The 57671-nt window shown below is 44.0% G+C and carries 46 protein-coding genes (2 of these 46 running past the window's edge); 13 read left to right on the top strand and 33 right to left on the bottom strand.

Going from position 1 to position 57671, the window contains the following annotated elements:
- Together KAI37_RS03120 and KAI37_RS03115 are read left to right on the top strand one after the other, a co-directional pair.
- Positions 1–2690, top strand: the 3' portion of a protein-coding gene (locus tag KAI37_RS03120) for an immunoglobulin-like domain-containing protein (protein WP_220030698.1). The gene continues 1201 nt to the left of window position 1, outside the view; only the last 2690 of its 3891 coding nucleotides appear in the window; its start codon lies off the left edge, out of view; the stop codon is at positions 2688–2690.
- 235 nt (positions 2691–2925) lie between these two features.
- Entirely contained in the window at positions 2926–4734 is a 1809-nt protein-coding gene (locus KAI37_RS03115) for an exosporium glycoprotein BclB-related protein (RefSeq protein WP_220030697.1), read from the top strand.
- Between the two features lie 71 nt (positions 4735–4805).
- Here KAI37_RS03115 and nirD read toward each other — a convergent pair whose 3' ends face one another.
- The 8 genes from nirD to KAI37_RS03075 form a co-directional block, all read right to left on the bottom strand.
- Positions 4806–5135: a nitrite reductase small subunit NirD gene (gene nirD, locus KAI37_RS03110; protein ID WP_071639455.1), complete on the bottom strand. Its 330-nt coding sequence runs from the start codon at positions 5133–5135 to the stop codon at positions 4806–4808.
- Between the two features lie 38 nt (positions 5136–5173).
- Positions 5174–7603, bottom strand: coding sequence for a nitrite reductase large subunit NirB (gene nirB / locus KAI37_RS03105; RefSeq protein WP_220030696.1), 2430 nt, complete (start codon positions 7601–7603; stop codon positions 5174–5176).
- Between the two features lie 259 nt (positions 7604–7862).
- Positions 7863–8534: a DUF4867 family protein gene (locus tag KAI37_RS03100; RefSeq protein WP_071639453.1), complete on the bottom strand. Its 672-nt coding sequence runs from the start codon at positions 8532–8534 to the stop codon at positions 7863–7865.
- On the bottom strand, positions 8531–10390 hold the full coding sequence (locus KAI37_RS03095) for a beta-glucoside-specific PTS transporter subunit IIABC (protein ID WP_220030695.1): 1860 nt from the start codon (positions 10388–10390) through the stop codon (positions 8531–8533). The genes KAI37_RS03100 and KAI37_RS03095 overlap by 4 nt, the downstream gene beginning before the upstream one ends.
- A 141-nt stretch (positions 10391–10531) precedes the next feature.
- Positions 10532–11491, bottom strand: coding sequence for a DUF7916 family protein (locus KAI37_RS03090; protein WP_080682970.1), 960 nt, complete (start codon positions 11489–11491; stop codon positions 10532–10534).
- Between the two features lie 42 nt (positions 11492–11533).
- A complete protein-coding gene (gene rpiB / locus KAI37_RS03085) occupies positions 11534–11983 on the bottom strand; it encodes a ribose 5-phosphate isomerase B (protein WP_053324592.1) in 450 nt (149 codons plus the stop codon).
- A gap of 19 nt (positions 11984–12002) precedes the next feature.
- A complete protein-coding gene (gene rpe, locus KAI37_RS03080; RefSeq protein WP_025719989.1) occupies positions 12003–12659 on the bottom strand; it encodes a ribulose-phosphate 3-epimerase in 657 nt (218 codons plus the stop codon).
- A 411-nt stretch (positions 12660–13070) separates the two neighbouring features.
- Complete coding sequence (locus KAI37_RS03075; RefSeq protein WP_068941340.1) at positions 13071–14081, bottom strand: LacI family DNA-binding transcriptional regulator; 1011 nt, start codon at positions 14079–14081, stop codon at positions 13071–13073.
- Positions 14082–14313: 232 nt separating this feature from the next.
- Between KAI37_RS03075 and KAI37_RS03070 the strand changes: the two genes are divergently transcribed.
- The 3 genes from KAI37_RS03070 to KAI37_RS03060 are packed head-to-tail and all read left to right on the top strand — an operon-like array spanning position 14314 to position 18307.
- Positions 14314–15993 (top strand): spore germination protein, encoded by a 1680-nt coding sequence (locus KAI37_RS03070; RefSeq protein WP_220030694.1) that lies wholly within the window; start codon positions 14314–14316, stop codon positions 15991–15993.
- 24 nt (positions 15994–16017) lie between these two features.
- Positions 16018–17121 (top strand): GerAB/ArcD/ProY family transporter, encoded by a 1104-nt coding sequence (locus KAI37_RS03065; RefSeq protein ID WP_076293313.1) that lies wholly within the window; start codon positions 16018–16020, stop codon positions 17119–17121.
- A complete protein-coding gene (locus KAI37_RS03060; RefSeq protein WP_076293157.1) occupies positions 17114–18307 on the top strand; it encodes a Ger(x)C family spore germination protein in 1194 nt (397 codons plus the stop codon). Before KAI37_RS03065 ends, KAI37_RS03060 begins: the two co-directional genes overlap by 8 nt.
- A gap of 122 nt (positions 18308–18429) precedes the next feature.
- On the opposite strand, the gene treR is transcribed toward KAI37_RS03060, so the two are convergent.
- The 4 genes from treR to KAI37_RS03040 all read right to left on the bottom strand — a co-directional run bounded on the left by treR (position 18430) and on the right by KAI37_RS03040 (position 23898).
- The gene (treR, locus tag KAI37_RS03055; protein WP_076293158.1) at positions 18430–19179 is read right to left on the bottom strand and encodes a trehalose operon repressor; all 750 of its coding nucleotides are present in this window, start codon (positions 19177–19179) and stop codon (positions 18430–18432) included.
- A gap of 74 nt (positions 19180–19253) precedes the next feature.
- Positions 19254–21212: a PTS system trehalose-specific EIIBC component gene (gene treP, locus KAI37_RS03050; protein ID WP_071639447.1), complete on the bottom strand. Its 1959-nt coding sequence runs from the start codon at positions 21210–21212 to the stop codon at positions 19254–19256.
- A 91-nt stretch (positions 21213–21303) separates the two neighbouring features.
- On the bottom strand, positions 21304–23043 hold the full coding sequence (gene treC, locus KAI37_RS03045) for an alpha,alpha-phosphotrehalase (RefSeq protein WP_220030693.1): 1740 nt from the start codon (positions 23041–23043) through the stop codon (positions 21304–21306).
- A gap of 273 nt (positions 23044–23316) precedes the next feature.
- On the bottom strand, positions 23317–23898 hold the full coding sequence (locus KAI37_RS03040) for a LysE family transporter (RefSeq protein WP_023986882.1): 582 nt from the start codon (positions 23896–23898) through the stop codon (positions 23317–23319).
- 110 nt (positions 23899–24008) lie between these two features.
- Between KAI37_RS03040 and KAI37_RS03035 the strand changes: the two genes are divergently transcribed.
- Positions 24009–24563, top strand: a complete 555-nt coding sequence (locus KAI37_RS03035; protein WP_081396536.1) for a helix-turn-helix domain-containing protein — start codon at positions 24009–24011, stop codon at positions 24561–24563.
- A 111-nt stretch (positions 24564–24674) separates the two neighbouring features.
- On the opposite strand, the gene KAI37_RS03030 is transcribed toward KAI37_RS03035, so the two are convergent.
- The 5 genes from KAI37_RS03030 to KAI37_RS03010 all read right to left on the bottom strand — a co-directional run bounded on the left by KAI37_RS03030 (position 24675) and on the right by KAI37_RS03010 (position 30624).
- Positions 24675–25244, bottom strand: coding sequence for a sugar O-acetyltransferase (locus KAI37_RS03030; RefSeq protein WP_071639444.1), 570 nt, complete (start codon positions 25242–25244; stop codon positions 24675–24677).
- 20 nt (positions 25245–25264) lie between these two features.
- A complete protein-coding gene (locus tag KAI37_RS03025) occupies positions 25265–26473 on the bottom strand; it encodes an MFS transporter (RefSeq protein ID WP_481856581.1) in 1209 nt (402 codons plus the stop codon).
- A gap of 235 nt (positions 26474–26708) precedes the next feature.
- Entirely contained in the window at positions 26709–29063 is a 2355-nt protein-coding gene (locus tag KAI37_RS03020) for a glycoside hydrolase family 2 TIM barrel-domain containing protein (protein ID WP_220031427.1), read from the bottom strand.
- A 79-nt stretch (positions 29064–29142) separates the two neighbouring features.
- Positions 29143–29937: a Nif3-like dinuclear metal center hexameric protein gene (locus KAI37_RS03015; RefSeq protein WP_076293163.1), complete on the bottom strand. Its 795-nt coding sequence runs from the start codon at positions 29935–29937 to the stop codon at positions 29143–29145.
- 120 nt (positions 29938–30057) lie between these two features.
- Complete coding sequence (locus KAI37_RS03010) at positions 30058–30624, bottom strand: 5' nucleotidase, NT5C type (RefSeq protein ID WP_071639435.1); 567 nt, start codon at positions 30622–30624, stop codon at positions 30058–30060.
- A 473-nt stretch (positions 30625–31097) separates the two neighbouring features.
- Here KAI37_RS03010 and KAI37_RS03005 point away from each other — a divergent pair, with 473 nt between their 5' ends.
- Positions 31098–32081 carry a glycoside hydrolase family 5 protein gene (locus KAI37_RS03005; RefSeq protein ID WP_071639434.1) on the top strand — a complete coding sequence of 328 codons (984 nt, stop codon included), beginning with the start codon at positions 31098–31100 and terminating at the stop codon, positions 32079–32081.
- A 95-nt stretch (positions 32082–32176) separates the two neighbouring features.
- Here KAI37_RS03005 and KAI37_RS03000 read toward each other — a convergent pair whose 3' ends face one another.
- The 3 genes from KAI37_RS03000 to KAI37_RS02990 are packed head-to-tail and all read right to left on the bottom strand — an operon-like array spanning position 32177 to position 39191.
- Positions 32177–34534 (bottom strand): beta-galactosidase, encoded by a 2358-nt coding sequence (locus KAI37_RS03000; protein ID WP_220030692.1) that lies wholly within the window; start codon positions 34532–34534, stop codon positions 32177–32179.
- Between the two features lie 21 nt (positions 34535–34555).
- Positions 34556–35842, bottom strand: coding sequence for a cellulase-like family protein (locus tag KAI37_RS02995; RefSeq protein ID WP_104497254.1), 1287 nt, complete (start codon positions 35840–35842; stop codon positions 34556–34558).
- Complete coding sequence (locus tag KAI37_RS02990) at positions 35835–39191, bottom strand: tetratricopeptide repeat protein (protein WP_220030691.1); 3357 nt, start codon at positions 39189–39191, stop codon at positions 35835–35837. The genes KAI37_RS02995 and KAI37_RS02990 overlap by 8 nt, the downstream gene beginning before the upstream one ends.
- A gap of 136 nt (positions 39192–39327) precedes the next feature.
- On the opposite strand from KAI37_RS02990, the gene KAI37_RS02985 reads away from it, so the two are divergent.
- Both KAI37_RS02985 and KAI37_RS02980 read left to right on the top strand, forming a co-directional pair.
- Positions 39328–40209: an AraC family transcriptional regulator gene (locus KAI37_RS02985; protein ID WP_220030690.1), complete on the top strand. Its 882-nt coding sequence runs from the start codon at positions 39328–39330 to the stop codon at positions 40207–40209.
- A 114-nt stretch (positions 40210–40323) separates the two neighbouring features.
- Positions 40324–41298 carry a bile acid:sodium symporter family protein gene (locus KAI37_RS02980; RefSeq protein WP_220030689.1) on the top strand — a complete coding sequence of 325 codons (975 nt, stop codon included), beginning with the start codon at positions 40324–40326 and terminating at the stop codon, positions 41296–41298.
- A 267-nt stretch (positions 41299–41565) separates the two neighbouring features.
- Here KAI37_RS02980 and KAI37_RS02975 read toward each other — a convergent pair whose 3' ends face one another.
- The 8 genes from KAI37_RS02975 to KAI37_RS02940 form a co-directional block, all read right to left on the bottom strand.
- Positions 41566–41991 (bottom strand): MarR family winged helix-turn-helix transcriptional regulator, encoded by a 426-nt coding sequence (locus KAI37_RS02975; protein WP_071639428.1) that lies wholly within the window; start codon positions 41989–41991, stop codon positions 41566–41568.
- 487 nt (positions 41992–42478) lie between these two features.
- Complete coding sequence (locus tag KAI37_RS02970) at positions 42479–43000, bottom strand: hypothetical protein (protein WP_071639427.1); 522 nt, start codon at positions 42998–43000, stop codon at positions 42479–42481.
- Positions 43001–43149: 149 nt separating this feature from the next.
- Complete coding sequence (locus KAI37_RS02965; protein ID WP_220030688.1) at positions 43150–43665, bottom strand: VOC family protein; 516 nt, start codon at positions 43663–43665, stop codon at positions 43150–43152.
- Positions 43653–44240 (bottom strand): pyridoxine/pyridoxamine 5'-phosphate oxidase, encoded by a 588-nt coding sequence (locus KAI37_RS02960; RefSeq protein ID WP_220030687.1) that lies wholly within the window; start codon positions 44238–44240, stop codon positions 43653–43655. Before KAI37_RS02960 ends, KAI37_RS02965 begins: the two co-directional genes overlap by 13 nt.
- A 467-nt stretch (positions 44241–44707) precedes the next feature.
- A complete protein-coding gene (locus KAI37_RS02955) occupies positions 44708–45898 on the bottom strand; it encodes a multidrug effflux MFS transporter (protein ID WP_220030686.1) in 1191 nt (396 codons plus the stop codon).
- Between the two features lie 228 nt (positions 45899–46126).
- Positions 46127–46945: an alpha/beta fold hydrolase gene (locus tag KAI37_RS02950; protein ID WP_071639423.1), complete on the bottom strand. Its 819-nt coding sequence runs from the start codon at positions 46943–46945 to the stop codon at positions 46127–46129.
- Between the two features lie 699 nt (positions 46946–47644).
- Positions 47645–47815 (bottom strand): hypothetical protein, encoded by a 171-nt coding sequence (locus KAI37_RS26265; protein ID WP_233901808.1) that lies wholly within the window; start codon positions 47813–47815, stop codon positions 47645–47647.
- A 1219-nt stretch (positions 47816–49034) separates the two neighbouring features.
- A complete protein-coding gene (locus tag KAI37_RS02940) occupies positions 49035–50057 on the bottom strand; it encodes an MBL fold metallo-hydrolase (RefSeq protein WP_071639420.1) in 1023 nt (340 codons plus the stop codon).
- 165 nt (positions 50058–50222) lie between these two features.
- Between KAI37_RS02940 and KAI37_RS02935 the strand changes: the two genes are divergently transcribed.
- The gene (locus tag KAI37_RS02935; RefSeq protein ID WP_071639419.1) at positions 50223–51233 is read left to right on the top strand and encodes a fumarylacetoacetate hydrolase family protein; all 1011 of its coding nucleotides are present in this window, start codon (positions 50223–50225) and stop codon (positions 51231–51233) included.
- 93 nt (positions 51234–51326) lie between these two features.
- Positions 51327–51908 carry a TetR/AcrR family transcriptional regulator gene (locus tag KAI37_RS02930; RefSeq protein ID WP_071639418.1) on the top strand — a complete coding sequence of 194 codons (582 nt, stop codon included), beginning with the start codon at positions 51327–51329 and terminating at the stop codon, positions 51906–51908.
- Positions 51909–52259: 351 nt separating this feature from the next.
- Here KAI37_RS02930 and KAI37_RS02925 read toward each other — a convergent pair whose 3' ends face one another.
- Genes KAI37_RS02925 through KAI37_RS02905 form a run of 5 tightly spaced genes read right to left on the bottom strand, consistent with a single transcriptional unit; the run spans position 52260 to position 56606 of the window.
- Entirely contained in the window at positions 52260–53579 is a 1320-nt protein-coding gene (locus KAI37_RS02925) for an ABC transporter permease (RefSeq protein WP_071639417.1), read from the bottom strand.
- Positions 53572–54474, bottom strand: coding sequence for an ABC transporter ATP-binding protein (locus KAI37_RS02920; RefSeq protein WP_071639416.1), 903 nt, complete (start codon positions 54472–54474; stop codon positions 53572–53574). Before KAI37_RS02920 ends, KAI37_RS02925 begins: the two co-directional genes overlap by 8 nt.
- Positions 54471–55436: an ABC transporter ATP-binding protein gene (locus KAI37_RS02915; protein WP_076293175.1), complete on the bottom strand. Its 966-nt coding sequence runs from the start codon at positions 55434–55436 to the stop codon at positions 54471–54473. Before KAI37_RS02915 ends, KAI37_RS02920 begins: the two co-directional genes overlap by 4 nt.
- 5 nt (positions 55437–55441) lie before the next feature.
- The gene (locus KAI37_RS02910) at positions 55442–55843 is read right to left on the bottom strand and encodes a GntR family transcriptional regulator (protein ID WP_014279606.1); all 402 of its coding nucleotides are present in this window, start codon (positions 55841–55843) and stop codon (positions 55442–55444) included.
- A 43-nt stretch (positions 55844–55886) separates the two neighbouring features.
- Positions 55887–56606 carry a hypothetical protein gene (locus KAI37_RS02905; RefSeq protein WP_071639414.1) on the bottom strand — a complete coding sequence of 240 codons (720 nt, stop codon included), beginning with the start codon at positions 56604–56606 and terminating at the stop codon, positions 55887–55889.
- A 237-nt stretch (positions 56607–56843) separates the two neighbouring features.
- Between KAI37_RS02905 and KAI37_RS02900 the strand changes: the two genes are divergently transcribed.
- On the top strand, positions 56844–57071 hold the full coding sequence (locus KAI37_RS02900) for a DUF1858 domain-containing protein (protein ID WP_071639413.1): 228 nt from the start codon (positions 56844–56846) through the stop codon (positions 57069–57071).
- 14 nt (positions 57072–57085) lie between these two features.
- Positions 57086–57671, top strand: partial view of a DUF438 domain-containing protein gene (locus tag KAI37_RS02895; RefSeq protein ID WP_071639412.1) — the 5' portion only. 674 nt of this gene lie beyond the right edge of the window; the window shows 586 of its 1260 coding nt (coding positions 1–586); it begins with the start codon at positions 57086–57088; the stop codon falls past the right edge of the window.

Here is a 57671-nt window from a genome sequence, read left to right as displayed (position 1 = left end):
CCAAACCACTAATTATTGCAGCAGATGGAACACTCACCAGACCCTCTTATAATAGTGGAGATACAGATGTTACCCTAACGGCTACCCTGCAACTTGCAGGCTTAACGAAAACAAAGAATTTTACTGCGCATGTACTCAGTCTGCCCATGAGCGATACAGAAGCCGTTGACGCAGCATACAGGGCGCTTGAGTTGCCAATGACTACAGTAACCGGAGACGTATATTTGCCAAAAGACGCTCTGAACGGTGTTCAGGTATCATGGTCATCGAATCAGCCGCAGTTCATGGATCATACTGGGCATGTAACATTCCCAAGCTATGTGCAGGGCGATCAGACCATCACGCTGGAAGCCGTTGTGTCAAGAGGCGGGGTTGAGCTACGAAAAACATTTAGCCTGCTCGTGCCTGCACTGCCCGTAAGCGCTGATGAAGCCGTAAATTTGGCAGCCAATACACTGGATTTAGATTATCCACAAGGGATTAAGGATTCCATCGCTCTGCCTCGTACAGGAGCATTTGACACCCATATCGACTGGTCTTCGGATCAACCAGATATTCTCAGCAACAGCGGTCAGGTGAATCGGCCTAAATATACAGACGGTGATGTGAATGTACAATTAATTGCCATTATTTCTAAAGGTGCAGCTTCTGTACAAAGAACATTCACGATCACAGTGCTGAAGGCATTACCGAATACACCTTACGTACGATTGAACGGCAGTAATCCAATTGTTCTGGAAACCGGCGACAGCTTCACTGATCCAGGAGCCAGCGTACTGGACAGTGTATACGGCAATATCCTGCTCCCTGAGCTTACAGGTAGCGGGAATGTTGATACAAATGTACCTGGTGTATATGTATTGAACTATGCTTATAGCGACAACGGTGGTTGGACGGCAGAGCCAGCAGAACGCCATATAAACGTGCTGCCTCGTGCTGTTACAGCCGCAGCAGGCAATGAGGATATAGCCTCTGTGATCGTTACAGGCGCCTTACCGAACGCACGGCTTGAGCTGTACAATGCCCAGCAGGAGCTTATAGCGGAAGGAATTGCTTCGGGAGAGGGAAGATATACATTTACACCTGTTCCTGAAGGAGCCAGCTATTATGTGCTGCAGAACGTAAATGGTATGAAGAGCGCTCCGTCAGGGCTAGTGTATCCGCAAGGGTTAACCGCGCAGCGCGTTGCAGATTCAATCACAAGTATAACAGCTCCTACAACAACTGACACACTGCTCAGGTTGCCTGTTGTACCTGATGGTTTCCGTGTGACCATCAGCAGCAGTAGCCAGCCAGACATCGTGCGTACAGACGGAACTATTGTTCAAGCAGATACTCCTTCCATTGTAACTATCATGCTGGATGTTATAAGGGTAAGCGATGGTTCTCATGCTTTGACGCAAGCCATAGAAGTCACCGTCCCTGCCAAGGTAATTGCGAACACAGGCAAATCTAACAAAGATAAGAATGAGGATGTATCTGCTTTCGTACCACAGATCGGATCTTCCGAACAAGGGAAAGAGTTCTCCCTCTTTGTTCCTTCGCCGGCATTCCTAGATGAGCAGATACAGCAAGCACTCCGTGAAGGCAAGGCATACGCAGACATTCGTTTGGAGCAGGAGAAGCAACTGAGTCGTGTTATCCTTTCTCATACTTTACTGAATAAATGGGATAAGATTGGTGCATCGGTAATATCCCGATATGGAACACTGATGATATCCAGTGACACCTTAACCAGCATGGCCTCAAGCCAGCAGGACGTTACATTGTCATTCCAGCAGGTAGATGTACAACGCGCACAGCAAATCCGTGATTGGGCTGAGCAACAATCCAGCCTGACGCTGATGGGTCCGGTCACAGACATCAAAGCTAATGTGACAGGGACCTCGTCGATCATTCTACCACTGGATAACGAATCCTTAGGTGAGTTACACAATGCAGAGCCCCAGTTCTCCATTCTTGTTATTCATGAGAATGGCGAGCGTGAGATTCTAAAAGGGACTGCTGTAATGAATTCAAAAGGGATTTTGTCGGGTGTGAGTGTCAATACGACTGGGTTAGGTACCTTTGCCGTCGCCACAGACGCAAAGCCTCAAACCGATAATGCCAGTGTGCAAAATGACCAAATCAATTCGTCAGATTCGCAAAAGCTAGCTCAGGTATGGCCGGATGTACAAGGCCATTGGGCAGCGAAGTCCCTGCAATCTCTTGCAGACAAAGGCTGGATACAAGGCTATAAAGACGGCAACATACGCCCTGAGCGTGCTGTAAGCCGTGCAGAATTTGTAGCCATACTGACCAGAGCATTGGGAACTGCTGGAGATGAGAACCCTTCTACCTCATTTACAGATATGCAGGGACACTGGGCTGGATCAGCCGTGGATTCTGCTCACCGTCAGGGATGGATTCAGGGGCTAACCGCTCAAACTTTCGGACCTGATGAGAGTCTTACCCGTGAACAGGCGATGGTGATCCTGTCACACGCGATGCAGAATCAGACATCCATTTCCAGTACTACTGCACTGCAATCCTACAAGGATGAGCAGCAGATTGCAGCATGGGCCTCGGCAGCATTCCAAAATGCAGTATCCTCCGGTTGGATCAGCGGTTATCCAGATGGAACGCTCAAGCCAAAAGCGGCCATCAGCAGAGGTGAGATGGCTGAACTGCTGGTACGTATTCTTAAATAAGACTTTTCAAGCTTCATAGATCAGATGAGTATAAGCAAATACAACGCGGCCTCCAAGCTTTTTGGGGGCCGTATTATTTTATGTATATTTTATGTACAAGCCTTCAACAATCATTTTTGCTTGTTTATTCACCCTTTTCGCTTCAGTAAATATATTATGAATATCTGCGAAGCGGGGCGATGAACCACCTGTCACCTCTACAGTAGGGAGAATGATGAGGAGGAGATATTTGAGCATGAAACATAAAAAACCGTTCAGGTTCAGTGGTGCTTCAAAAAAAGACGAAGACTCTAAACCAACAAGAGTAAATAAAAGTATCGAAGCTCTTCTCAGACTGATTAATGAATTAACCGCGATCATCCCCGTCGTATTCGCAAACCCCTCTGCGGCTAATGTATCTTCCTTGCAACAGGTTTTAAGACGTTTGTTGTCTCTGGCGAAAAGCTTAAGACTTAGAGGCGGGGTTAAGGCAGACTTACTAGCAGCGCTGGAGCTTGCTATTGTTGCGTTAGAAGCTACAGCTTTCTCTCCGATCGGCGTAGGTACTGCACTGCAACAATTGCTGGATGCCCTATTGTCCATCGTTTTACAAGAATCCCTTGATCCTGCTCTTAAAGACAGCTTAATCAGCGCGATCAGAATCGCTGGAACGACGGTTAGCAACGTATTAGGTGAAACATACTTGTCAGGGGAGTCCGGCCCACAAGGACCTCCTGGACCTGTGGGACCCGGCGGTGCGCCTGGACCCGCAGGTGGACCAGGGCCACAAGGGCCTCCCGGACCTATCGGCGCCGCTGGACCTATCGGAGCGCCCGGACCTGTTGGCCCTGCCGGGCCTGTGGGGCCTGCGGGACCCATTGGAGCGGCTGGACCTGTTGGCGCTGCCGGGCCTATCGGGGCCGCTGGACCGGAAGGCCCTGCCGGACCTGTCGGCGCTACGGGTGCTGCGGGACCTGCCGGGGGTGTGACAGGCGCCACGGGCGCTACGGGCGCGGATGGATTGGTCGGGCCAGCCGGGGCCATAGGGCCTGCTGGAGCCATAGGGCCAACCGGGGCTGATGGTTTGCCAGGCGCAGTTGGCGCTATCGGACCTGCTGGGGTCACTGGGCCGACCGGAGCTGATGGACTGCCGGGTGCAGTTGGCGCTGTCGGACCTGCTGGAGCCACAGGGCCGACCGGGGCTGATGGACTGCCAGGCGCGGTCGGTGCCGTCGGACCTGCTGGGGTCACTGGGCCGACCGGGGTTGATGGGCTGCCGGGCGCGGTTGGTGCTATCGGACCTGCTGGGGTCACTGGGCCGACCGGGGTTGATGGGCTGCCGGGCGCGGTTGGTGCTATCGGACCTGCTGGGGCCACGGGGCCGACCGGGGCTGATGGACTGCCGGGTGCAGTTGGCGCTGTCGGACCTGCTGGAGCCACAGGGCCGACCGGGGCTGATGGACTGCCAGGCGCGGTCGGTGCTATCGGACCTGCTGGAGCCACGGGTGTTACGGGTGTTACAGGGATTACCGGAGCCACCGGTTCGGGAGCCATCATTCCGTTTGCTTCAGGTGGCCCTGCTATACTGACAACCGTTCTTGGTGGATTGGTAGGAACCACAAGTTTGATCGGCTTTGGGAGCTCAGCAACAGGTATTAGCCTCGTAGGCGATACCATTGACCTCACAGGTACACTTGTAGGACCTCTGATTAACTTTGCTTTTTCCGTACCACGGGATGGCGTAATTACATCTATTGCTGGTTACTTCAGTACAACAGCTGCATTAACTCTCGTGGCTTCAACTGCGACAATTACTGCCCAGCTGTTTAGTTCCCCAACACCTAATAACACTTTCACAGCAGTTCCAGGAGCTATCGTGACATTGGCCCCTCCACTGAATGGCATTGTTGCTTTGGGAACGACCTCTAGCGGCATTACTACTGGTTTGGCTATCCCCGTAACCGCACAGACTCGTCTGCTCCTTGTTTTCTCTGCAACAGCTACGGGACTTTCCCTCGTAAACACTATTGTAGGTTATGCAAGCGCAGGCGTTACCATTACCTGATCCAAGAAGAAAAAAGGGCCAAACAGGATTGTTCCTGTCGAGCCCTTTTTATTTGTATTCCAACAGACGAACTAAACCGTTTCGAACGATATTTTTACTTCTTCTCCCTCTTCACAAACGGCGAACGTTTTAATTTGTCCGTGATCAGGCTCTTGAACGATGCCCGTCTGCAGATCAATTTTCCAGTCATATAAAGGATCATAGATATAATGACCAGATACTATAGCCTCTGTAAGAGGACCTCCTTTGGGATGAGGACTGCTATTTTCAACGGCATAAAGCTCATTCTCCGAAGTGCGGAAAACAGCAATTTCAGCACCTTTGATATGGATGGTACGTCCTATTCTGATCGGAAAATCCTTACTATGACCGACAACAAGCCATTCGGCATTCTTGATCATTTGCTTGATCGCTCCCTTCCTAGGCGTTTTAGATACAATTACACAATAGACGGGGTGACAACCTCGAATAAATTTTTGAGTGAATCCTCATCATTGATGATCTTTTTCCAAGGGTCTTCGACCTGTTGTAATGCAAATTCGATGCGTTCTACTAAAGCTTGTCGATGATCTGTATCATGAACGACAGCCTTCTGAATCTCCTCCAGACCGATCCGTTCCACCCACTCCGAAGTACGTTCCAGGTATTGTCCTGTTTCCCGGTAGAGTTGCATTACGCTTCCTACAATATCAATCAACTCGGCGTCGGTTTTCACTTTACAGAGTGAATCAGCCAACCGCGCTTTAATACCGCCATTACCGCCGATAAAGATCTCCCAGCCCCCATCATTACCTACGATTCCGATATCTTTGGTACATGATTCCGCACAGTTGCGTGGACATCCATTAACCGCTAATTTGAATTTTGCCGGGAAATCCAGTCGTTCGAATTTCCGTTCCAACACTTCTCCCATTCCCATCGAGTCCTGTGTGCCAAACCGGCAAAATTGCGATCCAACACAGGTTTTAACCGTACGAAGTGACTTCGCGTAGGCATATCCCGACGGCATATCGAGTTCTTCCCATACTTTAGGCAGATCCTCTTTACGGACACCGATCAAATCAAGCCGTTGTCCTCCTGTTACTTTAACAACCTTAACGTTGTATTTAAGAGAAACATCAGCTATCTTCTTCAAATCTTCTGGGGTCGTTACACCACCATACATTCTAGGAACAACTGTAAACGTTCCATCCTTTTGAATGTTCGCGTGCAATCGCTCATTTACAAAACGGGAATCTCCCTCATTTTCATAGGTATCCGGGTTAATCATTCCCAGATAATAATTCAGCGCTGGCCGACATTTGGAGCATCCTTCATCATTATGCCAACCCAGTACATTCATAACTTCACGCGTTGTTGTCAGCCCTTTGGTTTTGATCGCTTCCACAATCTCGTCCCGACTCAATGTTGTGCAGCCACATATTCCTTGCTTGGCTGACGTCTTGAAGCTGTCTCCAAGAACATACTGTAGAATTTGCTCAACGACCGGCTTGCACCCTCCACAGGAACGCGTTGCTCCGGTACATGCCTTAATTTCATCGACTGTGGTTAGTCCATTATCATTAATTGCATCCACAATCGCCTTTTTAGTCACACCGTTACAGCCGCAGACAATTTCATCATCCGCCATCGTTTCAGCGGATAATGTTTTCGCCCCGTGATTGCTACATCCAGTACCCATGATCTGTCCATATATCTCATCTGTCATCAATGTTTGCTGACGCACATATTTTTGAAGGCTAGCAGATTCGCTCACATCACCAAACAGTACAGTTCCAACAATCTTATTTTCACGAAGCAGCACTTTTTTGTATGTGCGCTTCCACTCATCCTTTGCAACAATCACCGTATGTTCAGGCTGGGTTATGAATTCGCCAGCTGAGAAAACATCCACCCCTGAAATTTTGAGCTTGGTGGAAACCACCGATCCCATATAACCTTCAGTTTCCGCGCCTGCCAAATGCTTGGCAATGACACTTCCCTGCTCAAACAGCGGAGCTACCAGACCATAACAGATTCCGCGGTGTTCAACACATTCCCCTACAGCATATACATCCGGCACGGAGGTTCTCATCAAATCATCGACTACAATACCACGATTCGTTTCCATACCACTTTGCACAGCCACCTGAATATTAGGCTTGATCCCGACGGCCATAACGACCAAGTCCGCTTCCAGCTCGCTTCCGTCTGAAAACCTCAGTCCTTGTACCCGATCTTGACCGTACACCTCCGCAGTTTGCATTTGCATCGCAAACTTGATTCCCTGGCGTTCTAGTTCTGCTTTCAACATTGCAGAAGCTTCCCGGTCCAGCTGACGTTCCATCAAATCCTCCATTAAATGAACGACCGTAACATCCATCCCCAGGTTGACCAAGCCTTTAGCTGCTTCCAGCCCCAATAGGCCTCCACCAATGACAGCTGCCTTTTTAAAGGTCTTCGCTGCCTCAAGCATTGCCGAGCAATCGGCGATATCTCGGAAACCGATGACACCCGGTAATTCTTTGCCCGGAATAGGCAAAATAAATGATTGTGAGCCAGTAGCTACCAAAGCTACATCGTAATCAATTTCCAGTCCGTCTTCGGTGTGAATCTTCTTGTGCTCACCGTCAATGCTTTTCACCATTTTTCCTGTATATAAAGTAATCCCTTGATCCGCGTACCATTGCAAATCGTTCAGTATGATATCATCAATCGTTTTGCTACCTTCCAATACATAAGAGAGCATGATCCTGTTATAGTTCGGATGCGGCTCATTTCCCAGGACCGTAATTTCATACTTATCCGTTAATTTTAAAATTTGTTCGACCGTATTGATACCAGCCATCCCGTTCCCTATAACCACAAGTTTCTGTTTACTGTTTATCATATACCGGTTCCTCCATTCATTCGACAATGCTTCCTATCCGATGACATCTCCTACGTTCCTATGAATATTGCTTATGCTTCTATTCTAATGCAGCAGATAGAGCTATATGTGATTAGAATCACAATGTAGTTCAAATTAAGAATATTTAGGGATTTCCCTATTTCGTTTCAAGGGATAAAGGTAAGCAGCTGAAATTGGATTAAAAAAAAGGACCCGCTAGTTGGTCCCTTAGTTTAATTTATGAATGATGGACTTTGACTCAAATGGGTGAAATATTCAGCAACTTCCCGTGCAGCCCGGGATGGACGCCAGCCGCGATTTTTTCCATCTGTGTACTATGAACCATAAGAAATTTATTTTTCTTAGTCAGCAGTAGGTTCCCCCGGCTACCTTCTCCCGCTTCAAGTGGCATATTCGTTCCTGCCGGAAGGATCACAATCGTCAAATATCCTTCACTGTCAACTTTACAGGGAGCATAATGAAGTGTCGTTGAATATATCTCGACAACCGTGTTTTTAGGCTGAAAAAACACCTGAACATTTGCACTGTCATAGGAATTGTCCTCAATGTCCTGTACTCTGCCGACAAGATGAATACAGTCTGTAGCGGCAATCACCACCTCACTGCTCTGATGATATTCCAGCCCGGTCAAACCCGTATTCTGACCTGCGCAAAAACCAGCCTGAATTGGAAGTTGGCCGTACACCTCATCTTGAATCCGGTGAATTACACCGAAGTCTTCGAGTTCTGCGACCGAAGGTACATAATGGTTTCCCTGATCGGGTACGCTGGTCGTTTCTTTTGCATACTTGATGAGCTCTGTGGTATTAAAATGAGGCAGCAGCCTTCCATACGGGCGGAATGCTTCGCTCATTACCTCATAAATGACCAAAGGTGCATTGATTTGATTTAGTCTTTCCGTAGTCTTCATAGCTTGACCTCCAGCAATGAATCTCCTGTGTACACTCGGTTATTTCCCAGCACCTTAACGTCAGAGTATTCGGCTGTATTCGTCACAATAATCGGTGTAGTCATGTCATAGCCCAGAGCCTTAATTGCTCCAATATCAAACTCGACCAGCAGTTGACCTTTGGTAACCCGGTCACCTTCTGCGATATGCGTTTTAAAATGCTGTCCTTTCAATTTGACGGTGTCCATACCGATGTGAACCAAGATCTCCGTTCCTCCATCCGATACAATACCAATCGCATGACCTGTACGGAAGGCATTAGCTATAGTTCCGTTGAATGGGGAGAGCAGTTTGCCATCCTCAGGCACAATAGCAACGCCTTTACCCATGGCTCCAGTAGAGAACACTTCATCAGATATCTCGGATAACGGTTGGACAGCACCCGTCAGCGGGCTGGAAATATTCTCGTTCGTCAGCGCAGGAGCTGGGGTTTCAGCTTCTTTCTTCTCTTCATGGACTGCAATCATTTCTTTTTCCATGGAATCATTAAATCCAAAGAAATACGTGGTAATGGCTGTGAATATATAAGCTACGATAATGGCAATTACGAATCCTGCAAATCCTGTGCCGAAGAATATCGGCAGGGATGCCAAGCCCGGTATACCTGGAGCAATCGCCACGGAACCCGCCGCACCTGTGATTGCCCCGGCGATAGCGCCCCCGATAATAGCCCATACGAACGGTTTTTTGTAGCGGATACTAATCCCGTAGATGATCGGTTCCGTGATGCCAAACAAACCCGTTATCGCCGCAGGCCCTGCAATCGCTCTCACTTTTGGATTTCTGGTTTTAAGGACTACACCCAGTGCCGCACCTGCTTGTGCAAAGTTAGAAGGTGCCATTAATGGTTTCATGGTATCATAACCATATACCGCGATGTTATTGTACATAATAGGAATAAACGCCCAGTGCAGCCCCATAACTACCAGTAGCTGCCACCCAGCACCTAAAATGACTCCTGCTACAATCGGACTCAAATTGTATAAGAAGGTGTAGCCCTTAGCCATTCCCAAGCTGGCATATATTCCAATCGGTCCAACCGCGATCAGAGTCAAGGGAACAATGACCATCAAACAGATAAGTGGCGTTATAAAATTTTTCACGCTATCATGAATTACTCTATTCAGGAATTTCTCCAGAATCGATAGCAACCAAATCGCGATAATCACTGGAATAACCGAAGAAGTATAACTCATAAGAACAACTGGAATATTGAAGAACGTAATATCCACTTTATCGTTATACAAAGTAATAATATTCGGGTATACCAGAGCTCCCGCTACTGCAAGCGCTACAAACGTATTCGCTCCAAACTTTCTCGAAGAAGTGACTGCAATCGCTAGCGGCAGGAAATAAAAGATACTGTCTGCGGCAGCGAACCAGATCGAATAGACACCACCTGTTTTGGTGAGCCATCCTAACGAGACAAGCATTAATAAAAGCCCTTTCAAAATACCGGAAGCTGCCAGCGCCCCCAAAAATGGTGTGAAAATACCGGAAATAATGTCCACCGTTTTGTGGAACCAGTTGCCATCAGAAGCAGCGGATGCATTCGATTTGTCGTCATCTCCAAGGCTACTGATCTTTAAAATGTCTTTATATACGTCCCCTACCGTATTTCCAATGACCACTTGATATTGTCCACCGTTTTCAACAACTGTAATAACCCCGGGAATATTTTGTGTTTGGTTCTTGTCGGCCTGATCCCTGTTTTTTAATTTAAATCTTAACCGAGTGGCACAATGCACCAAGCTGGAGACATTTCCTTCTCCGCCAACAGACGCTAAAATGTCTTTTGCCAGTTTTTCATTGGACATACTGCTCTCTCCTTTAATCCTCATTTGGCATATTTCTATGAAAGTAAACGTTTACATGAATGGTGGTAATCCAAAGACTCTACGTGCACTCCAAGGAGTACAAAAAGAATATAGAGTCTTTGAATTACACGGGGGCAATCGTTACCGACTTCTTCCTACCATTCTCTTGATTGTATGTCTGCGTCCTTTAATGGACAGCGCAAGCTGGTATACGTTCTCAGGAAGAGGTGTTCCTGCATAACCACCATCTCCAATGGCATGAATATCCGCGCCCGTCTGTTTCATCATGAGTGCGATCCAGGCAATCGTTTGAACATCTGCCCCTTCAACTGAGCTGTTCAGGAAAGAAAGAGCAAGCGTTCCGGGTTTATATGAATGGACAAATTCTACACATTGTCTGACGTGCTCCACTGTAATACCATGTCTGGAGCCAGGCGCAGGCAACGTAATAACGTCAGCACCAGAATCGATCAAGTCCTTAATAATTTCATTGGAAGGTCTCTCGCTCAGTGGATCACCCAATACTTTCTCAATGGTTCCGTCTTCCCATTTTCCGGCGCAGATCAGGATTTTATCTCCCAGTGTTTCTTTTGCCAGTTTGGTTGCTGCAATGATCCGTTCAAAGGTTGTACCTGCGGAAGGATTTCCTCCAAGTACGATAAAATCAGCTCCAATCTCCAAGGCACGCAGAAAGTTCTCTCTGGAAGCAATTCTTCCTTCTTTGGCCTCCACATATTGTTCTCCCGCAACCTGAGCATCAGGGCTTGGACATTCAAAATAAATTCCAAGTGGAACTCCAGCCCATTCTTTGACTTGTTTCAGACTGTAAGGCTTATCAGCCAGCTTGCCATGCTTCATTTCACGCAATCCGATATTGGATTCTTCCTTGATCATATCAAAGCCATTCAGCATAACCATATCTGCACCGTAGGCAGCCTGGATTTCCGCATTGGTAACACCATCAACCAAACCAGTGTTTATCATTACCAGATGTTGTCCCATAATGACACGCCCTTCAGAAGCCAGAATGGATTCTTTTAGGTCTGCTGCGCTAAATTTCAAAATATCCGTTTTCGTGCTCGCGATTAACCTTTTTGCCAATGTAATCTCCTCCAAGTCATTTATGTTTTAAGTGGTCGTTTGTCAGCACAAATGTTGTTCCTCGATATCGGATATCATCTTGATGCGGTCGCCATGGCGTCCTCCTTCAAACTCAGCCTCCAGCCATGATTTCACTATCATTTTCGCCAATTCGCTTCCAACGACACGTGCACCGAATGCAAGAACATTTGTATTGTTGTGCTGCTTGGACAACTGTGCAGAATAAGGCTCGCTGCATACCACAGCCCGAATTCCCTTGACTTTGTTGGCCGAGATGGATATTCCCACGCCTGTGCCACAAATCAGAATACCTGCGTCAGCCTGCTTTCCGACCACAGCCTCTGCAACGAGCTTTCCATACTTCGGATAGTCAGTTCTTTCTGAAGTTTGCGGTCCATAGTCCATGACCTCATGACCTAGTTCATTAAGATAGGCTGAAATCATCGTCTTAAGCTCTACAGCCACATGGTCGCTACCGATGGCAATTTTCATGGCTTTATTCCTCCCCGAATTAGATATTTTTTAATCTGTTAATGATGGTTTTGTAAGATTCTTCTTTACCAAACAAAGTGGATGTCCCCAGAACGAATCCCTCAACCCCGTAGTGTGTCAATTCGTTGATCTTCTCTTCGGAGATAGCCCCATCAACCACGATTGTATAATTCAATCCCTTTTCGTGTTTAAAAGCTTGCAAAGCTTTAATCTTGTCGTTCACGAAGGGTAAATATTTTTGCCCTGCAAAACCCGGATTTACGGTCATGACCAGTACATAGTCAACCATGCCAAGTAAAGGTTCCACCGCAGCAATGGCTGTTCCCGGATTAAGAGCGATTCCCGCTTTTACCCCGCTTCCAACAATTCGATCAATGGTACGTGTCGGATGCATGTCGGCCTCCGGGTGAAAATAAATGATGTCTGCACCCTTATCAGCAAATAAATCAATGTAGGCGGAAGGATTGTCTATCATCAGATGTACATCCATTGTTTTTTGGGTTTGTTTACGGATAAACTCCAGATCCTGAAGCCCCATTCCGAAATTAGGGACAAATCTACCATCCATAATATCAATATGATAAATATCCACATTGGCTTCTTCTAGCGCGTTTACTTCATGTTCCAAGGAGCTGAAATTAGCGCACATCATGGAAGGACATAATAGCATACTCATTCATAATCACCCTTCTTCTAAAATAGAGTAAACGATTACTCAAACGGCATAATCAGTTTTACATTTTCCAAAAAGCAGCAGTTTATCTTTATGCCCTTTGGTATTGAATAAATCAGTAGAGAAAACGTTTACCCATTGAAAAAAATAACAACAGTTCCTGGCTCGAACTCCATCACTTGTTGGTTTCTCACACATCATATGGATTCTGAACTCTCTTGAGTAAACGATTACATTTAACATAATTAAAGTTATCATTTTCTGATATTGTTGTCAAACCATTTTTTATTGGATATTAAATAGGAAAGTATACAGCATGATAAGTACAGCTCGACCATCTTACTCTGGAGAGGTAAAACAGTACCTATGCTTACCTCTCCCTTGGCTAATGCAAGATGATATCTGACTACGAAACTAGGTGGTACTGCGTTGTATCAACCGTACTGGGATGGAATAATGCTGCTCTTGTTCCATTTTGTCTCCACTCAGCATACGAAGCAGCATACTGGAAGCTTTATCTGCAAGTGTTTCTTTATCCTGTTCAATTGTAGTCAATGGTGGATTACAGTATTGGGAAATTGTATCATTATCAAAACCCACTATCTTGACTTCACCAGGGACCTGTACTCCGAATTTCTGTAACGCCAGTAATCCGCCCAAAGCCAACCAGTCATTAGTTGCAAAAATACCGTCAAACCGCAGTCCTTTTTCCAAGACATGTTTAATAGCAGCCTGTGCGGTCTCCAGAGTAGGCCCATCATTGCGAACTGCGACCAAGCGGTCCTCGGATGGATGCAGTCCATGCTTTTGCAGAGCATCTTTATACCCGTACAGACGCTCATTAACAGAGGATAGATTGTTTTGCTTGGTCAACAGCAAAATTTCCTTGCAGCCTTTGTTAATCAGCTCCTCTGTCGCCAAAAATCCACCCTCATAATGATTGGACTCAATAAAAGCTACATTTGTATTAATCTTTGGACGACGGTCAATACATACAATCGGAATGGGACGTTTAAGCAATTCCGCAGAAAGCTCCTCCTGACCCGAAATGCAGATCAGACCATCTACCATTTTTCCATCCAAAGTTTTCAAATATTCTCGTTCCTTCTCCGCATCTTTAGCAGTATTACATATAATGGTAGAATATCCTTGTTTAAAAAAGAAGCTTTCCACTTTTTGTACAATGACTGAAAAAAATTCATTATTAATATCCGGCACCAAAACGCCAATCGTCTGTGATTTACTCATCCGCAGGCTTTTGGCGATGCTGTTAGTCTCATATTGGTACTTTTGGATTACTTCAACAACCTTCTGCCGTGTTTCCTCAGAGAAGCGACCATTCTCGTTAATCACACGGGAAACCGTAGCTACAGAAACTCCACTTAACCTGGCAATATCCTTTATGGACACTTGATTTTTTTTCATATTATTTCCCTCAAATTATCATATTGAGTAATCGTTTTCCTATTTGGAGACTAACATAATCCTAATATGGGTGTCAACTGACACACTAGCATAGAAAGAGTTTTCCGCCAAAATACAAAGAGACCACAAGTCAACATACCGTTTAATGAGTAAATACAACCTTTATAAGGAATACTTTAGGAACAACTTGTATCTTAAGGAAAAATGAATTAATCGTATGGAGGTGATCATCATGTGGTCTAAAATAATTTCTTATATTCCAAGCTGGAGTACACTCTTTCAAGCAGGCCTCGCGTTGATTATTCCTTTAGGAATGTTTTATATAAACACATCAATTTATTCGTTTGTCGGCAGTAAGGGAGCAAAATCCAAACATTCTTCTGATCGTCCGCTTTCCGACGAACATAACGAAGGCCACGCTGATCAACAGCATGAACCAAGCTCCAAAATTACAGGGAATTATGATTCCGACTTAAAGTCGATCCAAGAGGCTATAGGCGAAAATAGTGATGTGCATTTTCGTGAGTTTGTAGTAAAGAAATATCATGCACGGTCCGTGTTAGTCTTCATAGATGGTATGCAGGATGAAAAGCTAATGAGCAAGCAGGTATTGGAGGTCTTGATGTTTGACGGCCAGCAGGACCCACAGGAACAGCAGGAAAGTATAAGTAGCTCTTTTATAAAAGAAAGCTTGATGCCGCTAACGCAAATTAGTGAAGTTGCTGATATGGAGGACCTGCAGGAGTCTATACTTTTAGGTCATACTGCCTTATTAATTGAAGGAATGAAGGGAGCACTGCTGGTAGGCTCGCCTAATGGCGCCATTCGCTCGGTCAATGAACCAACCTCTGAAGCATTACTTCGGGGTCCCAGGATCGGTTTTACGGAGGTATTAAGTGAAAATACTTCGATGCTTCGACGCCAGGGCTTAAACAAAAGTTTGGAGATAAAGAAATTCCAAGTGGGAAGCCGAATCAAAAAAGATCTGGTTGTCGCGTATATCAAGGATATTGTGAATCCGGATCTCCTCGAAGAGGTAAATCGCAGAATTTCAAAAATAGACATGGACTTTTTAGCTGAATCCGGTTATGTGGAGCAACTTATTGAAGACAATTATTTAAGTCCGTTCCAGCAGGCCCACAACACTGAGCGCCCCGACCGTGTCATGAGTGCCTTGTTGGAAGGAAGAGTAGCGATTCTGCTGGATGGTACTCCCTTTGCACTTATTGTTCCGGTGACCTTCAGTATGCTACTCCAATCTCCCGAGGACTATTATGAGCGCTGGATTCCAGGGACACTTTTACGGGTGTTGCGATTTTTCGGAGCATTTATAGCGCTTATGGGTCCTGCTTTATATATCTCTTTTATATCGTTCCATCCCGGTTTGATTCCAACCAAGCTGATTATTAGCATCATCGAGACCCGTCAAGGCGTTCCTTTTCCATCTGTCATAGAAGTTATGATTCTGGAAATCTCTATCGAAATCCTGCGGGAAGCTGGCATACGATTGCCCAAGCCTATTGGTCCTGCCATGGGCATTGTGGGAGGCTTAGTCATCGGCGACGCTGCTGTCAATGCGGGCATTGTTAGTCCGTTCCTGGTGATTGTGGTTTCAGTTACTGCCATCTCTTCGTTTTCGATACCGACATATAGTGCGGGCATTACCTTGCGTCTTTTGCGTTTCGTCGGCATGCTATTTGCAGCAATCCTGGGCATGTTCGGAACCATATTGTTCTTTCTGTTAATTTGTATCCATCTGACCAAATTAAAAAGCTTTGGCGTACCGTATGTGACTCCCTTCTCCCCTATGCGCCCAAGCGACTGGAAGGATGTGTACATTCGAGCCCCTATATCTCTGATGAAACGAAGACCCGTTATGATGAAAACTCAACAAAGCAAGCGCAAATCATAGCACCCGGAGGAAGGAGGAATGATTGTGTTTAGACGTTCCGATGATAAAATTACATCCAAACAGGCGTCAGTATTCCTGACCAATACAGTATTAGGCGCAGGGATTTTGACACTGCCGAGAGGTGTAACTGAAACGGTAAAGACTCCTGATGCATGGCTTTCTGTCCTTCTCGGCGGATGTATTATCATATTCGTGATCCTGCTGATGGTAAAATTAAGCCAACAATTTCCTGGAAACACTGTGTATCAATACTCCAGGAGAATCGTCGGTATCATTCCAGGAGGATTTTTAAGTCTATTATTAATCATATACTTTATCATCATCGCTGGCTTTGAAATTCGTGTTTTAGCTGAAGTGACGATTTATTTTTTGCTTGAAGGGACACCCATATGGGCAATTGTGATTCCATTCATCTGGGTGGGAAGTTATCTGGTTTTTGGAGGTATTAATCCCATTGCGCGGTTATACCAGATTGTACTCCCGATCAGTCTCTTCTTTTTACTCCTCTGTTTTGTCCTTAGCCTAAGGATCTTTGAAATTGACCATCTTCGTCCTGTATTGAGTAACGGTATTCTTCCAGTAGTTAAGGGGCTAAAGTCGACTGTCCTTGTTTTCACTGGATGTGAAGTCGTCATGACACTGGTCGCTTTCTTGCAGTACCCTGAAAAAGCCGTAAAGGCCATGGTAGTGGGAATCAGCATCCCTTGGGTATTATACTTTTTGACCGTAGTTATGGTAGTTGGCGGGTTATCGGTGGACTCTACTATAACAAGTACCTGGCCCACCATTAATTTAATGCGCAGCTTTGAAATCTCCGGATTTCTTTTTGAACGTCTTGAGTTTCCGTTGCTGGTAATCTGGATGATGCAAATGTTTTGTAATTTCTGCAGTTTTTTCTTCAATGCATCCTTAGGTGTCTCACAGGTATTTGGCCTTAAATATCGTTATGCGATTTTTGGCTTAATCCCAATTATCTTTATCTCCACGATGACTCCTGTTCGTATGATGGAAGTGTTTAGCCTAGGCGATGCGATCGGATACATGGGAATCATTTTATTTTTTCTGGTCCCGGTACTTCTCTCCATCGTTTTCATGATCAGGAAGAAGGGAATGAAGCAAAATGTATAGGCAACAAATCCTATCTTTGCTGCTTGCCTTCATTCTCCTGGTAACTCAAGCCGGTTGCTGGAGCAGCAGAGAAATAGAAGAATTAAGCATGTATACAGGACTGGCTCTGGATAAGGGTGAGCCCAGCACAGTGGAAAAGGGCCTGGAGAAGGAAGGCAGCCGTTACTTCAAGAAAAATAAAATTACTGCCACTGTGCAAATCGTCCCCAAAAAGTCTTTTGGAAACGCGGCAAAACCAGGCGGTGGACAAGGGCCAAACTATATCAATATAGCTGCCACCGGGGATTCTTTACTTGAAATCTTCCGGCAATTATCCCTCCGTCTGGATCGCCCGATTATTGGTCACCATCTAAAGGTCCTGGTGGTTTCCACCAAATTGGCAGAACAACAGACGATGCAGCAATTGATGGATTTTGTGCTTCGTGATAATGATATTCGTCCGAGTTGTTTTGTTTTCTTAAGTAAGGAACGTGCAGCTGATACCTTAGTTACCAAATATAAGGATGAGGTCCCATCCATTCATATTCTGTATATGCTTCGTAATCATTTCAGAACCAGCAAGGTGATGAGGGGAGTCAATTTGTCTGAATTGGATGGGTTGATGCACTCCAAAAAAAGCTATATATTGCAAAACATTTCTGAATCCGATGGAGAATTAGAATTTTCGGGTGCTGGTGTTATTAAAGGAGACACCGGTCACTGGATCGGTAGTTTGGGACAACAAGATGTAGAGAGCATTGCATGGATTAAAGGTGATGTTGAGGGCGGAGCTGTCAAAACGTATGACAAGCGGAATGAAGCTATAACTTATGAGATCAAATCGGTAAAAAGCAAAATAACAGCTAAAGTGACCGAGGGCAACGATATCTCGTTTCACGTAAAAATTGAATCCAAAGGACGTTTAATCGAAAACTGGGATGAGAAAGTGAACCCGACTGAGACACGAAACATGAAAGAGGCTGAGAAAGAATTTGAAAAAGAAGTGACTAGAAGGATTAAGTCTCTTATGCACAAATTACAAACAGAATATAAAGTCGATGTCGCCAGTTTTGGCGAACGTTTAAATATTGAGAAACCGCAGGTGTGGAAAAAAGTAAAGGAGGATTGGGATTATAATTTCAGTAAAATACCTGTAACCTTCGATATTAAGTTATCTATTACGGATTTAGGCTCATCTGCTGAATGAGTATAATCTACTCCAGAGTTTCTCCTAAGGTAAAAAAGAAACCCTCTTCCTAAGAAGTAGGGTTTCTCCACAACTGTGGACTATTCCGACTGATTGCTCTTTCTTGTATCTACTCTAATAGGTTAGCTTAAAAAATCAGTTTTTTTCTCTTCACCGTGGGAACGTCTAGCAAAGTCGACAAATTGGAATTTGTCCAGCCGATGCCTTGACTCGGTATACTGGAACAAGGTGGTGTCCTCCAGATAAACATAGTTACGTACTACGACCACATGAGTGTAGTTCAGAAGGTCCATCAGCCTATGATCTTCTTCGTCTACAGTTTCTACGGAAACGACTTTTTTGGCATAACTGATTTGAAGATGGAGCTCTCCCTCCAAATATTCGTAGATGGACCCACGACTAATTTCCTCGGTAAGCACAGGTACAATGTCTGATCGAAAGTAATCTTTATCCAGTATGACGCATTCACCTTCAATCTCACGCGCACGAATAACTTTCCAGACCAAGTACTTGTCTTTGTCAATCTCAAGATGATTGGCTATGTCATCTGGAACTGGAATTAGCTTATTTTCATGTACAATTGTTCGTGATGTACGCCCAATCCGTTCAGACATTTCCTTGAAACTGACCAATCCCCCTATAGGGAAATCCATCCGTCCAATATCCAGAACAAAAGATCCTTTAGCTTTTATTTTATGGATATACCCATTTTGGGCAAGCAAGTGAAGTGCCTTACGCACGGTTTCGCGAGAAGTGTTATACTCTCGGGCCAGTTCATTTTCAGAAGGCATTTTCGTGCCTGGGGCCAATTCGCCTGTCTGGATTCGTCCCGAGTACTCCTGATAAATTTGCAAAAATATATTCTTTGTCAATTTTCATCACCACGTTCATTGTAGCATCCTTTCACTTCCTGTTCACTAAAATAGGCTGTGCGAATGAATCGGACTTAATTCGTATTGTCTGATGAAGAATTCAAATGAATTCTCATTAAGGTGTACTGCAAATCGTCTGCCTCACCTGGCAGTTCCTCAACTGATTCAATCATGCTCTGACCATCCGGGACAATGACTGGTGTAATAATGGGGTATCCCGATTTCTGAATCAGATCACGGTCAAATTCCATCAATAGTTGTCCTTGCTCCACGGTTTGATTGGTCTCCACATGCATGGTGAATCCCTCACCCTTCAGTGACACCGTATTGATTCCCACATGTACCAGAATCTGTACACCTGTCGAATGCTCCAAAATCAAGGCATGCTTGCTTTTCATCATGATATGAATAACTTTTCCGCTGAATGGGGCAAGAATCTTGCCGTCCTTCGGTTCCACTGCAATACCTTGCCCCATCTGCCGTTCGGCAAAAGCCGGGTCAGGAACTTGTTCTAACGGTACAACACGTCCTCGTACGGGAGTCCTCACTTCAAGCACATCTAGTGCGGTATTTTGCGGAAGCGAGTCTTTCCGTACGGAATCATTGGCTGGTGCAGCCTGACGGCGCTTATTTAGCAGTTTTCCATACATAAAGGTTAAAGCGAACGGCACAATTAACACGATCGCCATCCCGATGAAGAATACACCCCAGTTGTTTGGAAAAATAGACAAGAAGCCTGGAATCCCGCCCACACCAATGGAAGAAGCCATCACATGATTTACGGTGAGCAATATACCTGCAATACCGGAACCGATCATTGCGAATACAAACGGATATTTATAGCGGATATTCACTCCGAATATGGCAGGCTCGGTTACACCCAGAAATGCAGACACTGAAGAGGTAAGAGCCAATCCTTTTCCCTTTTGCTCCTTCAATACCAGCATCATGGCCAGTGCTCCGGCACCCTGAGCGATATTGGACAGCGCCAGCATCGGCCAGAGGAATGTTCCACCCTGCGTACCAATTAATTGCACGTCCACCGCTAGGAAAGTATGGTGCATTCCCGTAATCACGAGCAAGGAGTACAAGCCACCATAAATCAGACCTCCCAGCGCAGGAGCCAAATCGAAAACGTATACAAGACCAGACGTAATAGCATTACCAATCATAAAAGTAACCGGACCGATCACTGTAAAAGCCAGAAATCCCGTGATTAATAATGTAATCGGTGCTACAAGTAACAGTTTAAATGAATCCGCTATCTTCTTATTTAGGAATTTCTCCATTTGCGCGAGCACGTAAGCGGATACTAAAACGGGTAAAACCTGTCCTTGATAACCAATCTTGTTCACTTCCCACCCAAACAAATTCCAAACCGGAACAGTTCCTTTGGTAACGGCATCTGCATAACCGTATGCACTTAGCAGATCCGGATGAACCAGAATCAAGCCCAGTACGATCCCGAGTAAAGGACTGCCGCCAAATCGTACAACGGCCGACCATCCAATTAAGGCAGGTAGAAATGTAAATGCGGTGCTGGCAATGGTGTTAATGATAGCAGCAAAGTCGGTCCATTGAGGATAGACCTGAACCAGAGCCATTCCTTCGAAGAAGATTCCCTTGCCTGTCAAAATATTATTTATTCCAAGCAATAAGCCTGCAGTCACGATTGCGGGCAAGATAGGGATAAAAATATCTGCCAGCGTCTTGATGGCACGCTGAATTGGATTTTGTTTTTTGCTTGCTGCATTTTTGACATCGTCTTTAGAAGCCCGACTACCTCCTGTAATGGAGATCATTTCGTCATATACCTTATCCACCAGACCTGGGCCAATCACGACCTGATACTGTCCTTGTGAAGAAAATTGGCCTTTGACCAGATCATTTTGTTCAAGTGCATCTTTATCAACCAGCTTATCATCATAAAGGGCAAATCGCAGACGAGTTACGCAATGCGTAGAGGCCTCTATGTTGTCTTTACCACCAACGGCTTTTATAATGTCTTCTACCTGTGATCTTTCAATCGCCATTTAGCCCACTCCCTTAACGTTCGCTCATTTTAAAGTAGCAACCCCGGTTATCAAAGATAACGTGCCCGGGGTGCTACTAGATGTCTCCATACTATTCACTAAGGCTACGAACCATCCACATATATGAAGCATATGGGGTTAAAGAGATCACTTGTTTTAGCTCTGGGGCGTGCTGGGTATTACCAATTAAGAGCTCAGCCGCATCCAACGCTTGATTGTTTAATTGTGAATAAAATGAATCCGGTATACGGAATTGCGTATTCTGTCCGCTAAAATTAGAGATGACGATCAAAGTCTCCTCTTCATTGCTGCGTTGATAGGCGTAGACCTGAGGATGAGCTTCGTCCAAGCGTTGATAATTTCCATCGGTAATGACTTCCACCGTCTTACGCAGATGAATTAGCTTACGGTAATGGTGGTAGATAGAGTTCGGGTCCTCTAACTGAGTCTGAACATTAATCTGTGGATATCGTTCATCTACCTTAATCCAGGGAGTTCCTGTAGTGAAGCCCGCATTGCGAGTGCTATCCCACTGCATCGGTGTTCTCGAATTATCACGAGACCGCTCTCGAATAATATTCAATGCTTCTTCTGCACTTTTGCCTTGCTCCTGTAAGATACGATACATATTCAGAGATTCAACATCCCGAAACTCTTCAATGTCTGCCCACTGCGGATTGGCCATCCCAATCTCTTCACCTTGAAATATATAAGGCGTTCCTTGTAGACCATGTAGCGTGGTTGCCAGCAGCTTGGCGCTTTCTACATGGTATTCTCCATCATCCAAAAAGCGAGAGATCGCCCTTGGCTGATCATGATTATTAAAAAACAATGCACTCCAGCCGCCACCCTGTTGCATGCCCGTTTGCCAATCCGAGAATAGCTTTTTCAACATTTCAAAATCATATGGCATCAATTCCCACTTTTGTCCATTTGGATAATCCACCTTCAAATGATGAAAATTAAAGGTCATGGACAATTCTTTTCTCTCTGGATTGGAATAACGGATGCAGTGATCCAATGAGGTGGAGGACATCTCACCCACAGTGACGCTATTCTGTTTGGCAAATACTTTCTCATGTAATTCATGGATGTATTCATGCACATGTGGACCGTCCGTATAATACTTGCGTCCGTCGCCAGGAACTGTGCTTCTATCATCGTCCGAGAATTGCTGATCCTTGGAAATCAAATTAATGACGTCCAGTCGGAAACCACTGACTCCCTTCTCAGCCCAAAATTCCAGCAGATTGACAACTTCCTGACGGACTTTGGGGTTTTCCCAGTTTAGATCCGCCTGAGTCTTATCAAACAGTGTCAGGAAATATTGGCCTGTTGCCTCGTCATATTGCCAAGCTGGTCCACCAAATTTGGAAACCCAATTGTTTGGAGGTCCACCATCGGGTGCTGGATCACGCCAGATATAGTAGTCCCTATACTCACTATCCTTAGAAAGCCGTGCCTTCTGGAACCAGGCATGTTCTGTGGAAGAATGGTTAACCACGATGTCGATCATTAGGTACATCCCACGTGCCCGGATTCCCTCGCTTAATTCTTCAAAATCCTGCATTGTTCCATAATCGGGATTAATCTGGCAATAATCGGCTACATCATACCCGTTATCACGTTGTGGTGAGACATATACAGGCTGCAACCAGACAATATCCACACCCAGTTTTTTTAAATAATCCAGCTTTTGCGTCAGTCCTCTTATATCGCCGGTTCCTTTGCCCGTCGTATCGTTAAAACTTTTGGGATAAACCTGATAGACCACTGATTTGCGCCACCAGTCCTTATCTTGAGGAATTAAAGTCTTGTTCATTGCTTCCATTCATGCTCATTCCTTTCTTGCGAAATGAAGTAGCGTAAAAAATAGTATAACGCTTTCAACATCTTGTATATACAAGATTAAGTCATGTATATACAAGATGTCAACAGCTTTATATATTAAGGTAATACCCGTTTTGCAGCTAAATGATCAGGAGACTCATCCATTCTGTCCGATTGTATGTTATGACTCGTAGAATAAGCTCAATTCACACGAAAAAAAGGCTCCTGCCTATAGTCAGGAACCTTTCTTTTCTATGATGAATAAGGTACTCATTTACATCCATATCGATAGTGCACTATAAAGGAGCAATAAGGACATTATGATATTGAAGGAACGCTCATGCTTATTCAAGAAACGTTGAAACACAGCGCCAAAAATCGCCCAGCTCACTACAGCTACAAAACCAATACAGGTCAGGAGTAATGAAATCGTAATAAGCTCTATATACGATACATCATAAGGCATTACAAACGTTGAAATGACCGTAATACCATACAAAATGATTTTTAAATTGATAAATTGCAGCAACAGTCCTGATTTGAAGGAATATCCCTCATTGTGATCATTATCCTCCGTAGAGGATTTGCTCTTTGCAATTTTCACCGCCAGATAAAGCATATACAGACTGCCGAGAACATTCATCCAGATCTTAACCCGTGGCAAAAAATGATACAAAGCAAGATTAAAATAGCAAGCTAACAGCATAATGGCGAAACAGCCTGCTGTTACTCCCAGCAAGAATGGGAATGCTTTTTTCAAACCTAACCGCCTGGCACTGTCTAAAGACATAATATTGTTGGGACCTGGCGTAAAGCTGCTAACAAGTGCATAAGAAAGGAACGGAATAAACGGCATGCAACAATCAACTCCCGTATGTTATAATTGAATGAAATGTACGTTCAAACGTACATTTGTACTTTATGATTGTACAATATGTTCTTTATAAAGCACAATAGGAGCGAAGAATTATGGAGAATATTAATCTGATTTTAAGTAAAAATTTGAAATATCTAAGAAATGAAAGAAAATTAAGTTTAGATAAATTAGCTGATCTGACGGGGATCAGTAAAACGATGCTCGGTCAGATTGAGCGGGGAGAATCTAATCCCTCGATTACAACTGTATGGAAAATTGCGAACGGCTTGAAAATCTCTTTCACTGCTCTGATTAATGAACCACCTTCAGATGCGGTAGTCGTTCCTAAAAGCAAAGTACAAGTGCTTGAAGAAAATAATCACTATCGTTTGTATCCGTTTTTCCCCTATGAAGGCAGTAGAAATTTTGAGGTTTACACCGTAGAGATTGAAGCAGGCGGAGAACTAAGTTCAGCGCCGCACCGTGAAGGTACTGAAGAATTTATTACCGTATTTGAGGGTGAGATGGTGGTAAAAGTCAGTGAGGAAATATACACGGTTAAAGCTGGAGATTCAATCCGGTTTAAAGCAGACCGCCCACACATTTACTATAATCCAGGAGAAGCACTAGTCCGGATGAATATGATTATTTATTACTCTATATAGTCCACCAAGAGATCCTAAGTGTTCAAGTCTTCAAATTAAATGATCCTATTAAAATAAGGAGCTCTTTTTAATAGGATCATTGGTACATTAAACGATTTGCGTGTATGCTGTTTAGGAGATTTCAATTTGCTTAATTATTCGTGCTGGATTTCCAGCTACAACTACGTTATCTGGAACATCCTTGGTTACTACTGCTCCTGATGCCACTACGACATTATTACCTATCGTAACACCGGGATTAATAACTGCTCTACCGCCGATCCATACATTGTTGCCAATTGTTACAGGTTTTCCATACTCTGGGCCAGCGATTCGTTCAAACGGATCTATGGGATGAGTTGCTGTGTAAATATGGACTCCTGGAGCCATGAAACAATTGTCTCCAATGCGCACTTCGCAAACATCCAAAATGGTACAGTCAAAGTTAGCGTAGAAATTTTCCCCAACATGGATGTTGTACCCATAGTCACAACGTATGTTGGGTTCCATGCCTATATTTTCACCAGTTGATCCGAAAAGCTCCTTTAGTAACTTTTCACGGTACTCACGATCCGTCTCTGCCGTCTGATTAAAGAGACGTACACATCTTCTCGCATACTCTCTTTCATTCGTTAATTGAGGATCAGCAGCTACATAAAGTTCCCCATCCATCATCTTTTGTTTTTCCGTTTTCATAGTCATGAAACAATCCCCTTTATATTTTAACCTGATTTCTTTTCTTTCATCCCAATAGGTTGGGCTGCACCCGATATCAAACCAGCAACAATAACGCCAACAAGAACTACAATCAAGGCATGCAGAAGGCCAACATGTTCACCTAAAAACCCTAAGCCTGGGGGACCTACTAAAAAGGCAATGTAACCGATCGTGGCTACGGCTCCAACCCGGATAGCTGCACCACGAGGGTCATCTCCGGCAGCAGATAAACCCACAGGAAAACCAAGTGAGGCTCCAAGCCCCCATAATACGACGCCCAGTCCAGCTATGAGGTAATGCTGTCCCCAGATCACTAGAATGATACCGATAGCGGCCAGGATAGCACTCCCTTTCAACACAGGGACACGGCCGTATTTATCCAGTATGAATCCGCCAGTAAAACGTCCAATGGTCATCGCTGCCACAAATAGTCCATACATATAGGAACCTGTTAAAGAATCCACGCCATAACCATCTACCATCGTTAGCGGCAGCCAGTCATTCGCAGACCCTTCTGCAAATGCCATACCTAACACGATGATACCGATCAATAAAATCCGTCTTTCTTTCCATACAGCAAGCTGCGCCTTGAGATTAGATCCAGCCTTTTGAGTAGGGGCTTCTTTCTCTATACCTGTATCGCGGGGCAGAAAACGATAAAAATAGAAGGTTACTGCTGCAATCATGACAGCCATTGCTCCAAAATGGACCACAACAGGTATATGTAGTGCCGCTGCTCCAGAACCGATGGCAGCGCCTACAAGTGTCCCCATACTAAATGAACCGTGAAAAGCGGGCAAAAGCGTTTTTTGTAATTGATTTTCCACCGCAGAGCCTTCGACATTAAGAGCTACTTCTGCTGTCCCATAGCCACCTCCAAAGATGACCAAACCAGCAAACACGATGCTCGTGAGCGAAAATGCAGTTCCCAACCCTACAATGACAAAACCGATCACAATCAAAATCGCACTTCCCAGAATGACCGCCCGTCCACCTACACGAGAAATCATATTGCCTGCACTGAGTAGTCCCACTAAAGAACCTGCAGCTAATCCAAAAATAATGATTCCCATTTCGGCAGTCGAGACATGTAAAATATCCCGTATAATAGGCGTTCGAGACACCCAGGAAGCAAAAGCTACACCCGGTAAAGCGAATAACAAAAATAAAATGTTACGAATTACCCTGGGATTCATGGATGATTCTACTGGCATTCACTTATCTCCTTATCACCACTTTTTATTAATCTTTTAATAAGATATATTATAATTAGTCATTCTATTCGTATCCAAACTATTTGTCAAAAAGAGAATTATAGTCATAGATCGCTATTGACCGTCTGCTGCAAACATAAAAAAAGGTCTGAACAGGTAGAGCATAAGCACTCATCACCTATTCAGACCTTTTAATTAAACTATACAAGCTCTATACTGAATCAACCTTGATTTATCATTTGGGTTCTTCTTCTGTTTTCAGTCTGGTTTCTCCCTGCAACTCTCCCTCTGCTGATGCTTGAAGCAACAACTCACCAGCCACATAACCGGATTGTACAACAACGAGACACCTTCCTCTGTGTGTTCGTCTCTCATTCCCCTTGAAGGATTCATCGCTGGTAAGATCCCCATTGTCTATTCCAAGGATACGACCATCACCATGCAGTTTAAAGGTTAATTCAAAATCCTGGTTAGGTACAATGATCCCGTTTTGATCTATGACGGTTACTTCCACATGAGATATCTCATGCCCATCAGCAGGTAGAATTACCCGATCAGCCTCCAACTTTAGAGCATAAGGAAGCCCGGCAGTAGTCAATTCATGCTCACAAACCTTCTCGTTTCCATTACGACCCACAGCCCGGATTTTGCCCGGTGTATAGGGAAGCTCCCATAGGATTAAATGATTAGGGTAATCCACTAGCTTCCTCTCACCGTATGATTCATCATTCACGATCAATTCCACGCTCTCACAATTGGTGAAGGTAACCAACCGTATCAATTTTCCACCGTATTCAGGAAATGTCCAGTGACCTTCCATGGCCGGAGATTTCCAGTGCATCGTCCATGTCGGATTAAATTCCGATTTCATATGTTCGTTAAATACGGCTATGTGCACAACAGGCTGATCAGACCATAAACTTTGTTGGAGATAAGATACTGGTTTGCGGAATCCGCAAGTATCAATCAGACCCGAAGACCACCCTTTGGAGGGATAGCTCGTTTCTCCCAAATAGTCAATTCCACTCCAAACAAATTGACCGATCACATAATCATGATTAGTGACATCAAACCAGGGATTTAGGGGCAAATAACCTTTAACACGGTTATCCTTACCCCGATAGTACGGGAACGTCTCGGTTCCAAGGATAAGCGTATCCGGCATGGCCGCTCTATAGTGCTCATACCACTGCTCCTGATAGTTTAACCCCAGAACATCCACTCGTTGTGCCAGCTGTTTGGTATGCTCCACTTTGGCCTCAATTGAACCCTCACGCAAGCTGATCGGTGTATTATGCGGCTCAAGCGCACATGTAACCGGTCGGGTTGGGTCTTTTTCATGGCAGAAACCCACAAGTTGCTCCAACATTTTGAGCATGGATGGCTGACCTTGATTCTCCACTTCATTCCCAACGCTCCACATGAAAACACTGGGATGGTTCCTGTCCCTGAGCAACATTGCTTCCAGATCTTTTTCCCACCACTCATCATACAAATGCTCATAGAAAAGAGACTTCCATTTGTCAAAAGCTTCATCAACCACCAAGAACCCCATCTGATCACATAAATCTAATAATTCGGGCGCCATCGGGTTATGAGCAAAACGAATCGAGTTACAGCCCATTTCTTTCAGTTTCTGCAGCCTTCTCTTCATGGCTGTATCATGGTAAGCAGCCCCCAGGCAGCCTAAATCATGGTGAATGCACACTCCCTTTAGCTTTAAGTTGCTTCCGTTCAGCAATAAGCCTTTTTGTGTATCCAGCTTCACTTCTCTTATACCAAAAGGGGTGCAATAACGATCCACCTCTGTATTGTCGCAATAGATCGTCGTCTGGGCTTCGTAGAGCACTGGGTTGTCCGGTGACCATAGTTCTGGCTCTATAACTCGCGTTTTTTGCTCTATTTCCCTCGTTTCACAGCCCGAAAGAGTTACTCGGTTTTCCACTTTTCCTTTGATCTGTCCCTGTGGGTCCAGCATTTCAGTCATAATCGTACACTCTACGTCATGCGCGTGATGATTAGTGACCTGGATTCTGGCAGTCACCTTGGCTTCATCTGACGAAATTTCAGGTGTGGTAATGTAAGTCCCCCATTCGGTTATATGAATATAATCCGTACAAATCAGCCAAACATTACGATAAATACCGGCCCCCGAATACCATCTATCAGGTGAAAGAATCGTATTGTCCACTTTGACGGCAATCACATTCTCCTCATCCCACCGAATATATGGAGTCAAATCATATTGAAAGCTAACATATCCATAGGGTCGCTTGCCCACAAAATGCCCATTGATCCAAACCTCACTGTTACTGTGAATGCCATCAAATTGTATGTATACGCGCTGTTTTGGAGAGGAGAGCTTCACATTAAAATGCTTTCTGTACCATCCGACAGACCATCTCGGCAAATAAGCTTGATTGCCACCATACAGCATATGTGGATCAAAGGACTTTTCAATGCTCCAATCATGAGGGACTTGAAGGAGCCGCCAATGCTCATCGTTGTAGTCCATTTTCTCAGCACCTGCGTAATTACCTTCTATAAATCTCCAGTCTGTTTTGAACGGCATAATCACTCTGCTTCCCATCATCTTGCCTCCATTTCATAAAGTGGATGAACGGATATAACAACAGTGCGGGATGACCATCACAAAAGACGTGTTCTCATTACAATATTTGAAACACCGGGCGATCTTCTATAAAGTGTACGGGGAGCATTGGAAATTGGGCGGAAAGTACATCTGCGAGATACTTCATCCCAGGTGCTTCACTTTCAGCATGTCCCAGCATGATAAGTGCTTTACTTTGCCCTTGATAGACAGCATCTTTAACATATTCTGGTGTTTCCCATTCTGGGCCCTCACCGGCAATGACTAAATCCACATTTTCATTTAGAAATAATGGAATGGCTAGTTCACCACCTCCCCTGTATCCTACTGAGATTCCCACTCGTTCACATGGCATGGAAACCTCGCCAGCCACCCGTACATAACGAATACGTAGTTTGGCTTTGATATATTCAGCGATCTCCTTAACTTCCATAGCCGGAATAGTCAAAATGGCGGCCGTCGGCTGCTGTTTCACAATGTAGTTGTGCCAGCCAAGCGCCTGAAGAAGCCCAACCATCACTCCATCCGGTTGATAACGATGTATGGCGTCATGAAACCGATAAATGCCTATACCTGCATCGGCAATGAGGCGAGATTTTTGCAAAAAAATAGGATCATGTAGTAAACATTCATGCATTCTCTGATGACTATAAAAGATGCCTTCATGCGTAATGATAAAATTTGCACCTAGAGAAATAGCTTGTTCTATCACATACTGCGAAGCGGAGAAAGCGGTTACAATTCCTTGTACCTCAGTATCTATATATTTTGGGTCCAGCAGATCTACGGTGGTGTTGGGTATGCTTATCCCCTTGGTCAGATGATTCACAATCTGACCCATAGTCATGGTCATACACGTTCCCTCCTCATGGATAATGCATATCAATTGTACCATTTTATTTCAATCATAAGTGCTATTCTTTCTAGCAAAACAGCCAGTTCCAAAGGAGCCAGCTGTTTTACGATGGTTCTATTATTTATACAGAACTCCTAAAATGGAGTCGATTCGTTCTTTTGCTCCTTGCCAGGATGTCATGACGGGGAACTCATATTGCTCTCTTGCTCTCAGATTCCATGGATGAGGAATGCAAAGCACCTTTTTCCCCTCCTCTAGCGCAGGCACTAAATTATGAGGACCATCATCAATCAGGAGATCATAGTTAATCAGGTTCTTTCGTTTACATGGGAAAAAGTTCTCAATCGGAATGAATGGCATATGTCTTTGAAGCCAGTTCCATTTCTCTACGACGGTCTTGGGTTCTGCCGCTGTCACAATAATGACATCAAAAGCATTGCAAAGCTTCTCCATCTCTTCTACAACATAATCGTCATACAGTTCAAGTTCCTCAAACAAACCCGGTCGCCCATAAAATACATCATGCGTGCTTTTGGGATGACGTAGATGATCGGTGTTCCAATCTAACATTTCTTCATACCGAAGCGGATGAGTGGGAAATTCACTATTGTTATGGTATATGGCTCGTTTGACGAGATGACAGATGGTATCGTCCATATCGACTGCAATGATTGGTTTTCTCATCAGCTTGCCCCTATTCACTCTGGTAAAATTTTTCACAAGAATATCATACTATAATTTAATATCACGGTGAAGCTTAGGTATTGCTGTCCGATTAGATCTCGCCTTTGTTCAAGATAATTAGCCAAGTACAACGTTAGGTTTATCTACATAAATAAAATATATTATAGCAAAAAAGTTAGGTTAGTTTTATTAAAATAAACTAAATTTCAAACAATTATAAGCAATAAATACAATCAAACCATAGAAAATCACACTTAAATAATAAATCTATGTGTTTATTTTTAGAAAACATAAAAAATAACTAAAAAAATCAATTGAATAACAAAAAATCAAATGATAGAATAACAAAAATAACTTTTCTCAAAATTGAAAACGCTTAATTTGTGTTTAGCTTACTGCTATTTACACACTTACATACCTACTTCATCTCTGTATAGCAGGAAGTTGAATAATATATTTAGGGAGGAATAAAAATGAAGGTATTGTTAAGAAAAGCATTATTGTCTGGACTGGTCGGCTTGCTCATCATGATTGGTTTAGGAGGAGTTTTCTCCAAGGTAGAAGCTGCTTCAGGATTTTATGTAAGCGGCACCAAATTGTATGATTCTACAGGCAAGCCATTTGTTATGAGAGGCGTCAATCATGCTCACACATGGTACAAAAATGATCTTTATACAGCTATCCCGGCAATTGCCCAGACAGGTGCTAATACCGTCCGGATTGTCCTTTCTAACGGAAACCAGTACACCAAGGATGACATTAATTCCGTGAAAAATATTATCTCTCTTGTCTCCAACCATAAAATGATTGCTGTACTTGAAGTTCATGATGCTACAGGCAAAGACGACTATGCATCTTTGGATGCAGCAGTGAATTACTGGATTAGCATAAAGGATGCTCTGATCGGCAAGGAAGACCGGATTATCGTAAACATTGCGAACGAATGGTATGGTTCTTGGAATGGAAGTGGTTGGGCTGATGGATACAAGCAAGCAATTCCCAAGTTGAGAAACGCAGGTATCAAAAATACGATCATCGTCGATTGTGCCGGATGGGGACAATATCCTCAGTCTATCAATGACTTTGGTAAATCTGTATTTGCAGCTGATTCTTTGAAGAATACGGTATTCTCCATCCATATGTATGAGTTCGCTGGTAAAGATGTTCAAACTGTTCGAACCAATATTGATAACGTTCTGAATCAAGGACTTCCTCTGATTATTGGTGAATTTGGCGGTTACCACCAGGGAGCAGACGTCGACGAGACAGAAATCATGAGATATGGCCAATCCAAAGGAGTAGGCTGGTTAGCCTGGTCCTGGTATGGTAATAGTTCCAACCTTTCCTACCTTGATCTTGTAACAGGACCTAATGGCAATCTGACGGATTGGGGAAAAACTGTAGTTAACGGAAGCAACGGGATCAAAGAAACATCGAAAAAAGCCGGTATCTACTAAAAACACATTAGAAAATAAAAAAGACTCATGTATTCACTTGCCCCCTACTTTATGTGAAATTAATCTGGGAAAAAATCACCATATAACCTTCTGGGTTATATGGTGATTTTGATTTCATATACAGGCACAAGGCTAACCGAACCGATATCTACAATACGTTCCTTTGTCGTCTCTTTCCAGCCAGCCATGGTCGTATTGCTATTGAGAACCTTGCCTTTTTGAATAGGGGAAACATATACGTACAGCCCTTGCTCCATGAGCCGTTGCTCAAATGCTTTCAAGCCTATTTCCCAGGTCGTATGGTTGCAGAAATTATCGTTGATCAGCTCGCCATCAATAAAAGCATACCCGATATCTCCAGTGTAATGGATACGCAGCAGAGCTTCCTTGATTCCGTGAAAAGCATCTATCTCGAAATCAATAGTAAGCTTATCGTCATTTATCCTTTTCAAATTAAAATGGATTTCTCGCTTGGGAGCCTTTAAACGATACGTTTTGAATAAATTATTTTCTGTTATTTCAAGCAGTTCTCCACCGGAAATCGATGTGAATGAGGCGCCAAAATCCGGGAATACACTCAGGGTTACCATTTCTCGGTCCGTTGATTCCAGCCTTAGATCGCCCTCAGATACAAGTAGATTGGCATTTGTCAAAATGACTCTGTCCCGGCCTTGCATGTTTACCTTCCAAAATGTAAGACTTTGCTCATCAGTCATCGTGTAGATGGCAACTTTTTGACCACTTTCAGATACCAGATGGATGAGACTATCCTCCTCTTCAGCAACCTTAATGATCGTGCTCCCATCCAATTGATCTATCGAACCTTTGTCGATTGTAGCACTGATTATATCTTTTGACTCCATTACATACGTTCCTTGCATGCCCTCTGGTACAAAGAAAAAATAATATGCTTCTCCATCCTCTTCTATCCTTGTTATCAGCTGTGCCGTAGCATATTTGAGCTTCATTCCATCTAAATTGAAGTTAAATGGCAATATGGCAAAACTATCACGTCCTAACGTCAGTTCACCTTGACTAGGGATTACAATCGTTTCCTCGGGCAGCTCAATGCTCACATTAAAATCGCACAGGTCGCAATTTTCGGCATGGTCTTGGAAATTATTTAGAAACAGGTAACCCGATCCGGCACTGGATCGCACTGCATATCGTAACGTATCCACATCGTAAGGGTCCATATGGGACGTATCCCCAGGCAGAATAGTCTTTGTTAGTGAGAATTGCTTTTGGAACGTTGAAAAAAAGTAATGCTGCAGCTTTGTTCTTTGGTATGATTCCCTTACTTGACCGAATTCGCCGATCATGGCGTTGAAATCATAGGATATTTTAGGGGTGGCTAGATCATTTGTGAACGGGTTAACCTTACCTCGAGGATTGGAACCCCCATGATACATGTAGTATCCGATCAGGTTACAGCCTTCTGCAACCTTCATGACAGTCATCGCTGGAACACTGCGGTAGGGAAATGCGAATCGATATTTATAAAACTGAACCATACCGCCACCCATTTCACAGCAAGCGTACGGATAGTCTTCAGGCGCGTATTGAGGCTCAAAATTGTAGCTCTTTGGAATCTTGTTATTATGCTTGTCTCGGAAAATGTATTCCGGTGTCGCAGGATGCTCGTTCATCCCCTCCATCCGTCCCTCTTCGTAGTAGATCCATGGCCAATAGGCATACCCGCCCCATAATGGCAGCATATCAGGTACAGGAGTTGTCGCTCCTCCCCATCCTGTGCACGTATAGATCGGAGTATCAATCCCTGCTTCCAGAGCTATTTCTTTAAGTTTTAACATATGCGAGTTACCGTCACTTCCGCTGTTTAACCACATATCATTAATTCCTACAGTCAAGGCCCACTGGGCAGATGAATGATTATGCTCGTTTTCGATTTGGGTGCCGATAATCGGCCCCCCTTCCTTATATAGCAGCCCTTTAACCTGGGCACCAATTTCGTTATACAATCTTCTCGTATAGAACAGATACCCCTCATCATTAGAACGAACCTCAAATGGTCGACCAAATAACCAATCCGGCATACCGCCGTTTCGAATTTCCCCATGATTGAAGGGGCCGATCCGAATGATGGAGTATACCTGATGTTTACCGCACAACTCGATGAAACGACGAAGATTCTTGTTCCCACTCCAATTAAAAATACCTTCAACTTCTTCATGTAGGTTCCAAAAAATATAAGTGGCAATGATGTTTACGCCGCCCATTTTTATTTTAATAATTTCGTCTTCCCAATAGCGTTCATCATAACGGGCATAATGGAATTCACCACAAATACCGAAAAAGGGCTCTCCGTCCTTCTCCATAAAATAGTTGGTGAATCCGATTTCCTCTCCTTTTGGATTGGTTCCGCCAAGTTTGATATGTCCTTTAACAATATGCTTTTGATCGTCTTTGACTGTAACCCGATAGTTTCTCATGGAGTTCACTCCCCTCACTCGTTAATCTGAATTCAGGATAAATTGATTCCACTTGCGCTGCCAGGCGATATCATTCCAGAATGGATGATGGGGAGCACAGTTAGAACAGAGGGTCATTCCCCAGAACCCAAGTGCCATTCCTTTTCGCAACACATATTCAGCGATAAATTTGCCGACTGGGCCTTCTTCAAATTGGGCATACAGCGGCGTGTAGCCTACATAACCTTCTCCTATGACTATTGGAATGCCGGAATGACGAGTCCATTCATGAATCTCTTCCAAACGGGTGTCGGCCTTCTGCAACATGGCAATTTTATGGTCTCCATACCGATCGTACAAAAATAAGTCCCATTGGTCGGGATCTACCCAGTCGTGTAAATAAATAAGCCTCATGCCGACCGGATTGCCTTCCATCCGCCAATTCTGCTCCGGAGGCAGGGTCCACTTTGCAAATGGAGGAGCATCTTCTCTTAATAGGGATTGTACGAATGGATTGGGGAACGGCGCCAACTCATCATAAAGCCCTGCCGCTTCCATAAGCTCATTGAGCACCCCTTTAATATAAAGATGAAAATGGGCAACCTGCATATTGCGCGCGACGTAAGCTTTAGGGTAGGCTTCATTTAACGTATAGCTTGCCGTCATCATAATATCGGGATGACATTGGCGAAGATATTCAATCGCTTCTTCTACATAGGGCTGCATGGCTTCAATTAGTGCTGGTACATTCGTTTCGGCTATGCCTTCAGACGTTCCGACGGCGTTTAACTGCCCAAATTCCACTTCGTTATGCAACTCTGTATAGATGATCTGGTTCCTATAGCCTTCTGCTGTGACGAAACGGATCAACTGATCCATTGATTTTGCAATGGCCATAAATCTCTCCTTAGGAGGTATTGCAGCTAATTCATCTCTAAGCTCAGCATGAGCCAGAAAGCTGGGACTCTGCTGATATTCCCAAGAGGATAACATAATGTAACAGTTATGAGCCTTTGCTTGTCTAAACAGTTCAAGTAAATGAGCGTGCCCGTCCAGTACTGCGCCGCCACGACAGTTATACCAACGCGTACGCTGGCCTACTTCCCCAAGGTTAGCAAACTCCAAGGGTCCAGGACGTTTGCCATCTGCTGTAAACAACATGAATGGCATAGCACATATTCGGATCGTATTGTAGCCTCTTTCGACCGCTTCTTTAAAACGGGCTTCAAGATCGCTGTAGGGCTCACCTTCCTGCGTCATTGTATACCAAGAAAAGTCCCACATGGTGATTGTCAATTTGCGCGGTACATTTCTCATGAGTTTACTCATTTGATTTCCCCTCCCAGCTCCAGTCCATATGGTTCAATGCTCCTTGATGGTTAGCTTCCAGCTTAAGCACCGATTCAAAATGCAAGATAGCTTCGTCCTGTCTTCCTAATCCAAGCAAACCAAGTGCTTTCATATAAGTACAATGAACCTGATTACGAATATTCAGGTCATCTTCAAAGATGAGAAAGTCGGGTAACGAGACCGCAAAATAATCCATTTTCACGGGCTCAAACAAGTGCCTTTCGGCGTAATCAATGAGCTTGTTGAATCGACGCTTTCCTTCCTTCGCATAACCAAGTTTCTGCCAGGCCACTCCTTGGTAAAATATCATATCTGGCTGTTGATCGTTGTAATACATGGCGTTAATGGGTTCCCCCAGTCCTTGAGAGGCCGTGGAAAAAGCCTGCTTTGCCTCATCTGTTAATTTCAATAGCTCATACGCGCAGCCCAAATAATAATAGATATCGTTATCTTGGGAACCCTCTAGCTTACCTTCGCCAAGATTCTCTGGATATACTAAAGCCTCCTGCAGCCCTTTTACAGCCTGTTCAATCTGCCCAGACCTCAGGTCGGACTTCGCAAGCTCTACCTTGGCAAGCCTATACTGTCCAGTTACCTTCCCCTCTCCGCCTTCCCATGGATGAAATATTCTCCCTGTCAGCAAGGACAACGCTATTTTATGCTGCTTCATCGCATTGTGAGCGGTTACATATTCTAAAAACAGATCATCGCGAAGCTTTATGATTCCCGGATACCTCTCCATTAGGTTCAATCTGTCGTTGGGCTTGATGTTCAGCTTCTTATACAGCTGGTCAAGCTCATAAAGAACACGCGCGTCTGAAGTATTGCACGCAAATGCCTGCTCTAACGAATGACGAGCCTTCTCTACTTGGCCTTGTTTGTTAAAATATCCAAGAGCAAGATTACGGTGAACAACGGGGTAAGTATCGTCAATGGAACGAGACGTTTCCCAGCTGGAAATGGCATCCCAATGCCGTTTCTTGTCATAGAGTAAATTACCTAAGTAATAATGCGCCTTTCCATCCCCCGGTCTTGTTCGAATTGCAAATTGTAATACATCCAACTCAAACAGACTGTTAGGAAAGCAGTAGTCGGGAACTGCAACTGCGGCCTGAGCGAGAGCATAGTTCGCCTGCTCATGCTTGCCGATTTTAGCATAGCAGAAGGCCTGAACGTAATACAGCATAGGGTATGTTTTTGCCTGCTCTGGAGCTTCTTCCAACACACATACTGCATCCTCATAGAGTCCCGCCGCCGCATAGTCCGATGCTACTGCTATATAATTATGCACATCTCCACGCATCCATTTTTCCAGCTCTTCAAAAACCGTTTTAGCATCATCTCGTAACCCGAGAGCCTCTAATGATAATGCTTGCTCACGGTAAGCTCCAAAATCGGCGATATCGAGCTTAATCGTTTCCTTGGAATAGGCTATTGCCGCTTCGTAGCTGCCAAGCTTACGAAGAATAGCCGACTTCAGGTTGCGTGCTTTGTAGTTGCGAGCATTTCGGATTGTCGAGCGCTCCACGAGTTCCAACGCTTCTTCATAGTTCCCTTTTTCTGTCGCAATCTGTGCCAGTGAGAAGTACCCGCTGTCTTGCCATGCCGCACTCCATACTGATTTATAAAATGCAGCGAACGCCTCATCCATCCGCTCTTGGTATTTTAGCGACAAACCAAGCTGGTAGTAGGCCTCACCATCATAGGGATTAGAGTTACGCCAGGTTACTCGTGAGATGGCTTTACGAAAGCACTCTTCACTTTCTGAATACAATCCTCTACGAAGAAGCAACGTACCATATGCCACATTTATGCGGCTGTCATTTTTATCTCTTTTCAGGCCCTCAAGATAATACGCCTCGGGTTCAAAGGTAGCATGACGGTATTGCTCCAAGTGTTGTCCTGCTAAATACAATTCTTCGTTCGTTCTTAATTCCTCCGGTTCTGGCAGGGCGGCAGCAGCAGCCGGCATCTGTTCAACTTCCTTCTTCTTCGGCTGGTAGCTAATCAGCTCCCTTCCGGTCGCGTCTTTGACGGTTAAGCATAGTTCATAATCCTCATCCTCAGCCAAAATAACTGTCTTCTGTATAAAGGCCTTATTAGGTGTCAGATCTAAGGTTTCTTGGATATAAACTTTCCGCTGACTACTTAATTCCACAACAGCCTCACGAAATGACGAAGTTACATAGACTCCAATCTGTGCCGTCCCTTCGCTGCGATTTAATTCCAAATTAACGGCTGCGTCAATTGAAGCGTTTTTAACAATACCAATATGTTTGTAAGGCATAAAATACTGCGAGAACGATTTTTCTTCGTACGGCTGAAGCCAAGTGAAATCTGGTTGGTTATCGGTATATATCCCCGTCATCAACTCGATGTAGGGGCCGTCTTCGTCTGTTAGATTCCGGTCCCAAGCTTGGCCGAATTCGCCATTCCCCCATGTCCATTGCTTTTTTCCAGGAGAGATGTGATGGTTAGCCACATGCAAAAGCCCGGCTTGTTTCATATGGTCGTAACCACCTATGAAATTATAATCCGATTTATAGGCCATATATGAAGTGGGGACAGGAATATTTTTATATCGGGAGATATCTACGCCTTCAGAATAATCCATTTTATAATAAGTGCCTGTAGCAATTGGGAAACGGGATACATCTCGCTTTCCATGGTCGAACACGGCTGATACGTCTGGAGGAAAAACAGATTGTGTGTGCTCGTGTACCGCTATGGCTGGATTGGCCCACCATAGAAACGTTTGAGGCTCGGCAGTCCGGTTGTATAGCTGGGCCCCAACTTTAAGGTATGCTTTATCCGGTTGAAGTGTAAAACCAGCTGTTACTTTCGTGCCGAACATACGATCAATTTCGCTCACCCATACCGTTGCACTTCCATCCTCATGTTCTTCCAACTTGTATTCAACAGGTCCGTAGGTGTTGGGACGGTGATGCTGGGGCCAGTTGAACTCAATGCCTCCAGATATCCACGGCCCCAATAAGCCCACAAGCGCTGGTTTGATGACCCTGTTATAATAAACAAAATCGTAACCGTTGGTCTTGTCGACCGCACGATAAATGCGGCCTCCCAGCTCTGGCATGATCTCAATGCGCAGATATTTATTTTCCAGAAAAACCAACTGATAATTCTCAAGCTTCTTTTCATCCTCAATTTTATCAATTACCGGATGCGGATACACTCGACCGGAGCTTCCCTGATAGACACGTTTCTCCAGAAACATTGGATTTTTGTCGGGTTTGCCAATTCCATACGTGGGGATCTGCACGGTTTCCTCCCACACGCGTGCCTTAGCGTCGAAGATGCTCAATTCCATCACTCCCTCATAGTCGCTCTTATATTCAGAGCTTACAAGTAAGCGACAGTACAGACAATTGACAATCCACTGTTTATGATGGACTATATACGTATTTCATCATTAGAGCCGCCTAAGGCTAGGAGATGGATAGATTATGAATAAGAAAGCTGATGGATTTGAGGGTGAAAAGTTATATGTCCTTCCACCCTATATGCTGGATAAATTAAATATGAATCCGCTTATAAAAGATCTATATATTACGGATATAGGCTGCTTCAGCCATGCCCGCCATCATTTTCGTGAAAGAATGCACGGATGTGACTCTCATATATTTATCTACTGTACCAGCGGAAAAGGTTGGATACGAACAAAGGATAACCTAACGATTGACATGACGGAGCGAAGCTTTGCGTACATTCCCAGGGACATGCCGCATGCTTATGGGGCTGACGATGGAGATCCTTGGACGATTTACTGGTTTCATCTTAAAGGGGACCAAGCTGATGATTTTATAGCATTATTTGAGCCTTTTAAAACGTATATTTCGATGGCTTCCAGTGATGAAGTCAAACTACTAGAGCTATTTCATCAGTGTTACGACCTTTTACTGAACAAATCATACTCCATCATACATTTAGTTCAAGTATCGCAAACTGTCCGTTATCTGCTGAGTTTTGTTGTATCGGTTGCATTTCGCAAGGAAGACAGTACGTACCAGAGTCATGTGGATAAGGCAACACGCTATATGAGTGAACAATTGGAATCCACCCTTTCGCTTGAGGAGCTTAGTCGGCATGTTCAGGTATCCAAGCAGCATCTGAACTTGATATTCAAGCAATCCACCGGCTACTCTCCTGTCGATTACTATTTAAGAATGAAGATACAGAGGGCCAGTCAGCTTTTGGATTTGACGAATGCTTCTATTAAAGAAATTAGCATACAACTCGGTTTTAGGGACCCTTACTACTTCTCCAGGCTATTCAAAAAAATAATGGGCTGTTCTCCTTTGGAATACCGAAATAATTTGAAGGGTTGATCTATGTTCATCAGGAGCGTTCAAATTTGCTTCTATCGGGCTACGCAAGGTCACAGATCATTTACGGATCGGGGGTGCAAGGTCTATACTTAAGGTTAAAAAAGGAAGTTTTGTATGCTCCTCACGTTGAATCGAAGACTAAATGCAGCTATGCCGCTAATTACACCCATCAGCATTCTAATTGGCGTCCTGATCGGTACGTCGTTGTCAGAATATACCGAACTCTCTCCCTGGCTGTTTGCATTCATGACCTTCGCGGGCAGCATCAGTATGGGGTTTAAGGATTTTGTCCATGTAATAAAGCATCCTGGTCCGCTGATCGCCTGTCTGTTTATTCTTCACCTGGCCATGCCGCTTCTCGCCATGATGCTAGGGCATCTGGCCTTCAGTAATGATCCTTATACGATCACTGGACTTATTCTTGGTGCAGCTATCCCTACAGGTATTTCCAGCTTCGTGTGGGTCAACATTTATAAAGGCAACACGGCGCTGACATTGGCGATTATTTTAATTGATACGATTTTGGCCCCATTCGCCGTGCCGGGCATCATGTCCCTGCTGATCGGAGCGGATGTGCAACTTGATACCTGGGCGATGATGCAGAGCCTGTTCTGGATGATTGTCGTTCCTTCGCTAATCGGCATGGTGTTGAACGAATGGACTAAAGGGAAGATCAAGCAGGTATGGGGACCTCGGCTAGGCCCGTTCTCCAAGCTGGCTATGGCTCTTGTCGTCATGATTAACGGATCTGTCATCGCGCCTTATCTGGTCGATTTTAACCTCAAGCTTGTCGGAGTATGCCTATCCATAATCGTCCTTGCTTCCACTGGATATGCGATCGGTTATCTGATATCAGGGCTGATGCGGTGGAATGATGCAGATCGTACGGCGCTTGTCTTTAACGGTGGCATGCGCAATATTAGTGCGGGAGCCGTACTTGCCATCACCTATTTTCCGGCCCCGGTAGCACTGCCTGTTGTACTCGGGATGATTTTCCAACAATCTACAGCATCTCTGGTTGGGTTTCTGCTGAGTCGTCGCGACCGCGGCAACGCCAAGGAAAAGCGCAATACAGCCTCTGTTTCTTAAGCAAAGGGGGCTGGCGGCGGTTCCAGACGATAAAACTCCTCCTCATGAGGAGGAGTTTCGAAAGGGCATTTCTATGCGTACATGGTTGGAAGCCTAATTAAAACATGCATGCACAATCATATAAATGGTTACTTTCCACTTCATAACATTTCTATTGAATCGTGTAGGGTAATAAACTACGCCCCTGTAAAGAGCCTTTCGTGGCACAACGTTCAAGCCACATATTACCCTAAGGAAACTAAGAACGATACACACAGGTTGCAAAGTCTAAAACAGCTTTTGCGTAAGATTTTGAAATTGTGACTTCACTCCATCTTTCTGAAGTTCTGATTGAAGAACCTGATTAAAGGTTTGAAGTGCACGCTGGAATTTATTTTCACCTAATTCCGTAATACGAGTATACACACCTCGTCGATCATCCTCGCATGTATGTCTTTGTAAAGCCCCGCAGTTTTTGGCTTCCATTCTAACTACGAGTCTCGATGTCGCACTTTGGCTTAATCCCACCAATTCTTGAAGTTGCTGTAGTCGTAATTTTTTTTCCTCCGAATTGGATATAAAACCCAACACATAAAACTCCTTCAAGGATAAATCATACTTTTGTAGCAGAGCTTGTTCTAACTTATCATTTAAAGTGGAATGGATGTGTGACAAAGACAACCATACATCCAAAAGTTCGTTTTCATGTTGCAAGTTTAGACCACACCATTCTATATTGAAGTATCTCCACTTAGTTTAACCTATTGTATCAAGCTTAAATGGAATGGTCAAAACTCCTACAATATTTTAAATATTACAACCCGTCATCACCGAACCAGTATGCAAATGCAGCATAATGATTCTCGTTTCAGAGTGTCCATTCTATTGACAGTAGTCCATCCTAACTATCGTCCTATGCATGTACATTGCTGCAATTAATCTTAAAAATGCGAGAAAGCAAAGATAGAAAGAAAACAGGTCAATCATGTGGTACCTGACCATAATCAACCTGTTCAATATAACGGAATAGCAATATTCAGGGTATAAATTTCAAGCATTGATGTGCGTACAACAGAAATGGAGAAATCTTTATACGGGTATTACATGGGTTAGATGTGTTATTGGTTGAATGATGGGTTCATTCGGCACTGGGTAGCCCCCAAAAAAAATCAAGACTAGTACATTTGAAACTTTGTTTAGTTTACTGTTGACATTCCATTTTCATTTCTCTCCAGTCACTCTCACTCTTTTTTTCGTAAGTTATATAACCTTCAGTCGAATACTTATTTTTAATTACCTTACTAGCGTCTGACTTACTATAATTCTTTTTCACGTCAATCTCATCTTGTAAAAATAATACAAATAAGGAACTGGATGCATCGTTATTCGATAAATAAAAACCTAATAGTTCGTTATATTTAGAGCTAAAAAACAAACATATATACTCTATTCTGAGTTTAATATTTTCCTTAGATTCAACCAATCCTTCATAACTTGCAAATAAATTAAAATCATCCAAATCGTAAATTCTATTCACTGAGATTAACGGATTCATGCCTCTTATATACAAGCCTATAACATTACCATCATCCTTCTCAAGGAAAAGGACATGGTCTAACCTCTCATTATCATCCTCATCATGTAAATAAATAATATTTGAGATTTCTTTTTGCTCGAAAAAATAATCGAACTTTTTTGTAAAAGATATTATATAGTTAGTCATAGTCGTCCTCACTCTCCAATCAAATCTAGTTCGGATGGGCTATTCGAAAGATCAATCATGAAAAACGAAATCTTCGCCTGATGTGAAAGTGATCTGTCCGATGTTTTCGATTCATACCTCTACTGGATAAGATACGGCCTCTTTTCCGTTTAAAAAAACCACTCTCTTCCTTTATACACAACGATGAATAGACCATGCTCATCCCCTATGGGACCAAAGTTTTCAGATGACTCTCCAAAGTTCGGTATCCCCAGCTCATTTAACTTCTTTACTGCATTTGGAACGTTTTTCGAAACGATACCGATCTCACTCACTCCGATCAAGTCCTTTATCGAAAATGGATAATCCGTTTGGTTTTTCATATTATGCCTCGCAATGAATTCTACGATATTTCCTGACGGATCCTCAAAATAGAATGAATGAGAATTCCAGAAATCGAAAAACACTTCATCTTCGTTATCCTCTTCAATAAGACTGATTTGAGAAGATACCCTTTTTTTCGCTTCTGCAAATTCATTCTCTGGAATGTTGATGGCTATATGATAATAAGGCTTACCATACTGAACTAAGAATTGATCATCCGCCTTTTTGAAGACCACTTGCGTATAGCCCATATAAACCGTAAATTCATTATTATCCTTATCATCCGCAATTAAATAATCCAATTTGGAGTAAAATCAGCCTCCCTTACGTTCATCGCATACAACCTCCAATTGAGAGTTGTAATATTTGGATCGCGGCTGATCCGCTCTTTCTGTTTGGCAACTGAATACTCAAGCTCTTCCTCCCTTACAAGCTCCCGACTCTGATTACCTGTTAGCGCTACAGCCCGGGCTTCCACTGACCGCTGCAAGAAATCGGAAGTCCCGGCCTCATCCCCCCTATCCTCGACCATCCCCCGCAACCGGATCTGCCTACCCAGCATTGGCCAGTAAAAAGTTATTGCTGCTTGCGGGTTGCGTTTCAATTGCTGACCCTTGCGGCTCTCGGAACTTGAAGCGAAGTAAAACGTATCATTGACCACATTTTTCAATATTAATACGCGCGCATCCGGGTAGCCATTGGCATCAACCGTAGAAAGTGTCATCGCGTGTGGCTCTTTCACCCCATTCTCAATCGCTAGGTTCAGCCATTGCAGGAACAATTCTCCTGGGGTTTCTGGTAACATGTTTACATCAAATGAAGGAAAAGGACCGGACAATGATTCTAAACTTCTTAATAGATCGTTCGGGTTATTCATGTGGATCATCCTTCCGTTAGCTTAATGAATTAGCGGGCAAGAATTTCATGCAACTTGAGTGCCGTGATTGATTGAGGTGTATAAGACATCATGATTTTCATCAATATAGGAAGGAAACAATGACTTTTTCTTCAAAATAAAGAATTTGATGAACAGACAGGCCCATAAGTTTCGAATACAAATTAAGCATATATCTTAGGGTAAGACCTAAGGTCAAGTCATAAAGGAGAAAAACAGACCTATTCATCCACATTGGGTAGCCCTACGTTTCGTGAGCTAGAGTCGTAATGTCTCCTCCTCTCTTACCATCATAGAGACTGCTACTACCAGTTGCTAAAATAAGCTTACGTTTCCCGTCAGCGCAACTCAGATTTGCGATAAATAAAAAGAACCCATTTTGAGAAGATATTCAAAATGGGTTCTTTTGCAGATATAAATTCAGTTTTTCATTCACCTGTAAACCTTAATCAAAGTGTCAAACTTTTTTTGTTAAGGAGGGGTAGACTTATAAGGAGCATCATAATCCCTAGTACCAAAAAATACAGCGGCATTGCAAGAATCGTTCCGTTATGGAAAACGCTCATACCGTAGATTACAGCACTCACGAGCAAATAGTAAGCTAAGCTAAAGAGCGCACCCGCAGAGCCAACCACGTCTTGGAAGTCAATGAGTGCCAGACTTAAACAGTTCGGCAGAGCGGTACCTGTACCAAATAAAATGATGAACACACTAACAATCATGGCTGGCATTTGTACTGAATTCGGTAAAAAATATGCCGATAAAGCGAGCAATGTCCCCATAAGCATGATGGTTAACCCACTTACGATAATCTTTTCGGGTTCGTTGGAGCTAACGAGTCGTTTAGACAGCATCGCACCTGCGATAGAAGCGAGTGCAACGATCATACCTAAAAAACCGTATAACGCACTTGTCAGTGTAAAGTATTGTGTGAAGATGAACGGTGCCTCGGTATAATAGCTAAATAATACTCCGTTAATACCACCAATTAATAAGCCATAACACCATAGGCGAGTGTTTGTAATCATTCGCTTGACTATCGGTAATAGAGGTTTCATTTCGATTGTTTCAAGTGCTGTCTCAGGTAAGCGTACAAAAGCATAACAAAATACAATAACGCTCATACCAACCAGCAGCAAAGATACGACTTTAAAGCCGTAATAGTAATCTGCGAATCCACCGATCAATGGACCAATAGCAGGTGTGAAAGCAAGGGCTGCCGAAATTTGAGCAAACAATTTATGACGCTCAACGCCAAAAAAGCTTTCGCGTAAAATCGTTTGTGTCACGATAGAGCCGACGCTGGCACCAAACGCTTGAATAAAACGTGCAACGAGTAGAACCGCCATTTCATGTGCTACTAAACAAAGTACATTACCAACAAAATATAAAAACAGCCCATACAACATTGCCTTGCGTCGGCCTATTCTATCAGACAAACGCCCAAAGATAAATACTCCCAAGGCAAAAGCAATAAAGAACACACTCATTGTATGCTGTGCTTTACTCATTGAAGTGCCGAACGCCACAGCGATAGAAGGTAATGAGGGGCTAAAGATCGTTTCACTAATTTGTGGGAAGCCTACTAAAACAATCAGTAATAATAAGCTTAGTTTTTTGTTTCCGATGTTTTTCTTCAAAGAAATCCTCTCCTAGATCATAATAGGTTGGAAGAAAAACATCGTAGCTTGGGAAATGGCGGCTTCACGAGCTTAATTTTATCTAAATCACTCATGAATTCACTTCCTTCCTTTGAACATACGAAGAAAATTATACTTTTTTTTAAATATCTATTCAATAATATCCTGTGCTTTTAAACCATGTAAATTAAACTACACTGCCCGTTAGTTCAATGGATTCATATACAACTAAAATCCAAACTCTGTTACTCTTTCAAGCCACTCACGCATAAGTGACTCAAATAATAGAGCCTGTTCAATCTGAAGATTATGGCCTGCTCGATCTAGAACGGCAAAGGTTGCTCTAGGATAATTGTCTAAAATTCTAAAAGCATCTATGTAACCAACAACTGCATCTTGTCGCCCAAGAGTAAAAACTGTTGGTTTATCGAAAACCAATTCATCTATATTGGTGGAAAATCCATAGTTTCTTTGAATCTTGCTAAGAAAATCGTAGTCAGCGATCTTACAACCTGCCACTATCTCTTCAGAATACCTTTTCCAATTATATTCATTGAGAACGACTTGATTAGCGCTAAAATCACTTATTTGCTCTTCACTTAAGGTGTCTATAAACTCGCGATCACAATGAACAACAAAATGCTCGGGAAGTATTCTTCTTTTGTGTTCAGGAATAATTAATGGACAAATCAGTGCAGCTCCACCAATACGATCTTTATGTCTATTAATTATTCCTCTTGTAATATATCCACCGTATGATTCGCCTGCTATGAGATAATCTTGGTTTGGGACAAGAGTTTCAATAAAATTTATAACTGCTTCTAGCATTTCATCTGAATTACATATTTGATCGTAATCCTTTGTTTGTCCCATTCCAGGCAAATCAAGATAGATACGACGCCAACCGGGGATATCTTCAAATATCGGTTCCATACACCCACTCATTAACCGATGGTCTGGTGTAAAACCATGGATCATTATAATCGGTTTGCCTGTACCCATTTCCTCGTAATATATATTGGCATTCTTGACTTTACAATATGGCATACAGACTCCTCCAAAATTGAGTTATTTATAATATTCTTACACTAAAGAAGAATCTACATATTTTATCAAGCAAACCAGATCTCCGTTTCCGTTTCGTTTTGATTATATACTCATATATAATACATGTAAAGAACACTTGTTCCCCATTCTTGTTTCCGGAGTTAAACTAAACTGCCTGTTTTATTATTCATCACCATATAAAGTAGAAAAACCTTGATTCATCAGTGTTTCTGACAAATCAAGGTCCTCACATGTGCGGTGTCATAATTAGTGAGAAAATTACCAAAAAAACACCTTATAGATCAAGTCTGTTTTTCATAATTAGTGAGAAAATTATCGCTATCCAACTCATGTAAGCCATAAAAATCATAATTAATGAGAATATCCTCATTATTGTAATGCATAAGTATACATCCACCTTGTATAGGTTTCATATTATCTTTATTAGCTCAAAAGACATCAAAAAAAGCTTGCCAGCGACAAGCTTTTTCAATGTTTAATTTCAACTTAAAATAGCGACTTTGCTGCTGTTTTTTTACATTTAACATCGTTACACCACTTCTACTTGGCAATTTATACATCGTTATTTTCTAAAAAATGTTGCAAACGCCCTAGCTGCAATAGATGATGCTGTATTGCATTTTAACTAGTAAAAACCACTCTGTAGCATTAAATGCATCGAAACCGGGATGAAGGATTTTATTCAAATCCTGGTTCCTGACGCAAGGTGATTTCAGTACGTTTCATCCGTTCCACTACACCACGAAGTCCTTCTATAAACTGCTCCTTACTCTTCGGCTGCTGCGGTGTGTACTGCGGCGAATCCGGGACCCGTATCCGAATGGGTGGAAAACTTCCAAGCTCAGACATTGCCTTGCCTTACCACTCTCTGTTTTTTCTCCCATGATCCCCAATGCGGCTTCGCTTCCGGCCAAACTTTGGTCAACATTACGCAAATGCATGAATTGTATCAAATGCATATACATTTGCCCAATCGACCTTCTTTCTCATGCGGTTTTGCATGTAGTTGCTCCATATTGAGGTTTTCTGGTTCAACTAAATACCGTTGAACCGTCGTTTCAAAAGACCTGAAATGCTTCTGCTGTACTTCTGATGAAAACAACACTCCTCATTTATTCTAGATATAACCCCAGATCGAGTAGAAACGAGCGGCAAGCCCCTGTCCTCGCACGCCTCCCCAGATAAGAGCGCCATTTTTCTGCCCGCAACCACTGGAGTCTACAGGGATGCCCTTGGCGACTTCGGATTTCGTTATGCATAAGTGACTCATCTGCGATCCCTGCCTCAAATCCAGTTCGTGTACCTTGGCTCGTGCATTTGCCTCCAGCTTCCTCCAGATTCCACCTCGCGATGAACACCCTTGCTCTTGGTAACGGTAGGCGTTAGCCAGCCTACGTTCGGGACTCTCACCCTAGAGATGACGCCATGCTGAGCGTACTATAAAAAACGCTACTGACAACAGCAGTCATTAGCGTTTTATCATTCTTTCGGCCTCTTCCCGAATCCGACAGCATAGAGAACCGGTTTCGGAACCTCCACGTCTCCTACCTCCCCAGTTGAGGTTAAGGTGCAGGAGTTCCTCCAGCGTTCAAACGACGATGGACAAATCCCCTGTTTTGGGGCTTGAAAGATAGTATCATAATAAGACCGCCCCGTACCTCCGACCATTCTGTAATCATATATTTTTATCATATCGCTTTTATTTACAGCATTATTTACGGTGTCTTTTTTGGGAAATGTATATAAAGAAGTCGTAGATGCTAATTCTTCACAACCGATTGGTGATTTTGGCGGAAGAGAGCATGAAAAAATCAAGTGGAGCAAAGCTAAACCCGTCCGACCAACCTAGGGTTAACATAGTATAGCCTTTGATAAATTTGCCCGTGGAATGGTCAACAAGATAATTCACTAAAAAAATTATTATCCGACTGTTCCCAGGAGGTAATTAATGACGACTCTCTCTATTGGCTGCCCAAGCGGGCTTTATTCAAAGTGTCCTCAATTGGGGTCACAGTTCATCGTTTGCGACAAGGCCGTTTTTTGTTTTTCGTACGCTAGCTTCAACTTGCTATTCTTGCCAAACACTCATAGGGTCCCATGGCTTGATCTGATCGCCATATTTTCCGGCCAAAAAAGCTTTCATGTCTTCCAGCTTAGCAGGCACCTCGTTCCAAATTGGAAGGGGTGGTAACCCTCGTTTGCTTTTCAATAGGATATCCACTGTAACATACAACCGTTCTGGCTGAATCCAATGAAGGAAGCGGGAAATATCAATTTGCTTGGTCAGGGACAAGGTATCAATTTCGTCATTGTAATGCTTGTTAAACTCGCTAATCAGGTTCAGGAGGTAGTCTCTTTGCTCCTTCACGAAGTCCAGGCCGCAGATGGTGCCATGTCCTGGAACAACGATTTCGGGTTTAATTTCATCAATAATGCGATCAAGCACTTTAACCCAATTGAGGGTTCCCTCTTCGCTGTATGCCGTACAACCGTTAAACACGACATCGCCGGCGAACAGCACCTTTTCTTTTGGCATCCACAGCAGCAAGTCACTGTCAGAGTGGGCCGGAGCTACGTTGTAAATCATAACTTCCATATCGCCAAGACGGATGTTGATATCGTCCTTTATCTCAATATTCGGGAGCACCCATTCTACGCCTTCCAGGTCGAATCCTTCAAATTCCGCTGCAAAAAACCGCTCGCCCGAAGTCGATTCCGGAGAATTCTTTCCTCTTCTGATGACGCTATCCATCCAGGCGATATTTTCGGTGAGACGCTCTCTGGACGCTTCCTTGTGCATAATAATGCAAGCATCTTCAAACACTTTGTTTCCCCAGGCATGGTCACTGTTATAGTGCGAATTCACCACATATGCGGGAGAGCCGCCGTTGCTTACTTCCTTAAAAGCCTCCCGCATTTCCCGCGCATGGAACAAATCGAAGAACGTGTCATACACCAGCCCTCCGCCCTTGTTGATGAACCCGGCATTGGCCCAACTGATGCCGCGATACGGCGAAATACCGGCAAAGACGCCATTTGCGACTTCAAAAAATTTAACGCGAGGTTTTTGGATAATACGTCCATACTTCATGAAAATTCTCCTTTGCGTATATGTTTTTGGGGTAAAGCACACTGATTATGTCTTTAGTATAGAGAATCGAAAACATAAATGCAAGCAAGCACTTGCATGCATTTATTTTATGCAATATGATAGTAACAGAACAACATCAAACAACATGGATGGAGGCGCTGCAACATGAAGCTAGTAACCTTTCAAACCAAGACATCTCAGGAACCTTTGTTTGGGCTTGTAATTAACGAGAAATTTGTCGTGTCTTTTGCCGCAATCATGAAAAAGCAGGGAACATTCGTTGACGGTCTTGAAAGTATGGACAGCTATCTTCATTATTTGCCGGCAAGTTATGATGCCGCTAAGGAATTGATGCAATATGCTGTCGAACTGTCGCATCAATTCAATGAAAATGAAGTCTGCCCGATTGCAGCGGTAAAATTGCTGCCGCCGGTTCCGCATCCGGCTGCGCTTATCGATTTCGGGCTGACGCCAAGACATCTGAGAAATGCTGGCGTAAATCTGCTGCAAAGAGAATACACAGGACCGGAAAGAGAAGAACTTAAACGAAAAATTGCTGAAAAATTCCAGCAAGATCCGAATAAAGTAATTTTCAGTTATTACAAGTGTAACCATAATGCATTAATTGGCGATGGGGATACGATACATTGGCCTTCGTACTCTTCCTACCTGGATATCGAGCCGGAGCTGGCCTTTGTTACAGGGAAGGGGAATTGCATTGCAGGTTATGTTATTTTTAACGACAGTACTGTTCGCGATGTGCAGTGGCCTGATTTCCTGGCGCTGACTGGACCGACGCGCTGCAAAGATTTTGATCGCAGCAAAGGAATAGGACCATTTCTGGCTACGCCGGATGAAATCGGCAACCCGCTGGCACTGGATGTGGATGTACGGATCGGGGAGAGACTGCACTGGAAGGGAAGCACATCCGAGTATTCTGTACACCCTGCAAAAGTGATGGAGGAGATTCTCAAAGTTTTCACGCCGCTCCCGGGCACGATTATAGGAATGGGGACGATACCGGATTGCTGCGCAATCGAGACTGAACAATGGCTATTGCCCTCTGACCGAATCCAGATTACATTTGATAAATTAGGCTCGCTCACGCAATTGGTGCCTGATCATGTCAAGATTACTGAACCAAGCCGCTGGGAAAAAAGAAGCGATTTGCCTTAAATAAACGTTTATGAAAATGATGAACCCCGACCCTGCTGCATATGCAAAATCTTGTAGTAGAATAGGTTTAACATATGTAAAAGGAGAAATGCAATGCAAACTTCAGACAGAATCATTGAAGCCGCGACACGGCTCATCAAAAAGAAGGGCTATCGGGGAGTAAGCACCAAAGCCATTGCAACGGAAGCTAAAGTCAATGAATCTACGATTTTCCGGCAATTTGGAAGCAAGCAAGGCATATTGGAAGCCATCATTGAAAGACATTCGGATATCCCACAATTTGAGAAGCTGTTAAAAGAGGATGCGACCGATAATCCGGAAGTAGATCTGCTGAATGTAAGTCAGCAGTACCGTTTGTTTTTCCATAAAAATGCGGACATCATTTTGATTGGCATCCGTGACAAAGGAATGCTTCCCGAATTGGACAGAGTGCTGGCCGATCCGCCGGTGAAGCTGCACTCCTTGCTGGTTGAATATTTTGAACACCTGCAGAAGAAAAAAGTTATAGCCAGACAGGATGAGCGTCTTGCCGCCATGACTTTCCTCTCGATGTGCTACGGATTTCAGATGAGCGAGCTGATTCACCGGCAATATCAGTCCCAACTCGTCACCGAGGAAGAGTTCTACAAGCACAGTGTCTCATTGTTTGTTAAAGGAATCTTGTCTCAGTCATAAGCTTTATTGATTTATTTAATGATAAGTCTAGCTTCTCCTCTCAAAACATCACCAATTATTATTCATCACCATATAAAGTAGAAAAGCCTTGATCCATCGGTACTTCTGATGAATCAAGGCCCCCACTTTGTCTCAAACATATATTGAAAAAAAATCTCATTTATTAATTACATTTGTCTCAACTATAATGGTTACTCACAAAATTACTCTAAGAAGCTAAAAACTAGTCCAATCACTGTTTACTGATGCATAAATATTCATTTCTCACTAATTATGAAAAAAAATTCTCATTAATTCTGAAAACATTCTCATTAATTATGACACCACACATCACACTGGCTCTTAAAAAATTTAAATCTTGTAAGCCTTCATAGCTTTTCTTAGCTCCTTGAATGAAGGACGTTTGCCATACATTAAGACGCCCGTACGGTAGATTTTGGCGGCCAACCAGCCGAAGAACAAAATGGAGGCGACCAGAATACCAAGGGACAGCCAAATTTCCAGCAGGCTCGCCCGCTCCAGACCAATCCGCAACAGCATGACGGTTGGAGAAAAGAACGGAATGTACCCAGCCACCTTTACGAAAATCGTATCAGGTGCGGCGATATTGAAGATACCGATATAAAAGGCCGCCAGTGACAGCATGGTAATCGGCATGATCGCTTGTCCCAACTCCTCGGTACGGCTAACGATAGAGCCCACCGCGGCGAACAATACTGCGTACAGAAAGTAGCCGAGGATGTAGAATACCAGACCATAGCCCAACACTGCGATATTTAGTTGCGACAAATCCAGCCCGACTGAGCTAAGAATGACATTATTATGCGGCAGCATAAGGTTGGCACATACAGCGGCTGCAAAAACAGCAATTTGCAGCAGACCGACCAGGAAGATGCCGATAATTTTTCCGAACATCTGGGTCAACGGTGAGACGCTTGTGATGAGAATCTCCATGATACGTGAGCTCTTTTCCGATGTCACCTCTGCAGCAATCATATTCCCCGTCATCATGGAGGAGGTGAAGAATAAAATCATCAGTACATAGACCAAACCATAGTTAATCATAGAGGTTTCTTTTTCCTCTGTGCCCACAGTTCCCCCTGCCTCAGACGGACCCTCTACTTCCCTGCTATGCACCAATACAGGTGTGCTAATTTCGCGAATTTGATCGCTGTTCAATGCATTGCCGCCCATAATGGCTTTGACCTTAGCTTCTTGAAGTCCCGTCTGCAATAGTGTAATTACAGCAGGAGATGGCTCTTTTTCAACAGAGACGTACTCCACTTTAGGAAACGTGTCTCCCTTGGTGGCAGGCTCCGTGAACTGCACGTAACCTTGCAGCTCTCCGTTTTTCAAGGCTTGCTGCATGGCTGGCGTTTGTACGTTGTCATAACGCACCCAGATGGCTGCCGGGTTGGATTGCTCCTTGGTGAATTGTTCCAGCTGACTTGCCACTTCTGTCCGGCTCCCGGCAATCAGTCCCAAGCGATGATGCTCGGCTGCCGTTGTGCCCGAACCTCCTGTCCCATCTCCTTTAAACAAAGAAATCAAATACGGCAGATTCATACCAATTGTAATGAGCAAGGCCAGTACCAGCGTTGTAATGATAAAAGACTTGGTTCTCGCCTTCTGACGAAACGTAAAACCGATCACCGTACCCAGTCTATTCATGGGAATCACCCACCTCTCTTATGAAAATCTCGTTCAGCGTAGGTTCCTTGATCTCAAAATGCTCCACATCCGTTTGCTCCAACGCAGTTTGTAAAATCAACTTCGCCGCATCCGGCTGCTCGATATGCAGCATCCAGCCGCGATCCATAGGCTCTGCACGGCGCACGCCGGGCAGCTGCTCCAGTCCGTTCACTTCACCTGTAGTAATGAGACGAACTTTTTCACGTGGGTAACGGCCCTTAATCTCCTGCACACTTCCCTGCACAACTGTATTTGAGCGATGCAAAATCGTAATATGGCGGCACAGTTCCTCCACATGCTCCATGCGGTGGGTCGAAAATAAAATCGCAGCCCCATCATCCCGCAGCTCTTTCACCGTATCCTTAAGCAATTCAACGTTCACCGGATCAAGCCCACTGAAGGCCTCATCCAAAATAAGCAGCGTCGGGCGATGCACTACAGCAGCAATAAAACCCATTTTCTGCTGATTCCCCTTGGATAGCTCCTCAATCCGCTTGTCGTAATATTCCGGCACTCCAAAGCGCTCCAGCCAGTAGCGTAGACTTTTGTCCGCCTCCTTGGCCGACATTCCGCGCAGCCTGCCCAAATAGTTAATTTGCTCGCTCACCTTCACCTTGGGGTACAACCCTCGCTCCTCAGGCAAATAACCCATCGTCCGTTGAAGCTCCTTGCTGTAGGGCTTGCCCTCATATTGAATGTTTCCTTCATCAGGGTAAATCAGGCCGAGCACCATGCGCATCGTTGTCGTTTTGCCTGCTCCATTGCCTCCTAGTAGTCCGTAAATCTCTCCGCCGTTCACATTCAGCGAAATTCCGTTCACCGCCGTATGGTTCCCATATTGCTTCACGACCTTTTCCAATTGCAGCATGCTCATGATTGTTTTACCCCTTCCTTCTCCATAAATGTCTCTGCATTCGCAGATATTTGTCCTGCAGACCAATATACTAAAATATCATCCAGTTCCAGACGCCGCACACGGATGGGACGAATCCCTGCTTGTTCCAATATAGCACTGGTCTCCCCGGCTGCCAGCGTTATAATTCGCTGTAAATTCCCATCACTCTCCGTCTCTACAACTCCCGGAAGCTCCGATGCCTCCTCTGGTGTACCTTCAAACCACATTTCCTTGCCATTTTCGAGCAAATGGTCTTTTTCCAGCTTGCCGAGCAGCCTGCCATCATGCATCAGGACAATATAATCCGCCAAACGCTTGATCTCGTCCATGATATGGGTAGCAATAATGATCGTCGTTTTGCCGTTCTTCATACAATCCCGCAGTTCCTCCAGCATGATTTTCCAGGCAAAAGGGTCTAAACCCGATGAAGGCTCATCCAGCAGCAACACACGTGGGTGCGGCGCCAAGGCAGCAGCCAGTTCGAATTTCCGGCGCTGCCCCTTGGACATACGCGATAATTTCGTATGTGCTGGAACCTGAAAGCGGTCCATTAGACGCTGAAAACGTGTTTCATCCCAGCCGGGATACCACAAGGCTCGAAAAGCCGCTGCTGCTTCTGCCGTTAATCGATCCTCCTCGCGAACCGGCTGCTCCGGTATATACCCAACCCATTGTCGTGTATCTGCCGGCATACCGTCGGGGTATGCTTGACCGAACCAACGAATCTCACCGGAATCCGGATGAACAAGCTGAGTCAGCAAATGAATCAATGTGCTTTTCCCTGATCCGTTATGTCCAGCCAGAGCGACCACATATCCTGGTTCAACAGTTAGATTAATCGGCCCAATATTCCGGTTACCCCGGGTTTTATAGACCTGGCTCATCTCAATAATTGGTACTTTCCTCTGTATTTGCGTAGGAACTTCCACATGATTGTTCACAGCTGTCACTCCTTCACCTGGACTTCATACCTTCTCTTCACCATTTCTGCGAAAAGCTCCAACAATTCCTGCTCTGTCATCTGCACAGCAATGCCTGTATCAATCGCCGTTTCCAACGCCTCGGTCACCGCTTTAAGGCGGTAACCTGAGCGCATATCATCCTCGACCAGAGCGACAAAGGTGCCCGTTCCCTGCCGGGTACGTAGCAAACCTTCGTTCTCCAAATCCTGATAGACCCGCCGGACGGTGATGACGCTGCAACGGAGCGTTCCCGCAAACTCACGAATGGAGGGAAGCAGCGTTCCCGCTGCAATCTGTCCGGTTACAATGAGTGAACGAAGCTGCTTTTCAATCTGCGCATACAGCGGTTCCGCGCTATTCTCATCAATTTGCACTGGAATATTCACCTGCTTTCCCCCCCCCTTTTTAGTTACTTTTGTACACATACTACTAAGTTAAGTCCCGCTTCATGAGCTTACGCTGTGTCACCCGATAGGACACTGACATAGCTAGAATTCCTGCTAACAATGCTCCCCACATCACCGGGGACAACAGCAACCATTCCTTACTGTAAGATGCCGTTATCGATACCAGATTGGCCCCGCATACTCGAACTATAATCGTAACTATCCCACAAATAAGCATGATGACAATGGATATCCAAAAGTAGGATTTACCTTTTTTAAGAAATTCCAAGTGAATATAAATGGCTTGAATCAGCATTCCGTAGCCTATCCAAGTAAGTGCAAACGATACAAAGAAACCTGTACTGGCATATACCCGAAACGTAGCTGACAACGTAAACAAGAGAGTAAAAAATATCACACTATTCACAACAAACGCCAAAAGCGCCTGTTGAATTCGACTCATAATCACCGCATTCATCGGTATAGGCAAGGTGCGGAAAAAGGCTAGCATATGCGTATAGGAATCTTCCTGAAGATATTTAAATGCACGGCGGTTATAAATGAATCCGAGAAACGGAATCAACGCCAGCATGATAAAATCGGCTACTGGACTTAAGTTTCCACGTTCACCCCATTGCACACTTACAGCAAAACTCATGGTAAATCCCAAATATGCAATAAACAGCAATGTCCACAGCATGACATATGGATTGTTGCGAAAATCGTGCCGGGTAATCTTCCATGCCTGCTTGATAATTGTCATTTTCTCATCCTGATCCCTTCTGCACTGCTTGTGTAATAACGACCTCGTTCTCTCTTCATACGAAGTAATTATTACAGTAATCAGTGTTATTACTGTATATATCTTTATACACAGTATATAAACCATGAATTACTGCTGTCAACACCTGCATGTAAATTGTGCGTACAATCACAAAAGCTCGTCATGACCTATGCTACTCTGTAAATGATAAACGTTCTCAATCAAGGGGATGAATAAATGAATAAGATACTGCACTGGGATGAGCCGATATTTAACCTTGTTAACCGTCACCCCGAAGTGAAGGACATTATGGTAGAGCTGGGTTTTCACGATATCGCCAAGCCTGGCATGTTACAAACCGCAGGTCGTTTTATGACACTGTCCAAAGGTATTGCATTGAAAAAAGTAGATATGGAAACCGTGCAGCGGACATTTTTGCAACATGGTTTTACTATTCAAAAATAAAGGAGCTAACCATCATGAGCGAGCTAATTAACAACCGTGAACATACAGCACAGGAATTAACGGAACGTCAACAAACGCTAAAGGAAATTATAAAAGAATTACATGCCGGGAAGAGCGTGGAGGAAGTCAAAGCCCGTTTCGCAGAGGCTGTTGGCGGAGTAAGCGTGGCTGAAATTTCGGCTATGGAGCATGCATTGATGACCGAGGAGGGAATTCCCGTATCGGAAGTGCAGCGTCTTTGTTCCGTGCATACATCGATATTCAAGGGTTCCATTGAGGATATTCACCGTCCTGCCGGACCGGAGGAACAACCGGGACATCCCGTTCATACCTTCAAGCTGGAAAATCGGGAGATCGAACAATTGGTCAACTTCAAGTTGTCATTGCACGCGGACCAATTTCAAAAGGACGACAGTCCCAAAATTATCTACAAGTTACTGGAAGATTTAAGTCTGCTTCTCGATCTTGACAAGCACTATAGCCGCAAAGAAAATCTGGTCTTTCCTTATCTAGAACGCTATGGAATTTTTGGCCCAACCAAAGTCATGTGGGGTGTGGACGACAGCATTCGTGCCGCAATCAAGGAAGCGAAGAGTCTGC

The organism is Paenibacillus sp. S25 (assembly GCF_019454085.1).
Classification (GTDB): Bacteria; Bacillota; Bacilli; order Paenibacillales; family Paenibacillaceae; genus Paenibacillus; species Paenibacillus polymyxa_B.
Note: the sequence above shows the minus strand (reverse complement) of the source record. Positions and strands in the feature narration are given on the sequence as shown.

Excerpts from the sequence above, each read along its gene's own strand:
- KAI37_RS02905 (WP_071639414.1), bottom strand. The coding sequence starts at position 56,606 with ATGACAATTATCAAGCAGGCATGGAAGATTACCCGGCACGATTTTCGC.
- KAI37_RS03020 (WP_220031427.1), bottom strand. The coding sequence starts at position 29,063 with ATGGGAAGCAGAGTGATTATGCCGTTCAAAACAGACTGGAGATTTATA.
- KAI37_RS03060 (WP_076293157.1), top strand. The coding sequence starts at position 17,114 with ATGTATAGGCAACAAATCCTATCTTTGCTGCTTGCCTTCATTCTCCTG.
- KAI37_RS02960 (WP_220030687.1), bottom strand. The coding sequence starts at position 44,240 with ATGAATAACCCGAACGATCTATTAAGAAGTTTAGAATCATTGTCCGGT.
- KAI37_RS02995 (WP_104497254.1), bottom strand. The coding sequence starts at position 35,842 with ATGAGTAAACTCATGAGAAATGTACCGCGCAAATTGACAATCACCATG.
- KAI37_RS02980 (WP_220030689.1), top strand. The coding sequence starts at position 40,324 with ATGCTCCTCACGTTGAATCGAAGACTAAATGCAGCTATGCCGCTAATT.
- KAI37_RS03095 (WP_220030695.1), bottom strand. The coding sequence starts at position 10,390 with ATGTCCAATGAAAAACTGGCAAAAGACATTTTAGCGTCTGTTGGCGGA.
- KAI37_RS03010 (WP_071639435.1), bottom strand. The coding sequence starts at position 30,624 with ATGAGAAAACCAATCATTGCAGTCGATATGGACGATACCATCTGTCAT.
- KAI37_RS02920 (WP_071639416.1), bottom strand. The coding sequence starts at position 54,474 with ATGAGCATGCTGCAATTGGAAAAGGTCGTGAAGCAATATGGGAACCAT.
- nirD (WP_071639455.1), bottom strand. The coding sequence starts at position 5,135 with ATGATCAAGAATGCCGAATGGCTTGTTGTCGGTCATAGTAAGGATTTT.
- KAI37_RS02925 (WP_071639417.1), bottom strand. The coding sequence starts at position 53,579 with ATGAATAGACTGGGTACGGTGATCGGTTTTACGTTTCGTCAGAAGGCG.
- KAI37_RS03025 (WP_481856581.1), bottom strand. The coding sequence starts at position 26,473 with ATGCCAGTAGAATCATCCATGAATCCCAGGGTAATTCGTAACATTTTA.
- KAI37_RS02950 (WP_071639423.1), bottom strand. The coding sequence starts at position 46,945 with ATGCCATATTGTAAAGTCAAGAATGCCAATATATATTACGAGGAAATG.
- KAI37_RS03015 (WP_076293163.1), bottom strand. The coding sequence starts at position 29,937 with ATGACCATGACTATGGGTCAGATTGTGAATCATCTGACCAAGGGGATA.
- KAI37_RS03075 (WP_068941340.1), bottom strand. The coding sequence starts at position 14,081 with ATGAAAAAAAATCAAGTGTCCATAAAGGATATTGCCAGGTTAAGTGGA.
- KAI37_RS03040 (WP_023986882.1), bottom strand. The coding sequence starts at position 23,898 with ATGCCGTTTATTCCGTTCCTTTCTTATGCACTTGTTAGCAGCTTTACG.
- KAI37_RS02940 (WP_071639420.1), bottom strand. The coding sequence starts at position 50,057 with ATGAAGTATGGACGTATTATCCAAAAACCTCGCGTTAAATTTTTTGAA.
- rpiB (WP_053324592.1), bottom strand. The coding sequence starts at position 11,983 with ATGAAAATTGCCATCGGTAGCGACCATGTGGCTGTAGAGCTTAAGACG.
- KAI37_RS02985 (WP_220030690.1), top strand. The coding sequence starts at position 39,328 with ATGAATAAGAAAGCTGATGGATTTGAGGGTGAAAAGTTATATGTCCTT.
- KAI37_RS03005 (WP_071639434.1), top strand. The coding sequence starts at position 31,098 with ATGAAGGTATTGTTAAGAAAAGCATTATTGTCTGGACTGGTCGGCTTG.
- KAI37_RS02990 (WP_220030691.1), bottom strand. The coding sequence starts at position 39,191 with ATGGAATTGAGCATCTTCGACGCTAAGGCACGCGTGTGGGAGGAAACC.
- KAI37_RS02900 (WP_071639413.1), top strand. The coding sequence starts at position 56,844 with ATGAATAAGATACTGCACTGGGATGAGCCGATATTTAACCTTGTTAAC.
- KAI37_RS02970 (WP_071639427.1), bottom strand. The coding sequence starts at position 43,000 with ATGACTAACTATATAATATCTTTTACAAAAAAGTTCGATTATTTTTTC.
- nirB (WP_220030696.1), bottom strand. The coding sequence starts at position 7,603 with ATGATAAACAGTAAACAGAAACTTGTGGTTATAGGGAACGGGATGGCT.
- KAI37_RS02930 (WP_071639418.1), top strand. The coding sequence starts at position 51,327 with ATGCAAACTTCAGACAGAATCATTGAAGCCGCGACACGGCTCATCAAA.
- KAI37_RS26265 (WP_233901808.1), bottom strand. The coding sequence starts at position 47,815 with ATGTCTGAGCTTGGAAGTTTTCCACCCATTCGGATACGGGTCCCGGAT.
- treP (WP_071639447.1), bottom strand. The coding sequence starts at position 21,212 with ATGGCGATTGAAAGATCACAGGTAGAAGACATTATAAAAGCCGTTGGT.
- KAI37_RS03030 (WP_071639444.1), bottom strand. The coding sequence starts at position 25,244 with ATGACTATGAAAACGGAAAAACAAAAGATGATGGATGGGGAACTTTAT.
- KAI37_RS03100 (WP_071639453.1), bottom strand. The coding sequence starts at position 8,534 with ATGAAGACTACGGAAAGACTAAATCAAATCAATGCACCTTTGGTCATT.
- treC (WP_220030693.1), bottom strand. The coding sequence starts at position 23,043 with ATGGAAGCAATGAACAAGACTTTAATTCCTCAAGATAAGGACTGGTGG.
- rpe (WP_025719989.1), bottom strand. The coding sequence starts at position 12,659 with ATGAGTATGCTATTATGTCCTTCCATGATGTGCGCTAATTTCAGCTCC.
- KAI37_RS02935 (WP_071639419.1), top strand. The coding sequence starts at position 50,223 with ATGAAGCTAGTAACCTTTCAAACCAAGACATCTCAGGAACCTTTGTTT.
- KAI37_RS03000 (WP_220030692.1), bottom strand. The coding sequence starts at position 34,534 with ATGAGAAACTATCGGGTTACAGTCAAAGACGATCAAAAGCATATTGTT.
- KAI37_RS03115 (WP_220030697.1), top strand. The coding sequence starts at position 2,926 with ATGAAACATAAAAAACCGTTCAGGTTCAGTGGTGCTTCAAAAAAAGAC.
- KAI37_RS03070 (WP_220030694.1), top strand. The coding sequence starts at position 14,314 with ATGTGGTCTAAAATAATTTCTTATATTCCAAGCTGGAGTACACTCTTT.